The sequence below is a fragment of the Maribacter chungangensis genome (assembly GCF_042676845.1).
GTDB classification, from domain to species: domain Bacteria; phylum Bacteroidota; class Bacteroidia; order Flavobacteriales; family Flavobacteriaceae; genus Maribacter; species Maribacter chungangensis.
This window is the reverse complement of the sequence record NZ_JBHTHY010000024.1, coordinates 1-57,671: the sequence shown is the minus strand read 5'-3', so window position 1 is coordinate 57,671 and position 57,671 is coordinate 1. Positions and strand designations below refer to the sequence as shown.

The following is a 57,671-nucleotide window of genomic DNA, read 5'->3' as shown; positions in this document are numbered from 1 at the left end:
AATACCCGTTAATGCCGCATATTGTAAAAGCATTACGCTTTTGGCATCTTTAATTTGGCCATCGGAAATCATGTCCAGCGCCGCCGTAAACTCAAATTCCAAGATTTCGATGTTCTCCGTTTCATCTAAAGCACCGCCACCTTCTTCGGTCTTCATGGTGTTATCATATTCCGCCAAAAAAAGATAGAGTTTCTGGGTAACGGATCCCGGACACATATAGGTGACCATAACCTGCTGCACATCATCTAATTTATAACCCGTTTCTTCCAAAGCTTCCTTTTTAATACACTCCTCTGGTGAAAGTCCGTCTAAAAGTCCGGCACAGACCTCCACCATCATCCCGTCTTCATTACCATTAACATAGGTGGGCATACGGAATTGCTTGGTAAGGACTACGGTTTTCATTTCACGATTATAAAGTAAAATTGCGGCACCATCTCCACAATCATAGGATTCCCGTTGTTGGGTTTCCCAAGTACCGTCTTCCCGTTTGTATTCAAAACTATAGTTGTTTAAGGTGTACCAGTTCTTGGAAAGCACCTTCTTTTTAATATTTCTTATGCCTTTATTTTTCACATTTCAAAGTTAAATACGAATAAGCTGATTTTTGCATTTAATCACTATCTTTCCAAAACAAGACAAAATGCAAGCTTTCATGAGATTTCTAGTCGGTATACTATTTCTACTAATATGTTTTCCAACACCCATACGTTCCCAACGTTTGGGCGAACACTATCTTAAGGAATGGAAAACATTTTATCCCTCAAAAGCCCTAGAAGCCGGAATTAGAACTTTGGTTTTTAACTATGAGCAGCGTTCCGACTCCGCCGTTGCCGCATGGATAGATGTTAACGAAAAAATACTTGGAAAATTATCCAAGATAACTGCAGATATAGACCCTATTGACGCACGACTGTTACGGGTACAGGCCCAATCCGAGCTAGATAAATGGAAAACAAATAAGCAACATACACATTCCCTGCACCTCTACGCCCAATTGATCGATAAGGCTATTGCCCCTATGCTTAATGCCGATTACCTTCTAGGCCAAGAGAAATCAGCATTGCTCTGTAACCGGCTCCAAGCCATAAGCAGCCTTGCGAAGGCAGCACAGACGAACCTAGAACAGGTATCGGAAAACGAATTGGACAAGAGCTTGGAAGCATTGAACGACACATATCGATATCTTCAAACGGATCTAGAAACCCAGCTGCAATCGAACGGGATTTTAATCAACTGTACTGGTTTTAACATGGCGCTTTCCAAAGCCTTGCAAAATATCAAAAATCTTATCGAGTTCAGTCGAACTACACTACAACAGAATCCTTCTGAATCTGTTACAAGGTTAGGCACCGAAGAATATAACCGGAGGTTGGCATTGTATACCGATAGCGACCTTACATCGACTAAACTAGCGGAAATGGCACTTGCAGAAATAAGCACCGTAAAGTCACTAATGACCGATGTTTCCAGAAAATACCTCAGAAAAACCTATCCGGACAGGACGCTCCCCAAAAGTAATTTATCCATTATCAATTTGGCCTTGGCCGATATGGAAAAAGATGCCCCTATAAATGCCACGGACTATCTTGAGTTTTGGCAAGAGCTTGCGGACTCCGCGGTTACTTTCATTAAAGAAAAGGACATCGCCACCTTACCCAAAAACAACACCTTACGCATACAAACGGCGCCGGAAAGTGCAGGAGCCGCGGCACGTATTGGCTGGGTGGCCAGCGCTCCGCCGTTTGACCCTAACCCAATGACCACCCTTAATCTGCCCTCTATCCCGGAAAGCCTACCAAAACAGGAACAAATCGACTTTTGGGCCTCCTTCAATAAACCCTTCAACCGCATGATAGTGATACATGAGCTGTATCCCGGGCATTACATGCAACTGAAAATAAGTAGGGAGAGCCCACACCCCGTTCGGCTGTTGTTTCCTTACGGAATTTACATCGAAGGCTGGGCAACCTTTACCGAAAAAGTACTCTTGGATGCCGGTTGGGAATCCGGAAATCATTTGACGCTGTTGGCGCACCTTCGCAAACACTTGGAAAATGCAAATAGGGCCTATACATCGGTTCAAGTGCATTGCAAAGGTTGGAACGAGCAGCAAGTGCTTCAATTTTCAAAAGAAACCTCTTTGGTGGCTCCACAATTTGCTAAAAGCCTATGGGGCCGCATTACGAATTCCCCCATGCAACTCACCTCCTACTTTTTGGGAGGAGCACAGTTTACCGAGCTGCTGGAGCATGAAAAATTACGATTAGGAAATCAATTTAGCTTAAAACTGTTCATGGATACGGTAATGAAAGCAGGCCCTATTCCTATTGATGAATTTTATACTATTTTTAAAAATACCGACCCTAACTAAATTATGGAAAGAATCGAATTACAACCTGGCTACTCGGTTTCTAGAGTAATCAAAGGAGGATGGCATTTGGCAGGTGGCCATGGAGCAATAGCCGCAGAAAAGGCGTTGGAGGATATGCGGCATTTTGTAGAGGTGGGGATTACCACCTTTGACTGTGCCGATATTTATACCGGCGTTGAAGAGCTGATCGGTAAATTCAGAAAAAAATATAAGGACGAATTTCGCTCCGGGGAATTGGCACCGATCCAAATCCATACGAAATATGTTCCGGACTATAACGTTTTGGCGACCTTAACCAGGCAACAAACTACGGCCATCATAGACCGATCGCTAAAACGCTTGGGCGTGGAGCAATTGGATCTGGTTCAATTTGCGTGGTGGGATTATCAATTTCCTAAATATTTGGAAACTGCGGTACATTTATCCGAACTGCAGAAAAGCGGTAAAATCAGATTTATAGGGGTGACCAATTTTGACACAAAACGTATTCAAGAAATGCTGGATGCCGGTGTTTCCATAGCTGCCAACCAAGTCCAATATTCGGTGCTGGACCAGCGGGTAGAAACGAATATGACCGCCTTGGCAGAAAAGCACCGTATACCCTACCTATGTTATGGCACGGTTGCGGGAGGTTTCTTAAGTGACCGCTATTTGAACGCCCCGGACCCCGTACCGCCTTATGAAAATCGCTCCCTTACCAAATACCGATTGATTATTGATGAATTTGGTGGCTATGACTTATTTCAAAAAGCGTTACAAACGTTACGAGAAATCGCCGATAGATACCAAGTAGGCGTTACGGAGGTTGCTTGCAAGTATATTTTACAAAAACCTATGGTCGGCGCCGTAATTGTTGGTGCCCGTAACCGTAATCATTTGAACAGCCTACAAACACTTGATACCTTTCAGTTAAACTTAGAAGACCTAAATAAAATAGATGCCATAGTTGCTGAAAGTAAAGGACCCAAAGGACCATTTTACGATTTGGAGCGCGATAAAACAGGAAAACACGGTGCTATTATGAGATATAACCTCAACGAAGACTAAGTTTGAAATTAGACGATACATCGGTTCAACTTCCTAAACTCCATTTCTACGGCGGAGTCTTTGGTGCACTACTGCCATTTGTCATTTTTGTCACAGGGGTCATAACCATTGCACTATCAGGGGCGCCAGATGAACGTGGATTTTGGCCCATCTTAATACTTGCTCTGGGTTTAGGACTTATCTTGTGCAAAGACCGTACGGCATTTTCCGAAGCTGTAATTGCCGGAATGTCGCAAAAGATCGTGATGATTATGATCACTGCCTGGATTTTAGCCTCTATCATTGGTATTCTTATGACACTTACCGGCTTTGTAGAGGCGCTTATTTGGTTGGCGCACCAAGTAAACCTCTCGGGCACGGGATTTGTCATCGCCACCTTTATCATCTGTTGCACCGTATCGCTTTCTACAGGTTCTAGTTTTGCCACCATTCTTATTTGCAGTCCCTTGTTATACCCCTCTGGTGGACTAATGGGTGCACATTTGCCGGCCTTGGCGGGAGCGATCATAGGAGGGGCCACGTTCGGAGATTTTATAGCGCCCATTTCGGACACCACTATCGCCAGCGCTTTAAGTCAGGATGCGGAAATTGGTACCACGATAAAAAGTCGGTTAAAATATGTGATTCCGGCAGCGCTATTTGCATTGCTAGCTTACTTTATATTTGCTAAAACCAACAGTAATGTGTCGGCAGCTACCACTATAGAAAATTTGGGAAGTCCAAAAGGGTTGCCCATGCTCCTGGTTCCCGCATTCGTAATTTACCTTTTCTTAAAGGGAAAACACCTTTTGCACGGGCTTCTTTTTGGATTATTATTCGGAACGATTCTTGGTCTAATTTTAGAACTATTACCGCTGTCAGATGTTCTTTCCTTAGATCTGGACAATTTCGCCGCGCGTAGTTTTGTTATAGACGGTATCAACAGAGCCGTGGGGCTAAGTATTTTTACCATCCTGTTAATGGGCTTGGTGGCTACCTTAAAAGCCAGTGGACTCATGGACAGCTTGGTAGATTTTGCCGCTACACGAGCCATAACCGAAAAACATGCGGAGGGATGGATCGCTACGGTCATGAGCTTTGCCGTGTTGCTGACCACGCACAGTATCGTAGCTATACTGATGGTCACGGATTTTACAAAAAAAACAGGTGAGCGATTAGGTGTCTCTAAGATTAGACGCGCAAATTTATTAAGTTTAGTGGCTTGTATCTTTCCGTTCGTACTTCCCTATTTTATTCCCGTAATCTTAATGGCGAATATGACAAACACGGGAACCGAATTTGGAATAGCGGCAGTAAGCCCCATAGCAGTAGGAGTTCATAATTTTATGTCTTGGGGATTGTTGCTCATGGCATTGATCACCCTGGTTTTTGGCTGGGGAAAAACAAAAAACAACAGCAAATGAAGAAGACTAAAGCACTAAGAGACGACCAATTTCAGTTATACGACTTGACGGTAGTGGTTGAAAAAATTGAAGGAAATTGTACCTGTAATATGACTATTGGTGATAAGTTTCACTTAAAAGGTGGAAAAATATCCATGCCGGAGCAGTCGGATTTTTGTTTGTACGCACTACAATCCACCATTCCCCTCTTACCTACAAAACAAAGAAAGAACCATCCTGCAGACTGGATGGAAACCGATGCGAGGGTCGTATGCCCTGATCCTGCTTGCAGACTGGTGATGCGTATAGACCGTGATGGTCTCCGTACCCTTAATCATGACGATGTAAGTCCCGTAAAATGGGAGCCTTCAAAAGACTAATCACTTGTAGCTTATCCCAAACTCCACTTATTACCAACCTCGGAAACTGGCACACAGCCTTCAAAGTTTCCGGGCACGGGCAAATAGTTCAGTACCTTTTCGCCAATCTCCTCAGATGTGGTATAGGCCCAAATCGCAGTCGCTTTTAATGATCGATAAAAACCTATCGGTTCTTGCACACCAATGGTTTTGCCCCAAATACCTGGATTAAAGGTGCCGGATGTTTTTTCGGCCTCTTTTAGTACTGCAATTTTTTCTTTCTCATCCAAATCACTAAAGATAGCCCCATAATTCTCCTTACAATCCGCGTTAAAAGTCGCGATGTCTTTCCGCATGTTCCCCTGCCCCTCGGCATCGTAGGTCTTCGCAATTATCTTGTCTATAAAAACATCTACCTTAACATCCAATGCGCCAGGCGTATCCGTGCGTGGCAAGATCACATCTACCAAAGAGGCAATCGTTTGCGCTTCGACCTCGGTAAAGAATTCCGGTTGCCAAGTAAGTCTAGGCTCACTTTTACATCCCTGTAAAATAGAAAGTATGGAGGGCATAGCTACTGCGGCTCCTGCCAATAATCCTGTTTTTTTGAGTGCACTTCTTCTGTCCATCTTCTAAATATTTCGTTTTTTCAGTTCGGAAACGGCATGGTCTGCCGCCCTAGCGGTTATTGCCATATACGTTAGGCTAGGATTTACACAGGAGGAGGAGGTCATACAAGCCCCGTCCGTTACAAAAACGTTCTTGGCGGCATGCACTTGGTTAAATCCGTTCAACACGGAAGTTTTAGGGTCACGTCCCATTCTCGCAGTTCCCATTTCGTGTACGCCCCAACCTGGAGAGTGTTCGTTATCGAAACCGATGATATTCTTTAAACCTGATTTCTCTAACATTTCCACCGCATCTTCCTGTATCTGTTTGTTTATGGCCTTTTCGTTTTCTTTAAATTCGGCGTCTATCGATAATGTAGGCTGCCCCCATTTATCCAATACTTTAGTGTTTAGGCTTACTTTATTGTCATGATAGGGCAAACATTCCGCAAAGCCTGTTATAAAGAACTCCCAAGGACCGGGCTTTAACATCCTATCCTTAAAACTGGCGCCGAACTCCGGACTATTGGCAGCATTGCCTCCCCTACCGGCACCGCCTTGATAGCCAAAACCTCTTACAAATTTATCGGACTTTGTTTCTTCGCTAATGTTCCAATATCTGGGAATGTAGATTCCGTTGGGGCGTCTTCCCTTGTAGTATTTATCATCAAAACCGTCTACGGTACCAACAGCTCCTACCCTGTAGGTATGGTCCATAAGGTTATGCCCAAGTTCTCCACTGTCATTACCAAGGCCGTTTTCGAACCGGTCGGATTTTGAGTTCAATAAAATCTGTGTTGAACTTAAGGTAGATGCGTTACAAAAAATCACTTTTGCCGAGTACTCGATGTCTTCATTGGTCTCCGAATCAATAATACGAACGCCCGTTGCCTTTCCTTTGGCATCGTCATAAATCACTGATTGTACTATGGAATATGGCCGTATAGTTAAATTACCGGTAGCATGGGCCGCTGGCAAGGTTACGGCATTACTGCTAAAATAAGCTCCATACGGACAACCACGACTACATCTGTTCCGGTTTTGGCATTGTCCCCTGCCGTTATGCGGTACGGTTAAATGGGCACAGCGACCAATAATCATATTGCGCCCGGAAAACTCTTTTTCAATTCTGCTCTTTACATGTTTCTCTACACAGTTCATCTCCATGGGAGGCAAAAAGTGACTGTCCGGCAATTGGGGCAAGCCCAATGGTTCCCCACTGATACCTGCAAACTTTTCTACATAAGTATACCAAGGCTCAATATCCTTATACCTAATAGGCCAATCTACCCCGTGGCCATCTTTGGCATTTGCTTCAAAATCCAAGTCGCTCCAACGATAGGTCTGTTTTCCCCATAAGATGGAACGCCCGCCCATTTGGTGCGCACGCAACCAAAGGAAGGGTTTTTCCTCGGTATAGGGATTGGCTTGGTCATCTGCCCAAAAGTGTTCGGTGTCCGTACCCATCCAACCCGATCGCATTTTTTTATAATGCTTCTGCTGCTGTTCAGGTGTTAACCCTCCCCGTAACTCGGTATCCCAAGGGTCTAAATTCATAGTAGGGTAGTCTACCACATGTTCTACGATTCTGCCTCGTTCCAAAACCAGGGTCTTTAGACCTTTCTCGCAAAGTTCTTTGGCCGCCCATCCACCACTAATTCCCGATCCAATGACGATGGCATCATAAGTGGTTTCTTTCTTCGCATCGATATTATAATTTGCCATGTATTGCATTTTGATGCCCTAAGTTAAGGAATCATTCTAAAATGGAAACCATCATTTTTTTCTAATCCTAAAATTGACCCTATATTTAGCACCTAAATCCAGACAAGTTTATAGCAATACCAGTTACAGCTCTAATTTACTCACATGAAAAAGACCATTTTGCCCTTACTTATCCTTGCCGTTACCTTGACGGCCTGTAAGTCGAACACGGAAAAGACAGCAGAAACCAAACTCCCAAAAGTGGCCATTGCCGGAATAGGAATCGAATCCAGTACCTTCTCCCCCGCCCAAACGCACGAAGAGGCCTTCCATGCACGCATTGGAGATTCCATTTTTAGTCGCTACCCTTTCTTTACAGAAGGAACGGACATCCGTAAGCGCGCGGATTGGGTGCCTACATTCTTAGGAAAGTCGTTACCGGGTGGTATTGTAACGAGGGAGGCGTATGAATCTATGGTCGAAAAAACGCTGAAAATGTTAAAAGAAAACGGGCCTTATGACGGACTCTTTTTTGACATACACGGTGCCATGAGCGTTGTGGGCATGCAGGATGCCGAAGGTGACCTCATCAAACGTATTCGCGACGTCATAGGTGCGGAAGTTTTGATTTCCACCTCTATGGATTTACATGGTAATGTTACCGAAACGCTAGCCCAACATTCCGATTTGATTACGTGTTACAGAATGGCTCCACATGAAGATGCCTTGGAGTCGAAAGCAAGGGCAATTACCAACCTCTTGGACAGGTTGGAAAGCGGAAAAGGCAAACCCAAGTACAAAGCTTGGATTCCGGTTCCTATTTTATTGCCCGGTGAAAAAACCAGCACGCGTATAGAGCCAGGGAAAAGTTTGTACGCGAAAATTCCCGCCTTTGAACAACAAGACGGTGTTATCGATGCCGCTATTTGGATGGGCTACCCTTGGGCGGACGAATCCCGTAACCATGGCGTGGTCATGGCCGTAGGAGATGATAGGGAAGAAGTAACCAAAGCGGCCGAAGAACTAGCAAAGGCCTATTGGGATGTACGAAACGAATTTGAATTTGTGGCCCCGGTTGCCACCCTGGACGAAAGTCTTAAAATGGCTTTGGCTAGCGACAAAAAGCCCTACATGATCAGTGATATGGGAGACAATCCGACCGCCGGTGGTGCCGGTGATGTAACATGGACAGTTAGAGAGTTATTAAACAGGCCCGAATTAAAATCCGAAAACGGACCGTCATTGATATACGCCTCTATTCCCGGGCCGGAACTGGTTGCAGAAGCATTAAAAGTAGGTGTTGGCGGAAAAGTGTCTGCCTTGGCAGGTGCCCAAGTAGATGACCGCTTTGCCCCTCCATTAAAATTGGAAGGAACCATAACCGCGATACGGGAAGGGGATCGCGATGCCAAAGTAGAGGTTGTTGTCAAAATTGGCAGCATCAGTGTAATAGTAACGGAACAGCGAAAACCTTACCACCAGGAATCGGATTTTACGGATTTGGATTTAAACCCTAGAGAAGCCGATATCGTTGTGGTTAAAATAGGATACTTGGTGCCCGAGCTTTATGAAATGCGCGGTGATTGGGTCATGGCCCTTACTCCTGGTGGTGTAGATCAGGACTTGGAGCGATTGGGATACCAAAATATAAAACGCCCCATGTTTCCCTTGGACCCCGATATGAAAGACCCGGATTTAAGTGCACGACTCATTAAGGCATCGGATGATTTAAATAAATAATCAACCTTTTACATCAATAATAGCATTCAAACCATCATAAACCGTAAATTACCAAACGTTAATTTTTGAATAAACCCGAAAGTATATGATCATAGAACCAAGAACCCGTGGCTTTATCTGTACCACCGCCCATCCTGTAGGTTGTGCGGAAAACGTAAAAAACCAAATCGACTATATAAAATCAAAAAAAACTATTAACGGCCCTAAAAAAGTTTTGGTCATTGGCGCATCTACGGGTTTTGGTCTGGCCTCGAGAATTACAAGTGCTTTTGGCAGCCATGCCGCTACTATCGGTGTTTTTTTTGAAAAGCCGCCCGCGGAGGGCAAAACAGCCTCGGCAGGTTGGTATAATACCGCAGGCTTCGAAACAGCTGCCCATAAAGAGGGAATTTATGCCAAAAGTATTAATGGGGATGCCTTTTCAAACGACATAAAGAGGGAAACTATTGAACTGATCAAAAAAGACCTTGGGAAGATAGACCTGCTCATTTACAGCCTTGCGTCTCCCGTGCGAACGCATCCGGATAACGGTAAAAGATTTAGGTCTACCTTAAAGCCCATTGGAGCGTCCTATACCAACAAAACTGTTGATTTCCATACAGGAAATGTAAATGAAGTTAGTATTGAACCGGGAACGGATGAGGATATTGAAAATACGGTTACCGTTATGGGCGGTGATGATTGGCAGCGTTGGGTAAGCGCGCTACAGGAAGCAGATGTGCTAACAAAGGATTTTAAGACCGTGGCCTACTCTTACATTGGCCCTGAATTAACAGAGCCGGTGTATCGAAAAGGCACCATAGGTAGGGCAAAAGACGACCTCGAAAAAACCGCTTTCACCATTACCGACGCCCTAAAAGATATAGATGGAAAAGCCTACGTGTCGGTAAACAAAGCCCTTGTAACACAATCTAGCTCGGCCATTCCCGTAATTCCGCTTTATATCTCCCTGTTGTATAAAGTAATGAAGGCGGAAGGGCTACAAGAAGGTTGTATTGAACAAATCCACAGGCTTTTTAACGACCGACTTTATCTGGACGAAATACCAACGGACGAAGAAGGAAGGATACGTATTGACGATTGGGAAATGAAAGCGAACATTCAGGAACAGGTAGCCAAACTATGGGAAGAAGCTACTACGGAAACACTGCCCAAAATTGGTGATCTGGATGGCTATACCACCGAATTCTATAATCTTTTCGGCTTTAGGGTGCCCAATGTTGATTACACTAAGGAAGCTGATGAAATGACCGGCATACCGAGTATTACATCCTAAAATTCTACCGCATCATAGCATCCGGAGCCCGTATTCGGCTCTAGATTTAAACGGTAACCGCCTCATTTAAATACCGCCTAAAAGGGAGCATTTCTTGATAGACGCTGATTACTTTTTGCTCAAAGTCCATAGCAAAAATTTCTTCGGTGGGGAACTCCTTGGCAACCGCAAAGGTTTTGTTTCGAAGTAAATGGATGTACGGATGGTCGTTTGAAAAGCCTTTTGGCGCATTACTGAGCTTAACATCTTCCCAAAGTCCGCCAAAGGTCCTTTGAAATGATTTTTTGTTGAGAATCTTCTCCAATTCCTCGCCATTATAATCAATAGCCTCCCTAATGCTCCGCAATCGCCTTGGATCCGGCCGCCAAAGTCCGCCCGCATACATGCAGCGTTCAATACCGATCTCTATATAAAAATCGCCCGTATTTGGACGTTTGTCCAAGCCTGCCCCAAAATGGTCCTTATAGATAGGTTTGTTGGGATGGAACATCAAATTGTTATTGATACGATTGATACCCTTTTTACCGGGGGTATCATAATACCCATCATCTATTTCAGCAAGTTGCACGTTCATCCTGTCCAACCATGCGATAAAATCATCACGGATTTCCTTGTACCGTTTACGATTGGCATCCATCCATTCCTTGTTGTTGTTCTTTTGGAGCTCTCTTAAGAAATCGATTTGGTTTTTGAAGTTCATAGGGCGATGTTTGATGCTCGATGTTCGGTGTTATGAAGTTGGTAGTTCTTAGAGGGTAGTATTTTTGAATTTGAATTTGAATTTGAGACTTGCCTTACACTTGCATCAAGCATAGGGCATCGCGCAGCTAGCAGTATTCATCAAAACCTAGTATCACCTCCAATAATATCACCTAAACCGCCAAGTAGACTGCCTTCTCCCTTATCCTTGCCACCTCTTGGAATGGAAGCCAAAACTCGACCTGCCAATCTACTGAACGGCAAGGACTGGATGTACACGGTGCCAGGGCCACGAAGTGTTGCAAAAAACAAACCTTCACCGCCAAAAATAGTATTTTTTATACCACCTACGAACTCAATATCATAATCCACGGTTTGCGAAAAACCTACGATACAACCCGTATCCACCTTTAGGACTTCGCCGGCGGCGAGCTCCTTTTTTGCCATAGTTCCGCCCGCGTGCACAAAGGCCATCCCGTCACCTTCCAATTTCTGCATGATAAAACCTTCACCGCCAAACAGTCCACGTCCCAATTTCTTTGAAAACTCTATACCTACGGAAACCCCTTTTGCCGCGCATAAAAAAGCATCCTTTTGGCATATAAACTTTCCTCCCTTTTCGGAGAGGTCTATAGGTAAAATTTTTCCGGGATAGGGAGAAGCAAAACTGACTTGTTTTTTTCCTTGCCCAATATTTAAAAAAGCGGTCATGAAAAGACTTTCCCCGGTTAGCATGCGTTTCCCGGCAGAAAAAATCTTGCCCAGAACACTATTATCCTGATTGGAACCATCCCCAAAAATCGTGTTCATTTTAATATCGGAGTCCATCATCATAAAGCTGCCTGCTTCTGCCACAACGGCTTCCTGCGGATCTAGCTCAATTTCCACATATTGCATCTCTTCTCCAAAAATTTGATAGTCTATTTCATGTGCATTCATACGTATTGATTTTGTTGATTGATATCCATTAGTTGATAAAAGTTTTACTTTGTTACGATCGGAACATAATTTTATAAAACGATATTGCCAATCAATCACTTTAACAACAATCACTTTAATAAATACATGAACACTAAGGAAAAGGCACTCAAATATAGTCACGGTGATTTTCATTGAAAGCCATCTAAAAGGTAGACAGGAAGGCACCCAACATGCAATCCTAAATAACCAAGTGAGTAGACTACCTAGGGGCAAGCCCGCAAGGCATTAATAAGAAAATGATTTTTAATTTCGTGGCAAGCCTTGTAGTATCAAACCCTTTGGCGGTGCCAATCAATTTTTCCACAGCCCTTAATCGGGACATATTACGGCAACTGCCGACCTAAAACTTAGTGCCGGATAGCGTTAAGAATAAAGACTATATATTAATTTATGGATCTTAAGGCAACGTCAAATATCAAAACCGCACCACCGGGTATACTCCCACGACCAGCGTTACCATATCCTAACCTAGAAGGAACCAATAAAATACCGCTACCGCCTTCGCCAAAATAGGTTATCCCTTCTGTCCAGCCCGCTATTACTTGGTTCAGGTTAAAGGATATACCCTCTGCATTGCTTTCATCAAAAACGCGACCATCGGTAAAGTAACCTTTATAAGCCACCGTTACGTTGGAGCTTGGAAGCGGTTTAGTTGCAGCGCCCGGGTTGTTTATCACATAAAACAATCCACTGTCACTTCTAGTCGCGTTCAAACCTTCGGCAGCGATATAATCCAGAATTTCTTGTTCGTTGGATTCGGTAAAATCCCGTTGGCTATCATCATTACCGCATCCAACCAATAGGACTAGAACAATAGGAAGTAAAAATTTTCTCATAACAATATTATTTTCAACCAACATAAGGTGGTCCGTTAATCTATTTTATGCCGCAATTTAAGGACAACATAGCAACCCGTAAAATTTTCTTTAATAAACCGAGAATAAAACTAAAATTCGCTGGGTGCTACCTAAGAGGAAAGAAGTCGGAAAACAGTTCAGGTCTTTGTTTTAGGTTCAGGCCCAACAGGGTAAAACTTACTGCTTCAAACGAACCGTCCACTCAAAATTAAAGGTAGATACCACTACCCCATCCTCGTTTACACCTACGGATTTCATCCAAATGGTTTGGCCTTCTCCAGTCTCAATGGTTTTATCCAAAGCTTGTTTGATCAAATGACCATCGGTACAGGTAAACGTAATTCTACCGGTTGCCTTTTTTGAGAAATTCGCCGTATTGTTTTGCACCAGCATGGAAATTCTATGTCCGGACGCCTCTATCTGATCTATCATCATTGCACCGGTAGCCAGTTCCGCTGCCATACCCTGAACGGCCCAAAACATAGATTTAAAAGGGTTTTGGTTTCTCCAACCGTACTTTACGCTAACGACCGCGGTAGTTTTATCAATAGATTTTAACCGAACTCCGCACCACCAGGCCGATGGTAGTTTAAAAAAACTAAATAGGTTTAATTTACTTGGAGTTACTGCCATTACACGTTGTTTTTCGGTCAAAAGTATTTAAAATAATCGAATACTCATTTGTTAATTATTTGTTAATATTTAGTACTTTGTTTTGCATAGTACCTTCTTTTAGCCATATATTTGCATAAGAAGTTATTAGGCAATCAACATAAATAGTCTTAACCTAATAACTGCATCAATCATTAAAAGAAAACGAGCCATGACAGAAACTCTTACCAAACACGAGCGAAATCTATCCGCGATTATCCATGCAAGTACGTTCTCTAAATTTATATTTCCTTTTGGAAATTTCATTATCCCATTAGTATTATGGACGGCCAATAAAAAAGAACATGAATTTGTAGACTATAACGGCAAACAGGCACTTAATTTTCAGATTAGTCTGCTACTTTACTCAATTATCGCAGGAATTATTAGCATCCCCTTCTTTATTGGTTTTTTTCCGAATATTTTCGATTTTAACTTTTTTGGGCTAAACAGCCTTAACAATTACAACAACTTAAATATTCATTTTGACAGCGACAACTTTAAGTTTGGGTCTTGGTTGCTTCCGCTGGGCATATCGGGTTTATTACAAGGAGCTTTATTTGTTATTAATGTTGTGTATACCATTCTTGCCACCATTAAAACCAACGAAGGTGAAACATTTCAATATCCGTTGACGATAAAGTTTATTAAATAATTGGGAGTAGTGGGTTATGGGTAGTCGGTAGTAATAAGTAATAAGTGAAAAGTAATAAGTAATAAGTAATAAGTGAAAAGTTCAATAATATCCAACAAACAACTCAACCATAAAATAAAGTAGTAACTATCACAAGAAACCCAAGCCACCTAGAACTTTGAACCTTAAAAATTAAAAAGCGGGGTACTCATCACACCCTTGGGAGTTTATTCATCAATCAACTTGTGCCGAATTTATTTCGGTAACCGTTCCAGCGAGAAAAGATGCTGAAACAAATGCGGCACAGGCAAAACGAACAGTTAATCATGCAGACCGTTACCACTAACTTAAAAGAATCCACTGGAAATCGGAGCTTGCATAAAAAGCAAAAAGAAATTATGAATGTAGAAAATACAAAAGCGCAAATGCGAAAAGGTGTTTTGGAATACTGCATTTTGTCTATCCTTAACGGACAGGACAAATATGCCTCCGAAATACTTTCTACGCTAAAAGACGCAAAAATGTTGGTGGTAGAGGGCACCATCTATCCGTTATTAACGCGATTAAAAAATGCAGGCCTCTTGAATTACCGTTGGGAGGAATCTACCTCCGGACCACCACGCAAATACTACACCCTTACGGAAACGGGAAAACTGTTTTTAAAGGAATTGGACACCACGTGGGACGAGCTGCGAAAGGCCACTAATTTGGTAACACAGAACAAATAGAAAAGAAACAGCCATAAAAACTAAGCCCTGCCCTTCTGCATCAATGAAGGACAATAAAAAAAACGAACAACAAGACCCTGAAACAAGTTAAGGGTGAAAACATCAAAAAATGAACAAGACAGTTAACATAAATCTAGCAAATACGCTCTTTCATATAGACGAGAATGCGTATAACAAAATGCGCCGGTACTTGGAATCGGTAAAACGGTCCTTTGCCAATACACCTGGAAGCGATGAAATACTTGCCGATATTGAAGCTCGAATCGCAGAATTATTCAACGAAAAATTGGATAATGAACGCCAAGTCGTTACAGAAAAGGAAGTAGACGCCGTAATCGCCATCATGGGGCAGCCCGAGGATTATATGGTAGATGAGGACATTTTCGAAGACGAACCAAAAGCCACTAGAACGGCCACCACTTCTAAAAAATCAAAAAAACTATATCGCGATACCGAACGTAAATATGTTGCCGGGGTTTCCTCGGGTTTGGCCCATTATATTGGTATAGACCCTGTATGGGTAAGAATTCTATGGGTTCTTTTGACCGTAGGATCCACTGGCGGGTTCATACTCATTTACGGACTTTTGTGGATTCTTATCCCAGAAGCCAGTACCACGGCCCAGAAATTGGATATGCGCGGCGAAGCCGTAAACATCAGTAACATAGAGCGCAAGGTAAAAGAGGGTTTTGAGGACGTTGCGGATCGTGTAAAAAGTGTCGATTACGAAAAAGTGGGAGACACCGTCAAAAAAGGAGGGAAAACATTTTTTGATACCCTTGGGGATATCATCCTGTTCTGTTTCAAAATTTTTGGAAAATTCATCGGCATCCTGCTTATACTCATAGGAGGCTCTACCTTAATAGGCTTGTTTTTTGGTCTTTTATCCGTGGGAATACTGGATATGGTGCACGTTCCGGGAATCGATTTTTACAACTTGGTAAATTCAAGCAATCTTCCCATCTGGGCAGTTTCGTTATTAGCCTTTTTTGCCGTGGGTATCCCGTTTTTCTTCCTATTGTACTTGGGACTCAAAATATTGGTGGGCAATTTAAAATCCATCGGCAGCATTGCCAAGTTTAGTTTGTTAGGGCTTTGGTTATTGTCCATTATCCTACTTATTGTCTTTGGTGTACGGGAGGCGGCGTCCAGGGCATATTCCGGAAGCACAACGCTAGAAAACGAACTGTATATAGAAAGTCCGCAGGATACCTTACAGATCAACTTGGTTACCGCAGACTACGACAGGGACAATGTAATGCACATGGGCAATATGATCATTACGCATGATGACAATGGGGATAAACTACTGGTGTCAAAAGATGTACGATTTAGAATATCAAAATCCAAGGATTCCATTTTCCGTATGGAGGTACGCAAAGAAGCGAACGGCCCTTCGTTTAAAGAAGCAAAGGAAACAGCGGAAAAAATCACATATAATTATACCCTTGACGGAAACACCATGAACCTTAAAAACTACCTAACCGTTAGTGGTGATAGTAAGTTCAACGATCAAGAAGTGCGTATCAACATCCTTGTCCCTGTAGGAACCATTTTGCAATATGACCATGGGGATGCAAGAAGTTGGGTCATGCGCGCAAAAACGGACCGATCCTCGGACGACTTGGATAAGCACATCTGGAAAATGACAGCGGACGGGTCATTGCTTTGCCTGGATTGCAGCGATGACGAGGAGGAGGATGCAAGCACCGAAAACAACCGCATCCAGATCAATGAAAACGGTATCGACATTAATATCAACGATAATGGAGAAAAAGGTAAAATTATTATCAATGAGGATGGTATAGATATAGATGTTAAGGACAATGGGGAATCGTTCAAAATGAAACTCGACGAGAACGGCATAAAAATAAAGTCGGACGATTCTCAGGAAAACAACAGTTCAAGACCCTAATCCAACAGTTGGGTCGCTTTAACTGGCAACAAGGCTCAAAAAGAGTGAGATTTACTACGTTGATACACCAACACAAGAGAAAAAGAAACAATCATTAATCAGACCCTAAACCGCTCGAAATTTTGGGGCAGGGCAAATAAAAACAACAATCATGACCACATTAGTAAGAATTATGATCGCTTTGGTATTGGCACTATTTTTATCCTCCTGCGGATTTGACCTCAATTTTGGGGATTTTGGAACGGGTAAAAAAGGAAATGGAACCGTAGTAGAGGAAAGCAGGGAAATTACGGCAAATTTTACGGAGGTACACGCATCGGAAGGTATCGATGTTTATGTTACCCAAGCTTCCGATTTCAGCATATCTGTAGAAGCGGACGAGAATATCGTAGACCTTATCGGAACGGAAATAAAAAATGGAAAATTGAAAATTCACGCTATTGAGAATATTGGTCGTGCCACCAAAAAGGTTTTTGTTTCTTTACCCGAGGTAACTGGCTTACTGAGTTCTAGCGGAGCACATTTAACCGCACAAAACAAGATTACCGCAAGCAACCTGATACTCGATGCCAGCAGTGGTGCGCACCTTAACGCCGAAACCACAACGGACAAATTGGAAATAGATGCCAGTAGTGGCGCCAACATAGCGGTTTCCGGGAGTGCTACGGAGGTATATGTAGACGGTAGTAGCGGAGCGAACGTAAGAGGCAAAAATTTGATGGCTACCGAATGTAAGGCCGAGGCTAGCAGCGGTGCCAACATTAACATCAATGTATCCAAGTCGTTAACGGCAGACGCAAGCAGCGGTGGTAATATCTCCTATTCGGGCGATGCCAAAGTAACCAAGAACAAATCGGTTTCCGGCAATGTAAGTAAATACTAGCAGCGTTTATTCATCGACCAAAACCTAAATAAATAAACCCAACGAAGTTTTCGTTGGGTTTTGCGGTTAAAATAACGTGCTAATATTTATATTTAGGGTATGAAAATATGTTTAAAAAAACACGTACTACCCTTAAAGCATACCTTTAGTATTAGCAGGGAATCCCATGATTTCCAAGATACCCTAATCGTTGGGCTTACTTTGGACGGGCAGACCGGTTATGGGGAGGCGACCTCAAATCCTTACTACAATAGTACCGTAGAAAGCATGATGGCCGAAATTGAGGCCATACGATCCAGTATTGAAAAGTACCAGCTTACCACTCCTGAGGTATTTCATGCCTTTTTACTTTCCAAAGGACTTAGTAATTTTGCCGTTTGCGCCTTGGATCTGGCAGCACACGATCTCTATGGCAAACTGCAAAATCAGCCTTTACATAAAATCTGGGGAACCACTGCGGACCAGTACCCCACTACCAACTATACCATTGGCATCGCTCCCATTAAAGAGATGGTGGCCAAAATGAAAGAAACCCCATGGCCCATATATAAAATAAAACTGGGTACCGATGATGATGTAGCCATTGTGCGGGAATTACGAAAACATACCGATGCGGTTTTTCGTATCGATGCCAACTGCGCATGGACAGCTTTGGAAACCATTAACAATGCACCACTCTTGAGAGACTTAGGGGTGGAATTCTTGGAACAACCCTTAAAAGCAGAGGATTGGGAAGGAATGGAAAAAGTAATGCACCACAGTGTATTACCGGTAATTGCAGATGAGAGTTGTATTGTAGAGACCGATGTAGAAAAATGTGCCTTGCATTATAACGGCATCAATATTAAACTGACAAAATGCGGTGGACTTACCCCTGCCCTACGCATGATCCAAAAGGGCAAGGAAATGGGACTCAAGGTAATGGTGGGATGCATGACGGAATCTACCGTAGGTATATCCGCCATTGCCCAACTACTACCACAGTTGGATTATGTAGATATGGACGGTGCGCTGCTCCTAAAAGAAGATATTGCCAGCGGTGTTCGAATTTTAAACGATGGAACGGTCCTATTTCCCGAAATTCCTGGCAGTGGGGTAACACTACTTTAATGGCACATTTCATAGACGCATTCCCGGGCCGTTTTATATCCATTGACGGAAATACCTACACTTATTTTGGAGGAACCGCCTATTTAGGTTTACAAAACCACCCAGTTTTTCAAGGTATTTTCATCGAAAACGTGAAACGCTATGGCACCAATTACGGCGCTTCTAGAAAATCCAATGTCCGTTTTACGGTGTTTGAAGAAGCGGAACAGCATTTGGCACAGCTAGTGGGTAGTGAGGCTTGTCTTACCATGTCCTCTGGCTACTTGGCAGGTCAGTTTTTGGCCAACTTCCTAAAAAACAAGAAGCACAAATTATTTTACGCGCCCAACACCCACTCGGCCCTCTTCATAAATAAGGACAAAAACCACCACAGTTATATGGATTTGCTTGAAGCCATTAACAAGCATTTAAATTCGGACAACAATGCGGTACCTGTTTTGTTTTTGGATAGTATCGACTTTTCAGGATTAAACTATCCCAACTTTGAATCCCTTAAAAGGTTGCCCCTATCGGAACTGATCCTAGTAGTAGACGATTCTCACGGCATAGGCATTGTGGGGGAAAAAGGAAGCGGAGTATTTAAAACACTTCAAAAACTAGGAACAAGGCAATTGTTTCTATGCGCATCCCTAGGTAAGGGATTTGGCATACAGGCCGGGGCGGTTTTCGGAACAGCAAAGGATATTAAAGCCATGGAAAACACCGCCTTCTTCGGAGGGGCCAGTCCAGCTAGTCCGGCTGCCATGGCCACTTTTATAAATGCCGCAACTATTTATGAACAACAAAGGACTATTTTAAAAAAACACTTGGCCCAATTTTGGGAACTAAACCAACATAAATCATTGTTTTACTATATGGAAGGACACCCTAGCTTTTCATTTAACAACCCAAAATTGACAGATCTGTTATTTAAACATAAAATAGTCGTTACCGATTTCAACTATCCAAATGAAAATGCTCCTGTAATGAGCAGAATCGTCCTATCCGCCTCCCATACCAAAGAAGACATCATACAACTTTCCTCATTATTATATTCTTTATAAATACATACAACAAATATAATTTACCTAATTTTTTAAAATAAATAGTAAGGATATGTGAATTATTTTTTGTAATTTTTAACATATTATTAATCGTTAAAATACTACGCCATGAAAAAACTACTTGGATTGGCTTTCTTGATGTTATTAGTGGTTTCAATAACCAGTATGACCTCGGCTAAGCTACAGACGGCAACAAATACTTCGTTGGAAGGAACTTGGGAACTTATTAACCGGTACAACTACGATGAAAACGGTGTATCGGATACCTTACAGAATATCAACGGATACAGACAGATCAAAATTTACAGTAAGGGAAAAGTGATGTGGACACGTTACTCCCCGGACGATCCCGCAGAATGGTTCGGTTATGGCTCCTACTCAAATACCGAGAATATATTAAAGGAGCAGTTGGAGTTCGGTTCAGCGGCAATGATGCAAGTAATTGATACGGTGCAGGTATTTGAATTTGAACTCCTGCTGGATAAAGACACCTATAGTCAAATTACAAAGGACGCCGAAGGAAACCGTTCGTATTCAGAAAATTACCAAAGGATAGATTAGATGCTTGATGCTTGATGCTTGATGCTTGATGCTTGATGCTTGATGCTTGATGCTTGATGCTTGATGCTTGAAAAAATACGGGGGATGATGTTAAATTCAAAAAAATAGACCTTTTATTTTATATTAACTGACCGCCTACCATAAAAAATGCGGCCAAAAGGCCGCATTTTTTTAAAACGCTTTCCGTAAAATAGTTACAGATTATAATTATCCGCGACCGCTTCTTCAACAGAACCTATGGAAGCCAAATAGCGCTCGGCATCCAATGCGGCCATACAGCCGGTTCCGGCAGCGGTTACCGCTTGGCGGTACTCTTTATCCTGTGCATCACCAGAGGCAAAAACACCTGGTAAGTTCGTTTTGGTAGATTTTCCCTCGGTAATTAAGTACCCGGTTTCATCCATATCCAACTGACCTTTAAAGATATCGGTATTGGGTTTGTGCCCAATGGCAATAAATAGACCTGTAATTTCAATATCCTCTTTTTTACCGGTCTTGTTGTTCACCATTCGCAAACCTTCTACCACTTGGTCTCCAAGCACCTCGTCTACTTCCGTGTTATATCTAACCTCTATATTCTTTAGGCTGTTCACACGGTGCTGCATGGCTTTTGAAGCTCTCATGTGGTCTTTTCTTACCAACATGGTTACCTTATTACAGATATTGGCAAGATAGGATGCTTCCTCGGCAGCGGTGTCTCCAGCTCCGACAATGGCTACATCTTGACCTTTATAGAAAAAACCGTCACATACCGCACAAGCAGAAACACCACCTCCTCTAAGTCTTTGTTCACTAGGAATACCCAAATACTTGGCCGTGGCACCTGTAGAAATAATTACGGTTTCGGCCTCTATGGTCTTCCCACTGTCTACCGTAACCTTATGGATGCCGCCCACTTCGGTACTCAACTCACAAGCCGTAACCATACCTATACGTACCTCCGTACCAAAACGTTCTGCTTGCTGTTGTAGCTGCACCATCATGGTTGGACCATCGATTCCCTCTGGATATCCAGGAAAATTATCTACTTCCGTTGTAGTCGTCAGTTGCCCTCCCGGCTCCATCCCTGTATACATAACGGGTTTTAAGTCGGCCCGTGCCGCATAAATAGCCGCAGTATATCCTGCAGGTCCTGAACCTATGATCAATGTTTTTAGTCGTTCTATCGTTTCAGACATGTGCTTTGCTTTTCAATCGGTTTATATATACAAAAGTAGGTTTTTGGTCTAAAAACTTACAATGAAGTTGTTAAAAGTTTTGATGCAGGTTGTTAAATATACAAAGCGTGCTATCACTTGATCATAGCTACCGATGCAACCGTCCTAAAACCGGTATGCTCCAATGACGAATCGGTACTGGAACCCATTTTGGCAGATACACGGTAACTAGCGCAATACGATGCACTACATAAAAAGGAACCTCCTTTTATTATTTTCTCCTTGGCATAGGGGTTATTGGCCGTAAAAGGCCGTGCTGCTCCTTGAGGATTACGTAAGGTTGTTTTTGTTGGCGCGATTTCCTTATAGTAGTTGGTATTGTACCAGTCGCTGGTCCATTCCCACACATTTCCGGCCATGTCATATAATCCGTAGGCATTGGCCGGATAGGATTTTACAGGTGCACGCAGTTCGTACCCATCCACTTTTGTGTTTGCAACGGGAAATTCCCCTTCCCAGGTATTCGCGTTTTTACTTAGAGCGGACGCTTCGTCCCCCCAAAAGTAGGTACTGCCCTGGGAGCCCGCTCTAGCGGCCAGTTCCCATTCGGCCTCTGTTGGGAGCCTTCTTCCCGCCCACTCGCAATACGCCATGGCATCTTCGTAGGTTACTTGCACCACAGGGTAATTTTCCTTTCCTTTAATATCACTGTCAGGGCCGTTGGGATGTTTCCAACTGGCACCAATGGTCCATTTCCACCATTGCGAAAAATCATACAGATTAGGGACAGAACTTTTAGTTTTTTTAAAGGTCAAGGATCCCGGTTGTAAAATGGAATCATGGGGTTTTGGTGTACCTTCAGGTACCTGTTTTTTCATTTCCTCCCAGTCTATTTCCCGTTCGGCCGTAGTAATGTATCCCGTTTCTTTTACAAATTGGGCGAATTGGGCGTTGGTTACCTCGGTAACATCCATATAGAATCCGTCTACAGCTACTTTTATGGCCGGTTTTTCGTGCTCCATAGCCATTTTATCCTGTGGCACGGCACCTTGCAGAAAGACACCTCCCGGTACCCAGACCATGCCTTCCGGTGCAGTACTATTTTCTGGTGGACCAACCAAAAGTGGCTTATCTTCTTTTTCTAACACTACTGTGGGTTTTTCTATTTGCTTTTCCGCCTTTTTTACCTCGCTCTTACAGGAAGATATTAGGATTAAAAGACCAATACTATATATTATCTTCAAATTGTAATTCAACTTCATCGTTTTTGTACTTTCCATTCAAATTTACTCCCTTTCGCCCAATAATCCCTCTTCCAATAACGGAATCTGAAAGCGTTCCAACCCTGGTTTGCTGTGTTCCTGTTGAAAAATTATTGCTGCTTTTTCAAGTATCTCCGGGTGCTCTTTGGCAACATTTCTTGTTTCCGTGGGGTCATTGGCCATATCATAAAGTTCCAAAGTAGGTTGTTCCTTTGATTTTAAATGCTGACGCACCACTTTCCAATCGCCCATGCGAATGGCCACTTGTCCGCCGTACTCGGGAAATTCCCAGTATAAAAATTCGTGCTTTTGTTGATTTTCCAGTCCAAGTAAAGTCGGCAGCAAACTGATGCCATCGGTATCTTTAGGAACATCGTAACCGGTAATTTCCCCAAAGGTCGCCAACATATCGTAATGCACGGACAGATGATCGCTTTCCGACCCCGGTTTTACTCTTGCAGGCCAGGTAAAAAAAGTAGGGACACGAATTCCCCCTTCGTACACAAAGCCCTTACCCTTTCCAAAACCCTCTTGGAATTCTCCTGCACTGTTGAACCACTCCGGATCTGCACCTCCATTAAAAGACGGACCGTTATCCGAGGTGAAAACAATCAAGGTATTCTCATAAATACCTTGGTCTTTAAGCTGTTGCACCAATTTACCCACATTTTCATCCAAGTAAGAAATCATGGCCGCATAGCCTGCCCTTGGATACCTATGCGGAAAATAGCCTTTTTTGGTGGCCAAGTATGGTGCTTCATCCCCAAACTTATCCACATAATAGTCTACCCACCGTTGCGGTGCTTGTATCGCCACGTGGGGAATTGGAGTGGCCCAATACAGAAAGAAAGGCTTATGCTCTTGGGCGGATACGAAGCTTGCAATTTCTTTAAACATCAAATCCGGAGCATACTCGGGTTGGGTAAATTGCGCATAACTCCTGGGGTCCAAGGAATCCAATTCCATCGGAAAAGCGGTATGTGGGGCAATGGTATCATTTTGTAGGTGAACGCGGTTTTTATTCTTGTACAAATGCAAAGGATAATAGGTATGCGCCTGTCGCTGGCCGTTATACCCGTAGAAAAAATCGAAACCCATTTCGTTGGGAACCGAATAGGTATGCGGTGCGCCCAAGCCCCATTTACCTACCAAACCTGTTGTATATCCTACTTTTTGCAAACGGTGGGCCAAGGTTACGGTCTCCTTGGGCATGGGGTGTTGTCCTTCCAAGGTAGAGTCTTTTGCCATCTCCCTATAATCCCAGACATTGCCACGTTCGCGCCATTCGTGATTCCCGCGAATATAGGCGTTGCCGGAATGTTTTCCGGTTAAAAACATATATCTAGCGGGAGCGCACACCGGGGCACTGGTATAATGCTGGGTAAACAACATGCCCTGTTTGGCCAAAGCATCAATATGTGGTGTTTCTATCTTTTCCTGACCAAAAACCCCCAATTCCCCATAGCCAAGATCATCGGCCAAAATATAAATGATGTTGGGTTTGGTGGGTTCGGTATCGGATGGGGCAGCTTCTTTTTCCCCACAGGAAGCCATAGCAATTAAAGTCGGTAATAGCAATAAGTGTTTCAACGCATGCATCATAATCGGTTTAGGGTTAAAAGGTAGTAATTATCAGGAAAAACGGTTGTGCTATTTTCTAAAAGGTGTATTTTAGTTTTTTTATTTTTTCAGAATCACACGTACAAAACTAAAAAGTAGTATTGCTTGATACGAACAGAACACCATTGCTATGAATTTTTCATTAACTAGAAGCGTATTATTCCCATTTGTGTCAGTACTAAGCGCGTTAGTACTACTTGCCTCCTGTAAGGAAGCTAGTCAAAATAGTACTGAGGAACATCCATATACGAACGCATTGATCAATGAAACAAGTCCCTACTTGCTGCAACACGCCCACAATCCGGTAGATTGGCGCCCATGGAGTCAGGCTGCATTGGACGAAGCCAAGGAAAAGAAAAAGCTGGTCCTGGTGAGTATCGGATATTCCTCTTGCCATTGGTGCCATGTGATGGAAGAAGAAACCTTTGCCAACGATTCCATCGCTAAAATAATGAACGAAAATTTTATCAATATCAAGGTAGATCGAGAAGAACGCCCCGATGTGGACCAAATATACATGACCGCCGTGCAATTGATGCAAGGAAATGGTGGCTGGCCCTTGAACGTTATTACCCTGCCCAACGGAAAACCCTTATATGGCGGCACCTACCACACCAAGGAACAGTGGGGTCAGGTGCTTACGGAAATAAGCAAACTGTACAACGAAGACCCGGCAAAAGCGGAAGAATACTCGGATATGGTGGCGGAAGGCATCCAAGAAGTAAACCTGATCTCCCCTGCTACGGATTTTGAAAATTTGACCCAAGAAGCCCTGACCGAAAGTTTGACCAACTGGAAACCGAATTGGGATACGGTTTGGGGCGGGGAAAAAAGCATGGAAAAATTCATGCTGCCCGTTAATCTTGATTTCCTTTTGGATTATGCCCTGCTTACAGATGATTCCGAAGTACTGCAACAGGTAGAACTATCGTTGGACAAAATGGCCATGGGCGGAATCTATGACCATGTGGCCGGAGGTTTTTATAGGTACAGTACGGATACGGAATGGAAAGTACCCCATTTTGAAAAAATGTTATATGACAATGGCCAAATGCTGAGTTTGTACGCAAAGGCCTACAAAGTATTCCGAAAAGAGCGTTATAAGGACATCGTACAAGGCACGATTCGCTTTTTAGAACGGGAAATGAAAAGTCCGGATGGTGCCTACTATGCTGCACTGGATGCGCAAAGTGAGGGAAAAGAAGGAAAATTCTATGTGTGGAACGAAGCGGAACTAAAAGAAGTTCTAACCACTGATTTTGAAGTGTTTTCCGCCTATTACAATATTCAAAAAGCAAATGCTTGGGAGGACGACACCTACGTGCTGCATTCCACGGTGGCCGATTCCCAATTTATAACCGATCACGGCCTAAGCGCGGCCCAGCTGTCAGCATTAAAGGCGACATGGCACGAAAAACTTCTACAAGCACGGGATAAACGAATACGCCCCCGTACCGATGATAAAATACTGATTTCCTGGAACGCCCTGGTCATCAATGGCTATGTAGACGCCTACGAGGCCTTGGGGACCGAGGCTTACTTGGAAACCGCCAAGAATATTCTAAAAAGCCTGAAAACCAATGGTTACTACAATGGGGAACTGGGACATTCCTATAAAGAGGACAGTAAGCATATCCCGGCCTTTCTAGAAGATTATAGTCTCTTGGCCAATGCGGCCCTGAACCTGTACAGCGTTTCCTTAAATCCCGACTACCTAAAGTTAGCCGAAGACCTGACCAAAACAGCACAAGAAAAATTTAAAGATCCCGCTTCGGGCATGTATAGGTACAACCAAGGAAACGAACTCATTGCCCAAATCATAAAAACAGATGATGGCGTACTCCCCTCCCCCAATGCTATTATGGCGCAAAACCTATTGCTGTTAGGGCATATTTACTATGATAAGGAAGCCATGAAAAAAGCAAAGACCATGCTGTCTTCCATGGTGCCGGTTACCAAGGAAAACCCCTATTCGTATGCGAAATGGAACAGTCTGCTGCTGCAGAGCACTTATCCGTTTTACGAAGTGGCCATCGTTGGAAAAGATGCCAAATCCCTATTGGCGGCCATGAGCAACCAATATGTGCCCAATACCTTATTGGTAGGTAGTTCGGTAGAGAGTGAGCTCGCCTTATTTGAGGGCAGATATACCGATGAAGGCACGTTTATTTACGTGTGTAGGGACCATACCTGCAAGCTACCCGTGAAAACGGTGAACGAAGCGATAGCACTTTTTGGGGGGAACAAGAAGCGCACCCCAACTAACACCCCTAGGTTTTGATGGCTTGGATTGAGGTGACGGTCATTCAGTTAAACCATGTTGAATTTCCGATAGCTTTATAGCAGCCATCATTTAACTATATTTGACTAGCACATGTACTATCTATGACGCTTTCGCTTTTGGCAAACACCCTTCAAAACACAGAAATACTAACATTTTACGGTTGGTGGCAGTTTGCGGTATGTATGTTCGCCTTTCTATCCCTATTCGCCATTTGGTGGCATATTGGAAAAAAACAAAACGATTTTGGTCAGGTATGGCTTGCCTTGTCCGTGCTTTGTTGGAGTATTTCCGGCATACTCCAAGTGTACTTCTATCAACAGGAAGTACCGAACATGTTCTTGCTTGAGGGCTGGCGGAGTGTTCTCTCCCTGTTAAATAGTCTATTTATTTTGTTGGCTTTGCCCTGGTTTCGCTTTTTACCCAAATCCATTGCACCATTAATAAAATCCAAATACTGGCGTGTAATCGTTGGTTTGCCTTTTCTTTTTTCCCTGCTTCCTACCATAAGTAAGATGTTTTCGGGCAGGCCCATTGCTGTCATAAGCGAACTGGACGTCTATTATGCTTTGCTCACCTTGGTTTTTTTGGGTCTAGTACTATGGGAGTCCTTTGCAAAGCGTAGATTGCGTTTGCTCGCTTGGCTTTCGTTGGTATGCATCGCCATAACGCTCGTGGCACAATTTTACAAGCTGAGCGATGCACCCGTAAATCTCAATCTCTTCTCAGCCATCTTTAAAAGCTGTCTTATTATGCTGTTCTTCGCCTTGGCATTAAGTTGGGTAAAGGAACTTTCAGAGAACATTTTGCCAGGCGTAGGAAACTTCAAAATACAGTTCAATAAAAACCCCAAACTAAAAAGATGTGTTCATGTTTTGGGTATACCGGGGAAGTCGGAAAGAGAATTACACCTTACTCCAAATGTTTATAATTTATTTCTATCATTTGCAAGGCAAAAAAAGAAGGATGCTGATAGCTGGTTGGAAATCAGGCCCAAGAACTTTGATTCCGGCAACAAGCAATATGACATTAACGATTACAATGAAATCAAGCGACTGTTGACCGGTGTTTTAGACGGACTCTTCGGGAAGGGGAATTGGACCCAAGAGCAACACTACAAACCGTTAAAAAACCTACTTTTTGAAGTGTCGGAAAAAAGAGAGCGCAAAATTCGTTTGGCTATTCCACCGGAGAATATTTCCCTGTAAAGAAAGGGGAACTCCTGGCATTTGTCAGTAGCACAACTACTGACATTTCAATATTTTTTCTGACGTTTCCCCTCAATTTTCAAGAGGAATACCATTTTGCGGTCAAAACAAACAGATGACTGCCAATACCAAGTACCTATTACCAAACATTCTAGTAGTTCTATCCCCTAGCCTAGCCACAGCGCAGTCAAAAGGTTTGGACCAACAGGTAAACGATGCTTTTATGCCCATCGCCAGATGGTGGGAAAATCTAATCTTCACCGAAATACCCATTGCAGGAACAGGAATTCCTATTGTGCTCATTTTTCTGCTTTCAGGAGCGCTGTTCTTTACCATCTATTTTGGTTTCGTTAATCTCAGACATTTTTCCACGGCCGTACAAGTGGTGCGAGGTACCTACGATGAGCTGGAAAAAACAGGAGAAGTTAGCCATGACCAAAAATTAAAAGCAACAAAAGACATAAAAGGCACTATAAAAGATGAAGGTCACTTTGGGGAAGTCAACCATTTTCAGGCCCTTACCACGGCGGTTTCAGGAACCGTTGGCTTGGGTAATATTGCCATGGTAGCCGTGGCCATCTCGTTTGGTGGCCCAGGGGCTACCTTTTGGATGATCGTTGCCGGACTCTTGGGTATGTCCTCCAAATTCGTAGAATGTACATTGGGCGTAAAATATAGGGATATAGACGCACAAGGCAATGTATATGGCGGTCCCATGTATTATTTATCCCGTGGATTAGGCGAAATGGGCTACAAACATTTTGGAAAAGTACTGGCTACGGTATTCGCCATATTGTGTGTAGGTGCCTCGTTTGGTGGAGGAAACGCTTTTCAGACCAACCAAGCCGCGGCCCAGATCATAGAACGTTTTGCTTTGGAAGGTTCCGGCATGGGAAGTATCATAGGAATGATTTTTGCAGTTTTTGTAGGGATTGTCATTATTGGGGGTATCAAAAGAATTGCCAAGGTTACCGAAAAAGTAGTGCCCTTTATGGCTGTGCTTTACATTAGTGCGGCACTATTCATCATTATTTCCAACTACAGTTATATCGATGATGCTTTCGCCCTTATTTTTAAAGAGGCATTTACCCCCAGAGCAACCATAACGGGTGGTTTTATTGGTGTGATGATTCAAGGATTCAGAAGGGCAGCTTTTTCCAATGAGGCAGGTGTTGGTTCTGCAGCCATAGCACATTCCGCAGTAAACACCCGCTTTGCGGCATCCGAAGGCTTGGTAGGGTTATTGGAACCTTTTATAGATACCGTTATCATTTGTACCATGACGGCCTTGGTGATTATCATGTTCAATGAAAACGGCGCTTTTATCTATGGGGATGTGGTAAACGGACTCGCATTGATGGACGACGGGACTCGATTGGGTGGCGTAAACATAACGTCCAGAGCTTTTGATACCGCTATACCCGGTTCCTCGTATGCCTTGGTCATCGCAGTAATCCTATTCGCCTTCTCTACTATACTTTCATGGTCATTCTACGGACTACAAGCTTGGAAGTTTTTGTTTGGCAGAAGTAAAACAAGTGATCTAACCTTTAAGATTGTATTTCTATTATTTACGATCTTGGGTGCCGCAGTAACCTTAGATGCGGTCATCAAATTTTCCGAGGCCATGCTCTTGGCCTTGGTTTTCCCGAATATGATCGGACTCTTCTTTTTGTTCCCTAAAGTGAAACAGGAGTTGACCAAATATTTGAATTTGATTCGTTTAAAGTCTTGAAGTGATTAATGGTTAGCGTAAAAGAAGTAGGGCTGTAATTAAAACTCCTAAAATATTGTATTTTAGCCTTCCTAAAGAGGAATGCTGCACTATTAAGCTTAGAATTATCAATTTTTGATTTATAATATTTAATTACTGCTATTCAGAATCAAGATTTTCATCCAAAAGTGTTTTCATACTTTCTTCAAAAATTTTCATAGCTTTTAATTGATTTTCGTTTTTCAGTCCACAATACCATTCCGTCCGTTTTATAAAATCTTGTGCTTTACCAATGGCAATATTTAGTTCTGAATTGAAGTCTTCAAATTCGATTTCTCCAATATATTCTATTGCTACTGCAACAATTTCCTTTGCACATTCAAATATTAACTCAGCATTATTTGAACTATCAATAGTGTTTTCTGATTTCATTAAAATTACAGTTCTATTCTTTTATACTTGCTAAAGGCACCGCACGCTCAGTGCGAGACTGCGGGAAATTACTTTTCCCCGCGCAATAGCATTTTTTTTCTTTTGGTTTGATTTTGTCCCGCGCAAAAGCAAAATTCAAAAGATTTTGCGATATACGTTGGGAATCCCAGTCCATTGGTTTGGGTACTTACGCCCGCATTGAGTATAGCTATTATTGCCATACTTTTTATTCCACATTATTAAATTCCTTGTTGATAAATTCCTGAACTATGTGCTTTATTTCATCTGGACACTTTTCGCTGGGATAAATTATCTTTGGTCCTTTTAAGGAAAAGTCATGCCATTGTATTAATTCATCATAAGACAACTCTTTCAATTCAAATTTATTTTCCTCCAAATAATTTTTTATCACGTTTTTCACGGTATTAATCTTATCATCAAATTCTTGATTTTTAAAAGGATTTTTATTTGTCATTTGGGTAAGTTTTCATTAATTATTATTCATATTTCATTTGAAATATTAAAACTGTCAACATCCAAAATCATCGTTACATCACATATTTTATTGATTGTATCTAAATGTGCTTTTAAAGTACATTCATAGATATCGTTGACTGCCGAATTGGGGGAAGAAGAACGCATAAATTTTCCGTTATAATCAAATCGTAACTTACCGTCTTCATTGTTCTTTTTATTATCTGTTACATATACAAATGTTGCTTTTGAGTTTCATTCAGTTGGTTCGAATTGAATTCCTTTATCCGTAACTCTCAAGAATATATCATAACTAGATGTAAAACCTTGTGATTTGTATAAATCAGGATTTAAATTGAATACTTGAATATTCTCTGCTTTAATGACTTGTTCTTTAACAATAGCGTTCTTGTCCATATCTTCTTTACATGAAAGAGATATTAATAGGGTTAAAATAAAAAGTATTTTTAAAAAAATTCTGACTAACGGTTAAATTTAGTATAATTTTCCTACACAAAATTTGACTCGTTAGCTTAAGAAATTAATACAGTTGCTTTATGTATGGAATGTTGCACAACGATTCTGCTAAGTGTAGTTGTTTGGGTTTGCACTTAAATTTGCAAGTATACACCAAGTTGGAAATTCCTGCGGAATTTCCAAAATAGGCGAGAACAAACAATTACTTATAGAGTGCAGTTTTTATTGGGTTATTCTTTTCTTTAAATCCATTCTTTCGTGTAGTATTCTCGTGATTTCCACATAAGTTTCATCCAAGATTCTGTAGAATATAATGTGTAGGTTCGCTTTAACTCCGAGAAGTTGCTTTGATATTCCTTGATATTTTTTTCCTAAATCTGGGTTTTCCGCAATTTCCTCACAATTAAAAATCAGTTCATCGTAATATTTGTCAGCCTGTTTTTCAGACCAAACCTCAAATGTGTAATCCCAAATCTTCGATAAATCCTCGACAGCTTTATTGGTCAATTTATAATCAGCCATTCGAGTGCTTTTTGGCTTTCAAAGATTCTAAATGTTTTTTCGGGTCAAAATCGTGAGCAATTCCGCTATCGATACCATCTTGTATTGCGTTTTTTAAAGCAATCACTTTACTTTCTTCTTCTTCTAAAAGTCTTAGTCCAGCACGAATAACTTCACTAACGTTTTTAAATCTACCTTCGCTTATTCGGTTTTGAACGAACTGGTCAAAATAATCCCCTAGCGATATTGATGTGTTTTTGCTCATTTGATATACATTTGTTCAATAATACCAAAAATTGGTATAATATCAAAATTTTTCTCAAATTACACGCCATTTAGGTATAATAAATACACAACAAAACAACCCTTTTTACCGCTGAACAATAAGAAGATGAGATTCAAGATTAGCATTACCGTAAACGAAAAACACCTCTATGGTTTAAGTTAAAAAGGCAACTATTCCATCAGATTTCGCTGAAAAGCGTACTTTTAAGAACACTAGAGTAGTTTAATTCACTACAGGTGCTATTATGTTTACGTAAATCTCATCTTCATTCCTATGCTATTAGTTCTATTGCTCTTAAGCGTATTGATCATTGTACTGCTCACGGCCAAACTGCATATACATCCCTTTTTGGCACTGCTTGTGGCCTCGTTATTTTATGGTCTTACCACGGGTATGCCTTTAGATGTATTGATCACTTCCATAGAATCGGGATTTGGGGATACGCTCGGGAAAATAGGCCTCGTCATTTTACTTGGGGTGCTTATAGGAGCGTTCTTGGAACAGACCGGTGCCGCCTATAAAATGGCGGAATCTGTACTTCGTATTATCGGAAAAAAGAACGTGCATGCCGCTATGGGAATTTTGGGGTACATCGTTTCCATCCCTGTTTTTGCCGATAGTGGTTTTATCATCCTGAATCCCCTAAACAAATCATTGTCCAAAAAAGCTGGATTATCCATTGCGGGCACTAGTATTGCCTTAATTCTTGGCTTGATGCTCACGCACGTTATGGTGCCACCAACACCAGGACCCATTGCAGCGGCCGGTATTTTGGATGCCGATATTGGACTGGTGATGCTTCTAGGGATTGTGGTAAGTCTCCTTTCCCTGATCGTTGCGATTGTATTTGCCAAAAAAGTGGCCAGTAAGACCTATATAGACCCCAACCCGGATTTGACGGAAGAGGACATTATCGAAAAAACAAAAACAGCGCCCAGCACCTTTACATCTTTCCTACCAATAGTGGTGCCTATCCTACTCATTATCAGCAAGTCGATGATTTTATTCAACATTCCTGAAGATGCCAAAGATGGGTTTGTCATCCAACTCATTTCATTTATAGGCTCGCCCTTAATAGCCTTGATTATTGGTGTATTGCTAGCCTTTACCCTACCCAAAAAGTTTGATATCGCCATGCTTTCCGAGGCCGGGTGGACAGGAAAGGCTTTGAAAAGTGCATCCACCATCTTGCTGATTACGGGTGCAGGTGGAATTTTTGGGAAAATTCTTCAAAACTCTGGCATCGGTGATAGTATGGCGCTACTGTTCGATGGTGTTCTAATCGGCATCTGGCTTCCTTTTCTGTTAAGTGCGGCCATTAAAACGGCACAGGGTTCCTCTACCGTGGCGTTGATTACCACGGCCTCCATCATGGCGCCATTAATGTCCGGCTTGGGCTTTGATTCCGAAATGCTAAAAGCCTTGGTCGTTATTGCCATTGGCGCGGGTGGCTTGGTTGTTCCGCACGCGAACGACAGCTCGTTTTGGGTGGTAACGCAGCTTACGGGAATGAACGTAAAAACGGGCTATAAACTATATACCCGAGGCGCGCTGCTCGTTGGCGTCTTTGCTGCCTTGGTCGTTTTTTGTATTTCGCTTTTTGCCTAGGGTAGTAACTCCTGCTTCCAAATTGGAAGCTTTACAAGAGCATAGCCGTTACAAGGATATTTAAAATCGTACTAAACCCAAATGATTATAGCCTATTGGTCTCCCGGTATGCTTACCGGCCCATCATTTTTACCATCGTCGGTAATGAAAAATCCTTCAAAATCGCTGTCGGAAACCCAACCGGTGTTCGGTTTAACCCCCTTAAAAAAGGCATCATAAAATCCATTGCCATTGGTCATTGGAAATTGCTCGTACAAAAATCCATATCCGCTGACGCGCCAGTCGCCCTGCTCCTTTAATTTGGCTTCCATAAAGCTTTGTAAATAGGTCTTTGTGGCAAGCCAATCCATATCATTCGCCAAATTTTCTACACAAAACGGATCTTGGAGCAGGTTGTAAAGCTCTTCTGTGGGGCGCTTACCAAAATTCATTTTCCAAAAATCATAATTCTCCCCACTACGTCTCTGGTTTAAAAGCAGGGTTTTTGTGGGACTACCATCGGTATTCAAATATCCTGTTTCCGGATTTCCGGAGGGCCAGCGCTGCGGTTCGTAGTTTTTTAGGTACAGCATGGAATCTTTATAAACGCCTCGAATGGGATACCCAACATCGTTTGGTCTGCCCGTATCGTGTCTTTCCTTACCAACGAGCACAAAGTTTCGACCTTTGTTCAAGTTGTTCGCATCACTAGTAAAATATTCGAATAGACTTTTGCCGGTAAAGGGCTGCATTTCGCTCTTGGCCCATGGAATATTGGCCGCTTCCAATATAGTAGGCGCTATATCGATAAAACTTATAAAATCGTTGATTACACTACCCCTCGCAACAATTTTATTGCCCCAAGATATGGCCAGCGGAATGTGATTGGAGGTTTCGTACTGGTTCCCCTTGACCCTAGGAAAAGGCATTCCGTGATCGGAGGTGTAGACAATAAGCGTGTTCTCCATCATCTTTTTATCCTTCAACATATCCAAAATCAACTTCACCTGCCGGTCCATATACTCTATTTCGTACGCATAGTCCAATAGGTCTTTGCGCACAACTTCGGTATCTGGCCAATAATTTGGGAAATCGGTTATCATTTCGGGCTTCTTATTACCCAAACTGACCCCGGAATTAAATTCGTAGCCCCGATGCGGTTCTAAAGAGCCTACCCAAAAGCTCCACGGGCGGGTGCCATCTACCTCATCTAAAAACATATTGAAATTACCAGCGTAGTCGTTACTGGATATGGCCGCCGTAGGAGGTGTCAACGTAAGTTCATTATAGCCTTTACCGGTTAAATACCGCGGTCGGTTGTCCTCCGTCTCCGCGATACCCGGTCCCCAGCCTTTTCCGGTATATCCCACCGCATACCCATGTGCGGCCAAAACTTCGGGAAAGGTCTTGAATTTTGTGGGAAAATAGGCCAAATGGTTCACCGCGGCATCCAACTGCCAAGAATTGCGACCCGTTAAAATAGCCGCTCTGGATGGTGCGCATTTGGCATTTGGTGTATAGGCTTTGTTGAAGAGTAATCCCGCTTTCGCTATCTCATCAAAAGCTGGGGTGTTCACGTAAGAACTGCCATAGGCACCCATATCCGTTCCTGCATCGTCTAGAACGACAAATAGGATATTGGGGCGCTCTTGTTGTGCCCGGGCAGAAAAGCCCATAAAAATTACGAAAACATGAAGAAGAATGTATTTCATACTGACCATAAGCAATTGAACGTTGCTATTATTTGTGACAAAAGATAGTCAAAATATACTATTTTTTTAGAGGTCGGTAGATAGTTACCTATTTCAACCCGAATTCACAAAATAACGGTCAGGCCCAGCGCAGTCGAAGCCCAATTAAAGACATCAGTGATTCTCTTCCGAAATTTCGGGAGCGCTCTAACCGACATTCATACAAACTTTAATAGTTTGATTATAAATTAGATATACTGTTAAAATATAAATATGTAGTTACCGATCTTCTATTTTTTAGGGTCCAACCATGGTGGCGGTTAAAAACAAAAATACACCTCGATCGAGGTGCATTTTTTATATCTCAAGACAATTAAATACTTAATTCCCCTTCTTGTAATCTTCTAAAAACTTGGCCAAACCACTATCGGTCAGAGGGTGCTTTAACAATCCTTTGATAGCGGAAAGCGGTCCGGTCATTACATCGGCACCAATCTTTGCACAGTCGATAATATGCATAACGTGACGAACGGATGCGGCCAATATTTCCGTTTCAAAGCCGTAATTGTCGTATATCAAACGGATATCGGCGATAAGGCCTAGACCATCTGTAGAAATATCGTCCAATCGTCCAATAAACGGAGACACGTAGGTTGCTCCCGCCTTTGCGGCCAATAAAGCCTGACCCGCAGAGAATACCAAGGTTACATTCGTTTTAATCCCTTTATCGGAAAAATACTTGCAGGCTTTTACCCCGTCGGCGATCATGGGCAGTTTTACTACGATCTGTGGGTTCAATGCCGCCAGTTTTTCCCCTTCGGCGACCATACCTTCAAAATCCGTAGAAATAACCTCGGCGCTCACGTGTCCGGAAGCTACATCACATATCTTCTTGTAATGCGCCAAAATATTATCCGTTCCCGTTATGCCCTCTTTGGCCATTAAAGACGGATTGGTAGTTACCCCGTCCAAAACACCCATATCCTGAGCTTCTTGTATATCGGCTAAATTTGCTGTATCGATAAAAAATTTCATCTCTTCTGTTTTTAAATTAAATCGTTATTTTAAAAAGTCGACTACTTGGTCAAATACCTGCGCTCCGGTAAATCCGAATTTCTCGTCCAGTACCTTTGCCGGGGCCGAGTAGCCAAAATGCTCCAAACCGAATACTTTTCCATTGGGTCCCGCCAAGCTTTCCAAATTAATTGGCAGGCCAGCTGTAAGTCCAAAAATAGGCTTATTAGCGGGAATAATGGACTCTTGGTATTCTCTGGATTGCTGTCTAAAGATACCTTCGGAAGGAATGGAAGCAATGTTTACTTTAAGCCCTTTTTTGCTTTCCAAGAGTTCCGCTGCTTCTACCAGGGTAGACACCTCAGAGCCGTTGGCAATCAATACGACATCCGCATTAGCGACTTCCTTAACCAAGTAGCCACCCTTTTCGGCACCCAAGGCTTCGGTATATCTATTTCCGTTTTGCGCCGGTACGTCTTTGATGCCCTGTCTGGAAAGTATGAGTCCGGTTGGTGTCTTGGTATTCTCCATGGCCATTTTCCAGGCCACGTTGGTTTCCATGGAATCTGCAGGTCTCAAGGCCACAAAACTTTGTTCGTGACTGTGGTTCTTCAATTTTTCCAATAAACGAATTTGCGCTTCTTGTTCTATCGGTTGGTGCGTAGGTCCGTCCTCTCCTACCCTAAAGGCATCATGCGTCCACACATATTTAACAGGCAGTTCTTGTATACAACTCAAACGTATGGCAGGCTTCATATAGTCCGAAAAGACAAAGAAGGTAGCAACAACCGGAATGATACCTCCGTGGAGTGCAATTCCGTTCGCTATGGTCGCCATGGTCAGTTCGGCCACCCCGGACTGCAAGAATGCCCCTGAAAAATCGCCCTTTTTAAGTATCGTTGTTTTCTTTAAAAAACCGTCCGTTTTATCGCTATTGGACAGATCCGCGGAAGAAACGATCATGTTCTCTACGTTTTCGGCCAAATAGCCCAGGACGGCAGAAGAAGCAGCGCGTGTCGCGAGCCCTTCTTTTTGGGCGATGGAACCAAAATCCAAGTCGGGCAAATCCCCGGAAAGGTAGGTATCCAGTTTGGCGGCAAGTGCTGCATTCGCTTTCCTCCAGGCATTTATTTCTTCCTTCTTTTTTGCCGCTGACTTTGTTTTGTTTTCTATAATATCGGCATAAAACGCTTCCACCTTTTCATAGATATCAAAGGGTTTTGCAACATCGGCACCCAGATTTTGCATAGTCTTGTCATAATCCGCACCCGTATCACCAATGGGTTTTCCGTGAAGTTCCGTATAGCCTTCGTACATGGAACCATCTGCGGTAACACAGCCTTTGCCCATAATGGTCTCACCAATGATCAGGGTAGGCTTTTCCGTTTCGGCGTTCGCATCTTTAAGCGCCTTTCTTATTTGTTCGTGATCATGCCCGTCAATGGTCACCACTTTCCATCCCCAGGCTTCATATTTTTTCGCCGTATCCTCGGACGTTACTTCATCCGTTTTAGAGGACAGCTGCACATCGTTGGAATCGTAGAACATGATAAAATTGTTCAAACCTAAATGTCCGGCTATTCTACCAGCACCTTGCGAAATTTCTTCTTGTACCCCTCCATCGGAGATAAAGCCATATATTTTATGGTTCATCCAATCGCCAAAACGTGCTTGGAGAAACTTGGCCGCGATGGCAGCACCAACACCCATGGTATGTCCTTGCCCTAAAGGCCCAGAGGTATTTTCTATTCCCCTTGCCACGTCGACCTCCGGATGTCCTGGAGTAATGGAACCCCACTGCCTAAAATTGGCAATATCGTCCTTTTTATAATTTCCCAATAGGTAATACTGAGCGTACATGAGTGAGGACAAATGTCCGGCATCCATAAAGAAACGGTCGCGAAAAGGCCATTCCATATCCGAAGGGTCAAAGTTGAAAAACTCCGAATACAGAATATGCATATAATCAGCACCTCCCATGGGACCACCAGGGTGTCCGGAACTTGCTTTTTCTACCATTGAGATGGCTAATGCCCTAATATTATCGGCTGCTAATTGGTCTAATTCCTTGTTCATTTGTACTTATGGTTACGTGTTAGTAGGGTTATATCAATTACTAATGGCAAAATTACCGTCAAAGATACCGGAATTATCATGCTATTAAAAATATAATTGAATTTGAAATAAGACAACGGGAAATATAAATAAGGCCTATATCCTAAATCAGCAGTCATATTCCTTTGGATATTCTGGTTTTTATATTTTAAAGAAATCGATTTCAGCAATACATAAATAAGGACATTTATGGCCGAGTAGGAACCTTAAATCAAAAATCCTTGTTTTTAATTCGGTTCAGCCTTACCTATATGAATGAACAAACCTTAATTACTCATTGGCCAAATACGTCTCCTGACCAAACCTGAATATAGGGGATGGTGTTCTTGCCACTTGCATTAGTTCTTCCATTTCGGCAACGATCGTAGGATGCTCATCCGCAATATTATTTGCTTCTGAACTATCTTTTGAGAGGTCGTACAGTTCTATTTTTGAATTGCCCTCAAATACATTATACTTTACAGCCTTAAAATCACCTTTACGAATGGCCTGTCTGCCTCCTCTTTCATGAAATTCCCAATACAGGTACTCATGATTTTTCTGACCTTCCGGGTTGCCGGTGAGTGTTGGCAAAAAACTGATTCCGTCCAAACCTTCTGGAACCAACCCTTTACTAAGTTCCATGAAGGTTGGAAAAACATCCCAAAAAGCCGAAATATGATCGGTTTCCGATGCTTTTGGAATGGTTCCCGGCCAACTCGCTATCATAGGTACACGAATTCCACCTTCGTACAAATCCCTTTTAACCCCCTTAAGACCGGCGTTACTATTGAAATATTCCGGATCGGCCCCTCCTTCTTCGTGAGGGCCGTTATCCGAGGTGAATATAATAATGGTATTTTGGGCAATGCCCAACTCCGTTACCTTGGCCACGATCTCGCCTACCTGCTCGTCCAACAAATCTACCATGGCTGCAAATGCCGCATGGGTCTCTTTTTGTGACTCATAAGGCCCCAAGCGATAGTTTTCGCCTTCATCATACCCTATATACTCCTTTTCAGGGGGATACTTGCCCCTGTGTTTTTTCATGAACGCCTCTGGGGCGACCAATTCGGCATGGGGAATAATGGAGGGAACATAAAGAAAAAATGGGCCTTTTTTATGAGATTCAATGAACTCCAATGTTTTTTCATGAATGAGCTCCGGTGCGTATACTTCTTTACCAAAATCCTGATTTCCCGGTAAGACGATAGAATCTAAGTTGGACCATAAATGTCGTGGATAGTAGTTATGTCCCAATCGCTGACAATTATAGCCAAAAAAAGTGTCGAAACCTTGCTTGGTAGGGTCTCCTTCCGAACCCGGATAACCAAGTCCCCATTTTCCGAATGCCCCGGTGGTATATCCTTCTTTTTGTAAAGCTTCCGCTATGGTATATGTAGCGTCCGGTATGGGATGCTGACCTTCGGGCTGCACCTCCTTATTCCCCCGAACAACGGTATGGCCGGTGTGCATACCTGTCATTAATGCAGATCTGGAAGGGGCACATACCGTACTCCCTGAATAGTGTTGCCTAAATAACATTCCGTTTTGTGCCAGTTTATCGATATTAGGTGTGTTGAACTTTTGTTGTCCGTACACGCTCAAATCCCCATAGCCCAGATCATCCGCGAGGATATAAATAATATTGGGCTTGTTCGTAGTTTTTGATAGGGCCGAAACGGAATCCTGCGAGGGAACAGGTTTGGACTTTGAATCGCTTTTGCATGAAGAAAGGAAGGTAATACAAAGACAGAGTAGTGTTATTTTATAAAATGCGCTCATATACCGCTGGTTTACGTTAAAAGAGGGCGTAATATACTCCTTTAAGGTTATATTCAAAAAAAGATGAAAATAACGATTTTAACCCAAATCCTGTATTGAAACTTTACTACAAAGCTTCAAGATACAAGGAAGACCTCCTTTAACCCGATTTTGCCGGGGAACCGCCGTAATGAAAAAAAAGCGGCATAGCGATAGTGCTTGCCCTAGCTCGGAGCGGAAATAGTTTTTCTAATGCATGCTTTGGGTTTGACCGAAACCTAGGACGAATACATCGGACATCTGCTTTATGCTGTACTTTCCGTTTAATACCGATAAGGGCTATCCGGTCAAAGGATTGAACAGGTCCCGAGCCATCCTGTGATGAATTGGTACAAATACCACGCCCCAATTGAAAATCGACCAACAAATAGTTGTTCATACTAATTCAAAAGAGCACTGGTATTGCCCCTCTTTTCAAAATCTTGCTTCTAGCTTGTACAAGGCTATGCTGTTGCAAGTAAAAGCAAAACTTAAAACAAATTGACAATGATAACAACAGTGCTAAAAAGTATGCTTAACACCAGTAAATTAAAGGTCATCTTTGATTTTAGTTGCGCCAAGACCGCTGCATTGTAGGCCATGCAAAAAATAGTGACAAAAAATACCAAGGACATTTTTATGGCCATGGACATCTCGTCCATGAGCAGCAGCATTACCGCCGCGGACCCTAGGCAACTCTGTCCTATAATCGCGATGGCAGAATACCCGGTCTGTTCTTTTTTAAACTCTTCCAATAAACTCTTGTATAAATTCATGATTCCATTAGTATTATATCCAGAATTCATCATTGGTATTATCCCTGAATTTTTCTTCTGAATGTATTCTTAAAATAGTTGCAAGTTGTTCTTTGGTGGCTATTTCCTGAATTTTATTGAAAAGTACGCGCTCCTCAAAACGAATGTGTTGTTGTAGTTCCTCCTCGATAAGGGATAATACTTTAGAAAGATCCTGTGCTTCAGCAAAAAGCTGGTGAAGTCTCTGATGTTGTTCAAGCGCTTTGGACACCAGCTCATGATGGTTTCCCAAAATGGGAAAAATATGTTCTTCTTCCAATTTAAAATGGGGCACCAGGTGCGTATCGTAGAACCAATCCACATATTTTTTTATGCGTTCCTCGGCGATGCCCATTGAGAACCCCATTCTAATTTTCCAACAAAGGAGTAGGCCGTGATGATGCTCACGGCTTATCCCTTGCAACGCTTTGTTCCTTTTTATAGGCTTATGTTCCATACCTAGCTTAAGACCCTAACTTTTGTTCTAAAATGGTTGCTTCTGGAAACAGGATATTATTTTCAAGATGAATATGTCTGTGCAGGTCTTCTTCGAATTCCTTTAGTAAAGAGAACGCCACACGATACGTATTACAGGCATCGGCAGGAGGGTTGTAATCATCGGTAAGCTCGACAATCAATCTAAAACGTTCGCCCTCGTTATCATGTTCCTGCATCATCATGGCAATCGGATTTTTAACCGTACCAAAGTGTGGTTGCCCAAGAGGTTCGTTTTTTTGCCGTGCATTAACCATTTTTCGTACCCATGGAAAGAGCAATAATTCCTCCTTCTTCATGTGCATCGCCAATTCCCCGGCAGAAGCGTTAAAATGTTCGTTGATCTCGTACAGTTCTGGGTGGCGTTCCCCATGCACCTTGCAGAGTTTGGTCAAGTATTGCTTAAGCACGGGAATTCGCTCCTCTACGTACCTATGGTGTTTTTTCTCTATATAATCCGCAAGCAGGTCCAAGGGCCAAGATTTAAAATCCGTATTGTCATTGTTGGTCTGCCTTTGTACTTCATCGATTTCGCCCAGTAACACATCCATATTCAGTCCGTATTTCTCGGAAACTTCTTCTAAACTACGATTGCCCTTGCAACAGAAATCTATTTTATGGTTTTTAAAAACTTGCGCAATTCTATAATCTTGCGCTACCATTTCTCCTATTGTTTTTTCTAATGTATTTTCCATATTCTATTTATATAAAATTTATTTCAGATGTGACGGCCATTATGGCCAAGGCTTTAAAATCTTTTTGAATTTTTAACGTATGCTCCTTTTTTGCAGGGATAATAAACGAATCCCCCTTACTAAGTAATTGATCACCATCGGGCATGGTTAACAAGGCAAGGCCCTCTTTTACTACAATTACTGTTTCCGCTGTACTGTGGTGAGGCGGCATCCGCATGCCTGCCCTACCCACAATTTCCAACACTTTCATCGCATTACCCGTTTCCAAATGGGTTAATTCCGGTTTCGTCAGTACTTCCATATTCGTCTCTATTTTAGTTTCATTTTTTATATCGGATAATTTTATCCTAATTATAGTTAAATTTTTTTATCGCTTCAGATAGGTAAGACCAAGTTCTAGGCCTTCCGTCATTTCCTGCAGTGTCGTATTCTCTAACATTTGTCTTAGATCGTTACGTATATCCACAAATTTGTCGTGCACGGGACATGGTTTACTGGTATTACATTCCTTTAAACCTAAGCCACAACCCGCATAGATTTTATCTCCATCTATGGCATTCACGATCTGACTCAGTTTAATAGTATCTATATCCATTCTTGTAATTTCAAACCCTCCATAAGCACCCTTTACAGAATCCACAATATTGTTTTTAGACAAAATCTGTAGAATCTTGGCCGTAAAAGCTACTGGAGAATCTATCTCCGCTGCGATCTCCTTAAGACTTACCCTCCTACCCTCTAGCGATTGCGAGGCAATATAAGTGGCAGATCGTATACCGTATTCACACGCTTTTGAAAACATCTGTTTCGGAATTGATTCGGGACAAATATAATATTATTTTTAAATAGGACAAAAACATCCTATTTAAAAATTAAAGAATGTACTGTTTTCTGTAAAACCAGTATAATCCATCAAGGTATCCCATTTCGATTTCACACTAAAAAATCGATTTTTGCAATCCAATTGTTCACATCTGAAATAGGTTTAAAATGGATAGAAATTCGATTTAATTTCTTTAAAGAGCCAAGAAAAAGAAATATCTTGCCCCTTATGGGACTATTCGATTTTAGGGACGTGAACAAACGGAAGAAGAAACGGGACGGCACGGTGGTGGCGTGTTCCGCCACGGGCATACACCTTAATGGCACCCCCATTGAATTTCCTGCCCAATACACCCTTTTAAGGGACATCTTGGGCGAGGCCTCCCGCATAGAGCCCATAAAGCAGACCAAGAACAAGGTGTACCTTTGGGACGAGCTGGGCATCTACTGCGCCAGCGCAGACCCCGAGAAGATGTTGATGCTGCTTTTGGTGCAAGACAACCGCTACGGCCTGGGCCACCAACCCAAGAAGAATTTTATGGGGGAGGTGACCATAGACGGGAAACCCCTGGCAAACAACATCCAGAACGTGGGCCAGGACAGGCCCTATATGATCCGCGCGATCATCAAGGAGAACCAACAGGTGGCCATTGCACTGGGGTGGAACCCCGGTGTTTAAATTGAAGGCCATGGTTTCCTTACCCACCAATGGCGATCATGCTCCTATTATTATGGGAATCCGGGTCCTTGAACTGTTCCAAGGTCTCCATGCCACTGCGGATTTTCTTTTTTGACCCTACCGCTTTTTGAATGACGGGCACAATGGACTTCCCTTCCCGCAAAGGCGTGAGCAAGTCGGTCTCCGAGGTGGAGAACAGGCAGTTTTTCAATTGCCCGTTGGCAGTCAATCGTATTCTGTTACAGCTGTCGCAGAAGGGATTGGTCACCGAACTGATCACCGCAAAGGAACCCGCATAACCCTTTATTTGATAGTTCTTGGCGGTATCGTTGGGGGCATCCTTCAACCTGATAAAACTTTGGGCGTCATAATGGGCATAGACCTCTTTGAGCACTTCTTCCAAGGAGACCAGTTTATCCAGGTTCCATTTGTTGCCATCAAAGGGCATAAACTCTATAAACCTGATCTGCAGGGGCCGGGTTTTGGTCAGTTCTATAAAATCCACGATCTCATTGTCGTTAAAGCCTTTGATGAGCACACAGTTCACTTTTACCTCAAAACCCTCTTTTACCAACAACTGAATGTTGTCATGAACCTTGGTAAAATAATCCCTACGGGTGATGGCCGTGTTCTTGTCGTTGTTCAGGGAATCCAGGCTCACGTTTATTTTCTTAAGCCCTATTTTTTTTAACAGGTCGATGAATCTGTGCACGATCACCCCATTGGTGGTAATGGCCAGCTCCACAGGAAGCGAGGCCAATTGCTCCAGAATACGCCCCACATCTTTGCGCACCAGTGGCTCCCCGCCCGTGAGCCTTATTTTGGTTACGCCGTGCTCCACGAATTCCTTGGCAATGGTGTAGATTTCCTCGTAGGTCATGATATGGGATTTTGGCGATAGCGCAATCCCGTCCGCGGGCATGCAGTAGGTGCAGCGCAGGTTGCAGCGCTCCGTGAGCGAAATACGCAGATAGGTATGTTCCCTACCGAATGTATCGGTCAATATGGTATTGGGTTTTGTCATATCAGTCGTGCCGCGCACCTTTTAAAATTCTAAACACATGCAGTACGGAGGGAAAAATGGCCTCCATGGACTCCCTTGCCCCGTTGGTGGAACCCGGCAAGGCCAAGACCAAGGTGTTTTTTAGGGTGCCCGCCACACTCCGGGACAGCATGGCGTAGGGCATTCTGTCCTGTCCGTATTTCCGTATGGCTTCCTCTATCCCGGGAATGTCCCGATCCAGCAAAGGTTTCAAGGCTTCGGGCGTTACATCGCGTTGGGACAGGCCAGTGCCCCCGGTATAAATGATCAGGTCCGCTCCCGCGGCCTGGTAGTGCTTTGCTTTTTCTTGAATCTCGTCCGTTTCGTCCGGAATAATGATGTAATCCTGTATGGCAACACCGCAAGCTTCCAACTTGGCCATGATCGCCTTACCGGCTTTGTCTTCTTTTTTTCCTTCGGATATGGAGTCGGAACAGACAATGACCACCGCCTTCAAATCGCGCCGAAACTTGTCTTGAAAACTGGACTTTCCCCCTTTTTTCTCCAATAGTTTGATCTGGTGTATTTCAATGCCCTTGTCAATGGGTTTCAGCATATCGTACATGTTCAGCGCCACAACGCTTGCGCCGTGCATGGCCTCTACCTCCACCCCTGTTTTGTAAATGGTCTTCACGGTGACCAGCACTTTTATCTCCAAGCCCTCCACTTCATAATCAATGCCGGTAAATTCTATGGGCAAGGGATGGCAATCCGGGAGCAGCTCGGGCGTTTTTTTAACGCCCAACAACCCGGCCGCCTTGCTCATGGCAAAGACATCGCCCTTGGGCACGGTGTTGTTGCGGATGGCGGTAATGGTGTCCTCCGTACCGACCTTTACAATGGCCTGGGCCGTGGCCGTTCTCAAGGTGTTGCTTTTATGTGTTATATCTACCATAATGTCATTGTGGGCTCCTTGCGGGGCATCTGTGTTTTTTGTTTTTCTTTTAAGGATGCGGTAAAAAAGCGATTTGTTCTTGGTTTTGGTGCTTAGGGCGGTGGTTTGCGTTTTACCCCTCCGTCTTCCTCCCGAAAAAGGTCGGAAGCCACCTCCCCTTGAAAAAAGGGGAGGAACTTTTTTACTTCTTCCCACTTTTACCTTCCTCTTTTTACTTTTCTACTTGCATCCTCTATTTTTTGTCTTACCTCTTACGCCCTAGGTACTTCTCAAAAATTCTTCCGTCCTACATCTTATGTCTTACCTCCTAAATCCTACCTCTTGATTCTTGCAAATTGCCAATCGCCCCACCCCGGTCACGTATTCACCTTCCATTGGTGCGAATCGTCCTCAAAAAGTTCCTTTCCAAAAACCGGTACATCGGCCTTAATGGCCTCCACCACGTGTTCCAAGGCTTTGAACACTTCTTTTCTTCGGGGCGATGATACAAAGACAAACAGACAGATCTCACCGGTTTTCACCGCTCCCAGACTGTGGTAAATGTGCATGCAGGTGAGGTTGAACTTGGCAAAGGTGGCCTCCCGGATCTCGTGGAATTTTTTGTTGGCCATGTCCTCGTAGGCCGTGTACTCAATGGCCGTGACCGCTTTCCCATCAATGTCATCTGCCCGCACCTGGCCCAAAAAGATATTGTGGGCCCCAATGTTGGTCTTGGATTGATGCTTGGCGATGGACTCCGCAATGAATTCCGACGAGATGGCGCCCTGTTTAAATACGTTTTTATAAGTCATTCTTATTTTTTTTTGGTTTGAAATCCCAGTGCTCTAAAACCTCAACTACCCTCCAGCAAAAGGCGGTAAAATGGCAATTTCCCGCCCGTTGAGCGGAGCGTTGTCCGCTACGAGCTCCTGGTCCTGGGCGATCCTGAAATTCTTTTGTTGCAGTTCAGGATAAGTGGCAAACAAATGTTCCTTTACTCTAGATATTGGCCCGGCCGAAAACTCCAGCACCTCGGACGGCTTGCCGGTGACCTCGGCGATCATTCCAAAATATTTGATTTCAATCTCCATAAGGTTCCTTGATTATACATGATTCATCCACCCAAAAAACACCATTCCTTACCCTTACCAAACCTTCAAGCAAAGGAACCCTGTTCCCTTCCTTGGGAGGTTGCCCCTTCAAATTCCCTCCAAGGCCTTGAACTCCTTGTCCAAATAGTTCCAACATTTTTTGTTGAGCTCGTCAAAAGCCCTTATAAGCCCCTTTCCATAGGGGGTAATGACGGTTCCGCCCCCTTTTTGTCCGCCCACCGAGGTGGTCACCACCGCCTCCTTGGCCGATCTGTTTACCGCATCTACCATGGTCCACGCTTTTTTATAGGACATGCCAATGGATTTTGCCGCCTTGGACAAGGATCCTTGGGCCTCTATTTCCTTTAACAATCGTACCCTGCCCTGGCCCACCAGCACATTGTCTCCTACCTCGATCCAAATCCTGCTTTTAATTTTATATTCGTTTATCATGGCTGTTTATTGGTGTGGCAATAGTATGGTCTTTACTAGTTCCCCTTTATTGATTTTGGTACTATCCTCAGGCAAAAAGACCAAGGCATTGGCGTACCCAAAAGCCCTGACCATCGCAGAACTTTGTCCGTCTAAAATCTCCACCCCTGCCCCATGCATTTTTGCTTTTAGGAATTGTGCCCTATCGCCGTTAACCGTATAATCGGACAGTAAAGGCACTTGGACACTGGGCAACTCTACCGCTTCCGCGCCTTGAAAATTTCTTAAAAGCGGATAGACATAAATATAAAAACAATTGAGCGCAGCTCCTGGGTTCCCGGGCAATCCGAATATGGAAGTCCCTTCTTTTCTCCCAAAAAACAAAGGTTTTCCAGGTTTTTGCTTCACTTTATGGAAAATCTGCTCCACGCCAATGGCGAGGAGTGCCTTCCCTACAAAATCGTAATCCCCAACGGATACACCGCCGGTAATCACTACGACATCAACAGTTGAAATCGTTTCTTGCAGCACCCGTTTCGTGTCCTCGTAATCATCGGCGATGCGGACAATGCTGGTATTTTTATACCCCAGTTCATTGAGGGTGGCCTGTAACATGGCTCCGTTGGACTCGTAAATCTTCCCATAAGGCAAAGGCGTTCCCGGCGAAACCAATTCGTTTCCGGTAACCACAATGGCAATGGACGGTTTCTGGCGTACCTTGACCTTGGTAATGCCCAAACCCGCCAAAAACCCTATGTGGGCTCCTTGTATCAAGGTTCCGTTAGACATTGCCACGGCGTCCTTCTTTATTTGTTCGCCCTGCGGCCTAATATTCATTTCTGGAGCCCACGGTATTTCCAAGCGTAATTGTTGTCCGTTTACGGCCACTTTTTCTTGCATGATTACGGCGGTTGCAGAATCGGGAACGGCCGCACCGGTAAAAATACGAACAGCCTCTCCCGTAGCCAGTTTTGGTTGATGGGCCGCTCCTGCCTGTACTTCCCCCACCAAGCGGTACCAATCTGCCCCATTGGCGTTCACGGCATACCCGTCCATGGCCGATTGCCGAAACGGAGGCATATCCATTGGCGAAATGACATCATCGTATAACACAAAACCCAAGGCATCGTTTAAAGTTACCTCCATGGTTTTGCCTTTGGACGTGCCATGCGATAATACCAATTGTAAGGCTGTGGCTGTATCTATCATTATGTTTATCCTTGGTATTCTTTAATAAGCAAAACACTGAAATACACCCGTGTTTTTCGTTCAATCCTCTAATTAACGTTAAAGCGCATTATTTAAATGACTTCATTGCCAGGTCAATTATCGAAAAAATAGAATGCTTTTACAATATTAAAGATACACTATCGCTATTTCCAAACAAATATAGCGCTTGTTTTTTTATTGATTTTATGACTTTTGTCATGTTTTTTAAGCTGCATTAGCTGCATTTTTGTTGAATTGTTAACCTATTGTTAACGTAAATAAAACGGTCTCGTCCTTTAAAACAACCAACACGGAATGCCAATAAAAAGCTATTTAGCCCACGCAATTTCAGGAAAAAAAGAAGATTTAATGAACGCCCTACTCAATTTGGGTCAGTGTGAGGTTGTGCCTGCAGAGAATCAAGATATTCTTGCCCTAGTTACGGAAACCGCCAACGAAAAAGAAGAAGAGCTACTAAAAGAAAAAATCGAAGCACTGGATAGTCTAAAATTATTAGCGCTGGTTTCCGGTTTCAACACACCTCAAAATTAAAATCGTTATATGTACACATCTACCACGAACAGAAGGAGTTTTATAAAAAAGATGGCGATGCTCTCTGCAATGACCGCAGCGGCATCTATGTTTCCGGGCATTGTATTTGCCAGTGAACAGGAAAAAGGAATTCCCGCCGACGCCAATTTAGATTGGAAAAAAGGCCCTTGTAGGTTTTGTGGCGTAGGTTGCGGCATACTGGTAGGCACGGAAAAAGGAAAGGCAGTTGCCGTAAAAGGTGATCCTAACTGCGAAGTCAATAAAGGTTTGCTCTGCGTTAAAGGCTATCATCAAATCATGTGTATTCAATCCAAGGACAGGCTTACCCATGCCTTGGTCAAGAAAAACGGAAAGTATGTTCAAACGCCCATAGCTGAAGCCTTGGATATTGTTGCCAATAAAATGAAAGAAACCATTGCCGCCCATGGAAAAGATGCAGTAGCCATGTATACCTCCGGTCAATCTACGATTCCGGAAGGCTACGTAGCCTCTAAATTGATGAAGGGAGCCATTGGCACCAACAACCTGGATTGTAACGCGCGTCTTTGTATGGCCAGCGCGGTTACAGGATTCCTAACCACCTTTGGTGCGGATGAACCCATGGGCTGTTATGAAGATATTGATTATGCGGATTATTTTGTGACTTGGGGCAACAATATGGCCGAAATGCATCCCGTGCTTTTCTCCAGAATGTTAGAGCAAAAGGCCAATCGTGGAGCGAAAATCATTGATTTTGCCACGCGGACTACGCGATCGAGTACGGCATCCGACCGCTCCATTTTATTTGAACCCCAGACCGATCTGGCAGTGGCAAATGCAATATGCCATGAAATCATAAAAAACGGATGGGTAAATAAATCCTTTGTAGAAAAACATTGTAATTTCAGCAAGGGACTTACCAACATAGGGTACGGACTCGAAGATAATTTTTCCTTTAACGATAAACCGGAAAAAATAGATTTTGAAGCCTACAAGGAATTTTTAGAGGATTACAGTCCCGAGGCAGTTTCCAAATACTCCAAAGTATCCGTAAAGGACATAAAATACCTGGCTTGGATCTATGGAAATCCGAACACTAAGGTCGTTTCATACTGGTGTATGGGCATGAACCAGCACACCCGCGGTACCTGGATCAATAATCTGGTTTACAATATTCACTTATTAACGGGCAAAATATCGCAACCCGGTAACGGACCGTTTTCGTTAACCGGTCAGCCTTCTGCCTGTGGTACCGCCCGTGAGGTAGGCACCTTTACCCACAAACTACCAAAAGGGGTAGTAATGAACAAGGAAAACAGGGAACTGGCCGCTAAAATATGGAAAGTACCTGTGGAGAACATTCCGTCTAAACCCACCTATCACGCCACTGAAATGTTCCGTGCGGTAGACCGTGGGGATATCAAATTTATATGGACACAGGCGACCAATCCCCTGGTTTCGTTACCAAAGACGAGCAGGTACCGTCCGGGGATGCAAAAGAAATCGTGCTTTGTAGTGGTTTCGGACGTTTTCCCTACACCAACTTCGGACGTGGCGGACGTGATCCTTCCTGCATCTTGGCATATTGAAAAAAGTGGGCTTTACGGAAATTCCGAACGTAGGACACAACATTGGGACAAAATGATAGACGGTCCCGGAGAAACAACCCCAGATGCCTGGATGTTCATTGAAGTGGCAAAACGTATGGGCTATGGCGACCTGTTCCCCTACAGTAAGGAAAACCACGTAGAAGAAATATACAACGAATACAAACAGTTTCACGAGGGTGCCAAACACGAGATGGCTCCATTGGATGTTCTTAAAAAAGAATCGGGCGTTATATGGCCCTACGTAAATGGTAAATCTACCCAATGGCGGTTCAACGCAAAATATGACCCTGCCTGTAATAACGGCGAAGACTTTCATTTTTACGGCAAGCCCGATGGCAGAGCGGTAATCTGGCAGCGCCCGTTTGAGGAAGCGCCCGAAAAGCCGGACCAAGAGTACCCCTTTTGGTTGAATACAGGCCGTGTTGTGGAGCACTGGCATACGGGGTCCATGACCCGGAGAATCCCTGTGCTACACCAAGCCATGCCAAATGCCTATATTGAATTTCATCCAGACGATGCTAAAGCAATGGGCATCAGAAACGGGGAAAACATCAAAGTAACATCGCGTAGAGGTTCATGTACCCTACCCGCGTCGATCAATGAAAGGGGCTTACCTACAAAAGGTCAGGTGTTCGTCCCCTTCTTTGATGAGAATATGCTTATCAATGATGTAACCCTTGATGCGTTTTGCCCTATATCCAAGGAACCGGATTATAAAAAATGTGCCGTAAAGGTCGAAAAAGTTTAAGCATGAAAAAACGACTGGGAATCATATCATTTTTTGTAATCATCTTCATGGCCTTTATAGTCGTTTGGAACTATAGCTACGAACAAGGACGGGAGGAAGCCTATATTCCACTAATAGAAACACCTACCGGTAATTTTATTCCGGGAGAAAGCGGCGCGTTTAACCGGTTCGATACCAGCGGGATGGACTATTTGAATATGCCGGTAGATGAAGCCCATCAGCGCACGCTAGAAACCTATTATGAAAATAGGGCCTACCCAGGAGCTCCGCCAAGTATTCCGCACCCGGTTGCCAAAGAAGAGAGTTTTGGCGGAAACACGTGCATCCAATGTCATCAAAACGGTGGTTTTGTGGAAAAATTTAACGCTTACGCTCCCGTAACACCGCATCCGGAGATGATAAACTGTCGCCAATGCCATGTGACCAAGAACACCAATTCTACCTTCACGGAGCTTGCTAGTGCGGCTTCGGCTATTTCCGGTTTTGCAAACATAGCGGCACCTAAAGTGGGAGAAGGTGTAAACAATGCCATGCCCGGGAGTCCGCCAATGATGCCACATCAACTACAAATGCGCGAAAATTGCATTTCTTGTCATGCCGGACCAAGCGCACCGAAGGAAATCAGGGTTTCGCATCCGGAACGAATCAATTGCAGACAATGTCATTTACCCATAAAAGCAGAACAGACAACCATGGACGCCAGTACGTTCCTAAGACAATTCGATGAACTTAATGAAAAATAGCACATCCATATATACGATGATGTTCTTTCTGGCGGTGACCCTGGTCTCTTGCAAAGGAGGAGAAGAAGAATATCATTCCGTAACAGATAAAATAGAAGCAAAACAAACCCCTTACCACGGCACACTTAGCTCCGAGGAATTGTTGTCCGGCACCGAACTTATTTCCATTACCGAAGGCGAACATACTTTTTTGATTCCCGAACGCAAAGGACAGATCAAGTCTTATGCATGTATCGAGTGCCATAGCAAACCTGTTTCGCAAATGAAGGGCAACGATATACAAAAAGCACATTGGGACATAAAATTAGAACATGCTAGTGGCGAAACCATGAACTGTGCTACCTGTCATAACGGCGATGATATGAACAATCTCAATACGCTAACGGGCAAGAATGTAGATTTTAATATGAGTCATAAATTATGTATTCAGTGCCATTCACCTCAATTCGAGGATTGGAAAGGCGGTGCGCACGGAAAAAAAGTTGCAGGATGGGCACCACCGAGAGCCTCCATGACCTGTGTAAACTGTCACAATCCGCATAGCCCCGGTTTTGAAAAACAATTACCGGTTCAATTCAATACAAAAACAGCCATAGAACGCCAAGAAGGCTTGGATCACTAAATAAATTAGGTATGAGCGAGAATAAAAAATGGTTTTCTTTAGATTTAGGAACGCACCGAAAAAAAGAGTCTTCAGGCTCTTGTGGCTGTGGCAAAACTTCCGGTGGATGTAACAATCATAAAAAAGAACTAAGTGCAGATGAGTTTTATGAGGCCGCTATCGATGCATCTATAGGAGAAGAGCGACACAAAGATGGTTTTGAACAGGTCTTTGATGTTAAAATGGACAGGAGACAGGCCTTTAAAAAACTGACTGCCAGCTTACTTGTAGGCGCGGGAGCGGTAACGACCTCCTGTAGCATAACGGCCGGAGAGAATAGCAAGGAAAAAGCGCAAATAAATTGGGAGGAGCAGTTTAAAGGAAACTATAAGCTCATGACCGATGAAGAGAAACAAGGCACTATAAATCGACTAATGCGTTCATACGAACTGCGTACGGGCAAGAATATCAATATGACAGCCGAAAATGCAGAAGAAAACGTACTCTTTGGCTATGCCTTTAACATCTCCCAGTGCCAAGGATATATGAATTGCGTAACCGCATGCACAGAGGAAAACAACCAGGACCGGAATTCGGAAATGCAATACATCCGTATCCATGAAATGAAGGATGGCGAAGGACTCAAATTCGATACCGCAGACGATAATTACTATCATGAAGTACCCGCGGAAGGCCATTTTTATATGGGCACCCAATGTTTTCATTGCGATAATCCTCCTTGTGTGGACGTTTGTCCCGTGCAGGCTACGTGGAAAGAAGAAGACGGCCTGGTCGTAGTGGATTACGATTGGTGCGTAGGCTGTCGCTATTGCATGGCGGCCTGCCCTTATGACGGTAGAAGGTTTAACTGGAGCAAACCAGAATTACCGGAAAACGAGATCAATAAGAACCAGCACTACTTGGGCAACAGAATGCGTAAAAAAGGAGTGGTGGAAAAATGTACCTTCTGCGTACAGCGCACGAGAAAAGGTAAAAATCCGGCCTGCGTGGAAGCATGTCCAACAGGTGCCCGCATCTTTGGCAACCTACTGGACCCGGACAGCACCATTAGATGGGTACTGGAAAACAAAAAAGTGTTTCGCCTTAAAGAAGATTTAGGAACGGAACCTAAATTCTGGTACTTTATGGATTAACCCATAAAACGCGGAGAAAGAAAAAAGAAAAATCATACTGCCATGATTCAAAAAATTAAATAATGGGGCAATTAAAAGTACTTAAAAGTTTAATAGTCGATAGTTTAGATACCATTACCAAGGGGTCTAAAAAGTATCATATCTGGATGGGCTCCTTAACCCTTATTATGCTGGTAGGCATGTATTGCTATAGTATCCAATTGGACGAAGGCTTAAGTGCAACAGGACTTACAGATCGCGTTAGTTGGGGACTTTATATTTCAAATTTTACATTTTTGGTAGGCGTTGCAGCGGCAGCCGTTATGTTGGTAATGCCGACATACGTGTTAAAGGATATCGATTTTAAACAGGCCGTTCTTATTGGAGAGGGGCTCGCAGTAGCGGCGTTGATCATGTGCCTGGCATTTGTTGTTGCAGACATGGGCGGCCCCTCTGTGCTTTGGCACATGATTCCTGGCATTGGTGTCTTCAATTTCCCTGCATCTATGCTTACATGGGACGTTATTGTATTGAACGGGTATCTATTTATAAATATAAGCATACCCTTTTATATCCTTTTTAGGCACTACCAGAACAAGGAGGCCAAAAAGAGCGTTTACCTACCGGGCGCTATCCTATCCGTTTTTTGGGCAGTTGCCATACACTTGGTCACTGCTTTCCTTTATCAAGGTCTACAAGCCCGTCCTTTTTGGAACAATGCCTTATTGGGGCCACGTTTTTTAGCCTCCGCCTTTGCGGCAGGTCCCGCACTTATCATATTGGTGTTGGCTATTATTCGCAATTTCACGGAATTTAAAATAAAGGACAAAACCATCAAAAAAATTGCGATGATCGTAACGGTTGCTGCTCAGATTAATTTGATTATGTTGGTGTCAGAGCTTTTTAAAGAATTTTATGCCCCCACACATCACAGCGAAAGTGCGTATTACCTGTTTTTTGGACTACATGGCAAAGACGCGTTATTACCTTGGATATGGACGGCTATTCCCTTAAACGTACTTGCCACGGTGATGCTTACATTTGGTAAGCTTAGAAACAATCTTAACGTACTTTACTTTTGCTGCTTTATTTTATTCGTTGCCATTTGGATAGAGAAAGGTTTTGGGCTCATTGTACCCGGTTTTATTCCCGGACCCTATGGTAAAATTGTAGAATACCTTCCCACGGGTATAGAAGTGGGAGTTACCATTGGTATATGGGCGCTTGGAGCCTTTGTATTTACAATTTTGGCCAAAACCGCCATTGGTATCGAAACTGGTCGACTACGGTATGGGCAGAAGAATATTTCGGAGGGACAATAGCTTACATTATACTTTCTACACGCTACAGCTATAATAATCAACGAAGAATAGGCTTACCCCTTTAGCGTAATAGAAACATATCCGTTTATCTCCGAAATTAATTAGTGGCGTTTTGTACGTTTTAGATAGCAAGATGACAATCGATACATATATACCGACATCCGATAAGAAATATGATAATCGACCCTTGATATGAAGATTATTAGTTTTGATGAGATACCATTGAGCTAACATTGATCAACTCTTCAATTTCAGATAATTATCCTATATAAAGTTTACGGTTACATTAACTAAGATCTGTAAAAAACATAAACCATTGTTAATCAGAAATTTCATGAATTACTATGTAGATGGATATTTAAGTTTGCCCTTATTGCAAAAAGGATCTGTAAATCCATACCGCAACACTATCGGATAAGCAACTATAGGAAAAAGTCCTACATTACAAGCTTTAAGGATTACCGTTGAACTTCATCAGATTTTTTCTATATTTAAGGATATTCTTATAGTCTAAGCTATATCGAGAATACCATGGAGCCCTTAAAAAAAATGCTAAAACAGGAAACACCTTATATGGATTCTTCCAGAAATAAGTTGCTTCTGGTGGGATTATTGGATGAGCCGGGCAAAGTGAACCACCTTCGCCGGATGAAAGTGAGCATAGTAAACTAAGTGTTCAAAGTCGATTCCATTGTGGTTAAATTTACTGTTTATTTTTTAGTTTTTTTCGCATTGATTCTCCTTTGACGTCCATTCTGTGGGCTGTGTGTACCAACCTGTCTAGAATTGCATCTGCAATGGTCTGTTCCCCTATGATTTCGTGCCATGCTTCAACAGGTAGTTGAGAAGCTATTATCGTCGACTTTTTTCCATGTCTGTCCTCGATGATTTCCATAAAGGAGTGCCTGTTTATACTATCGAGGCCTTTAAGCCCAAAGTCGTCAAGTATGAGCAGGTCTTGTTTTTCGAGTTTGTTTATTTGCTTTATGTAAGAGCCGTCCGCCTTCGAGGTCTTTAGCATTGTAAAGAGTTTAACGGTGTTGAAGTACATGACCTTATAGCCCAATGAACAGGCCTGATGGCCAATAGCAGAAGCCATATAGCTTTTTCCTGCACCGGTGCTTCCCGTGATCAATATGTTTTCTTTCTGCTTTATAAAGTCGCAAGTGGTAAAACGGTGGATCTGGTTTTTATCGATATTCCGCATAGGGTCATAATCGATGTTCTCCATAACGGCGCTATACCTGAACCGGGCGGCCTTGGTCAGCCGTTCTATTTTACGGTTCTGTCTATCGTCCCATTCCGACTGCATCAGATAGGCTATCAGCTCGTCATTGGTGTAGTCGATACTTTGGGAGGATAGACTGGTATTGAAGGCCCTGATCATACCATAAAGCCTTAATTGTTTCATCTGTTCCAATGTTTGTGTATTCATATACGTGGTTTTAAAGTTTCTGTTTATTTGTAATAATGACCGCCCCTTATGTTGTCATGGTTCGGCATATCGATTTCCTGTTCGATGTCTTCCTCGAGAGAGTCCCATCCGTTTTTAAGGATGCGCTCGATGATATTATAATTATATGCCCCATAGTCCAACGCTCTTTTACAGGCATTGTCCAAACGGGTATTGCCGACCTTTTTGGTCAAGTGCAGTACGCCCAAACATGATTTATAGGATTGTTCGGGATGTTGTTTCTTGTCGAGTATTTTGATAATGTATCCCTTACAGTTCTCTCCGATATGACCTGCCCATGCAATGAACTTCTCCGAACTCCATTCACTTACGAACCGATGGTGTGATGGCATATGTTCTTTGATGGTTGTATAGGCATATTTCTTACGCTCTCTTGGGTGCGCCGCCAGTCGTTCTAGCTTATGGAATATCTCGACCAGACTCTCTGAATAGATGATCTTGATTCGTTTTCCGATATGTTTATACGGTACACTATAGTAATGTTTATCCTTGTTGAAATAGATATGGCTGTTCTTGTGAACGGTTCCTTTGGCGTATGATTTGATCTCGTACCTTTTTAACGGTAAAGGCTTGAGTTCTTGCCTTTCCACTTCCTCGAACAGTGAACGACGAGAGTATTCCCTTCCCCTGAAAGACATCTTGTTGTGCGCATCCAAGAGTCCTAAAATAGCTTTGTTGATATCGGGGATACTATGGAAGGTTTGATGGCGCAAGGGCGCAAATACCCTTGTATATATGATACGAACTGCATTCTCGACGATGGCCTTGTCCCTAGGCTTGTACGTTCTAGTGGGCAGTACCGCTGTTTCGTAATACTCGGCAAAGTCGGCAAAGGTATCGTTGACCTTTGGTTCGTAACGACTACTCTTGGTAACTGCTGATTTAAGGTTGTCTGGGACCAGGGCATCGGGCACTCCGCCATAATACCAAAGGGCGTTCTCAACACTGCGGATAAAGTCTTCCTTTTTTTGACTTGCACTGGCTTCTACATAGGTGTATTGACTGCTGCCAAGTACGCAAACAAACACCTCCAGATTTTGTAGTTCGCCCGTACTGCGATCCACTATGGTGAGTTTCTTGCCCGTATAGTCGATAAACAGTTTATCTCCCGCTTTATGGGTAAGGTGCATTACCGGCGATACTTCCTTGGTCCACTCGTTGTACCAATATTTGAATTGCGACACCTTGAAGCCATCTGGGTGTTTTGCGTAGTATTCTTCCCA

The 57,671-nt window shown here is 43.1% G+C and carries 56 protein-coding genes (1 of these 56 running past the window's edge); 24 read left to right on the top strand and 32 right to left on the bottom strand.

What is annotated here, in order from left to right; translation table 11 throughout:
* A protein-coding gene (locus ACFQZJ_RS18250) for an NUDIX domain-containing protein (RefSeq protein WP_379936407.1) crosses the window boundary here: on the bottom strand, positions 1-576 show its 5' portion. 12 nt of this gene lie to the left of the window's left edge; the window shows 576 of its 588 coding nt (coding positions 1-576); the start codon lies at positions 574-576; its stop codon lies off the left edge, out of view.
* Between the two features lie 79 nt (positions 577-655).
* Between ACFQZJ_RS18250 and ACFQZJ_RS18245 the strand changes: the two genes are divergently transcribed.
* Genes ACFQZJ_RS18245 through ACFQZJ_RS18230 form a run of 4 tightly spaced genes read left to right on the top strand, consistent with a single transcriptional unit; the run spans position 656 to position 5,183 of the window.
* Entirely contained in the window at positions 656-2,374 is a 1,719-nt protein-coding gene (locus tag ACFQZJ_RS18245) for a DUF885 family protein (protein ID WP_379936406.1), read from the top strand.
* A gap of 3 nt (positions 2,375-2,377) precedes the next feature.
* Complete coding sequence (locus tag ACFQZJ_RS18240; RefSeq protein WP_379936404.1) at positions 2,378-3,421, top strand: aldo/keto reductase; 1,044 nt, start codon at positions 2,378-2,380, stop codon at positions 3,419-3,421.
* 2 nt (positions 3,422-3,423) lie between these two features.
* A complete protein-coding gene (locus tag ACFQZJ_RS18235) occupies positions 3,424-4,824 on the top strand; it encodes a Na+/H+ antiporter NhaC family protein (protein WP_379936403.1) in 1,401 nt (466 codons plus the stop codon).
* A complete protein-coding gene (locus ACFQZJ_RS18230) occupies positions 4,821-5,183 on the top strand; it encodes a TIGR04076 family protein (protein WP_379936402.1) in 363 nt (120 codons plus the stop codon). The genes ACFQZJ_RS18235 and ACFQZJ_RS18230 overlap by 4 nt, the downstream gene beginning before the upstream one ends.
* Positions 5,184-5,194: 11 nt before the next feature.
* On the opposite strand, the gene ACFQZJ_RS18225 is transcribed toward ACFQZJ_RS18230, so the two are convergent.
* Both ACFQZJ_RS18225 and ACFQZJ_RS18220 read right to left on the bottom strand, forming a co-directional pair.
* The gene (locus ACFQZJ_RS18225; RefSeq protein ID WP_379936401.1) at positions 5,195-5,791 is read right to left on the bottom strand and encodes a gluconate 2-dehydrogenase subunit 3 family protein; all 597 of its coding nucleotides are present in this window, start codon (positions 5,789-5,791) and stop codon (positions 5,195-5,197) included.
* 3 nt (positions 5,792-5,794) lie between these two features.
* Positions 5,795-7,495, bottom strand: a complete 1,701-nt coding sequence (locus tag ACFQZJ_RS18220) for a GMC oxidoreductase (protein ID WP_379936400.1) — start codon at positions 7,493-7,495, stop codon at positions 5,795-5,797.
* Positions 7,496-7,639: 144 nt separating this feature from the next.
* On the opposite strand from ACFQZJ_RS18220, the gene ACFQZJ_RS18215 reads away from it, so the two are divergent.
* Entirely contained in the window at positions 7,640-9,214 is a 1,575-nt protein-coding gene (locus ACFQZJ_RS18215; protein WP_379936399.1) for a M81 family metallopeptidase, read from the top strand.
* An 85-nt stretch (positions 9,215-9,299) separates the two neighbouring features.
* On the top strand, positions 9,300-10,490 hold the full coding sequence (fabV, locus tag ACFQZJ_RS18210; RefSeq protein ID WP_379936397.1) for an enoyl-ACP reductase FabV: 1,191 nt from the start codon (positions 9,300-9,302) through the stop codon (positions 10,488-10,490).
* A 46-nt stretch (positions 10,491-10,536) separates the two neighbouring features.
* On the opposite strand, the gene ACFQZJ_RS18205 is transcribed toward fabV, so the two are convergent.
* The 4 genes from ACFQZJ_RS18205 to ACFQZJ_RS18190 all read right to left on the bottom strand — a co-directional run bounded on the left by ACFQZJ_RS18205 (position 10,537) and on the right by ACFQZJ_RS18190 (position 13,660).
* Complete coding sequence (locus ACFQZJ_RS18205) at positions 10,537-11,190, bottom strand: DUF2461 domain-containing protein (protein WP_379936395.1); 654 nt, start codon at positions 11,188-11,190, stop codon at positions 10,537-10,539.
* Positions 11,191-11,330: 140 nt separating this feature from the next.
* Positions 11,331-12,128 (bottom strand): TIGR00266 family protein, encoded by a 798-nt coding sequence (locus ACFQZJ_RS18200; protein ID WP_379936393.1) that lies wholly within the window; start codon positions 12,126-12,128, stop codon positions 11,331-11,333.
* A gap of 425 nt (positions 12,129-12,553) precedes the next feature.
* A complete protein-coding gene (locus ACFQZJ_RS18195) occupies positions 12,554-13,006 on the bottom strand; it encodes an FKBP-type peptidyl-prolyl cis-trans isomerase (RefSeq protein WP_379936392.1) in 453 nt (150 codons plus the stop codon).
* Between the two features lie 198 nt (positions 13,007-13,204).
* Entirely contained in the window at positions 13,205-13,660 is a 456-nt protein-coding gene (locus tag ACFQZJ_RS18190; RefSeq protein WP_379936390.1) for a DUF4442 domain-containing protein, read from the bottom strand.
* Between the two features lie 190 nt (positions 13,661-13,850).
* Between ACFQZJ_RS18190 and ACFQZJ_RS18185 the strand changes: the two genes are divergently transcribed.
* The 7 genes from ACFQZJ_RS18185 (at position 13,851) to ACFQZJ_RS18155 (ending at position 20,552) form a co-directional block, all read left to right on the top strand.
* Positions 13,851-14,333, top strand: a complete 483-nt coding sequence (locus ACFQZJ_RS18185) for a DUF4870 domain-containing protein (protein WP_379936388.1) — start codon at positions 13,851-13,853, stop codon at positions 14,331-14,333.
* A gap of 377 nt (positions 14,334-14,710) precedes the next feature.
* A complete protein-coding gene (locus ACFQZJ_RS18180) occupies positions 14,711-15,040 on the top strand; it encodes a PadR family transcriptional regulator (protein WP_379936505.1) in 330 nt (109 codons plus the stop codon).
* Between the two features lie 109 nt (positions 15,041-15,149).
* Positions 15,150-16,955, top strand: a complete 1,806-nt coding sequence (locus ACFQZJ_RS18175) for a PspC domain-containing protein (RefSeq protein WP_379936387.1) — start codon at positions 15,150-15,152, stop codon at positions 16,953-16,955.
* Between the two features lie 151 nt (positions 16,956-17,106).
* Positions 17,107-17,838 carry a head GIN domain-containing protein gene (locus ACFQZJ_RS18170; RefSeq protein ID WP_379936386.1) on the top strand — a complete coding sequence of 244 codons (732 nt, stop codon included), beginning with the start codon at positions 17,107-17,109 and terminating at the stop codon, positions 17,836-17,838.
* 99 nt (positions 17,839-17,937) lie between these two features.
* Positions 17,938-18,948: a dipeptide epimerase gene (locus ACFQZJ_RS18165; RefSeq protein ID WP_379936384.1), complete on the top strand. Its 1,011-nt coding sequence runs from the start codon at positions 17,938-17,940 to the stop codon at positions 18,946-18,948.
* The gene (locus ACFQZJ_RS18160) at positions 18,948-19,991 is read left to right on the top strand and encodes a pyridoxal phosphate-dependent aminotransferase family protein (RefSeq protein ID WP_379936382.1); all 1,044 of its coding nucleotides are present in this window, start codon (positions 18,948-18,950) and stop codon (positions 19,989-19,991) included. The genes ACFQZJ_RS18165 and ACFQZJ_RS18160 overlap by 1 nt, the downstream gene beginning before the upstream one ends.
* Before the next feature lie 108 nt (positions 19,992-20,099).
* Entirely contained in the window at positions 20,100-20,552 is a 453-nt protein-coding gene (locus ACFQZJ_RS18155; protein ID WP_379936380.1) for a hypothetical protein, read from the top strand.
* Positions 20,553-20,746: 194 nt separating this feature from the next.
* Here ACFQZJ_RS18155 and trxB read toward each other — a convergent pair whose 3' ends face one another.
* The 3 genes from trxB to ACFQZJ_RS18140 form a co-directional block, all read right to left on the bottom strand.
* Positions 20,747-21,730, bottom strand: a complete 984-nt coding sequence (gene trxB, locus ACFQZJ_RS18150) for a thioredoxin-disulfide reductase (protein WP_379936378.1) — start codon at positions 21,728-21,730, stop codon at positions 20,747-20,749.
* Between the two features lie 113 nt (positions 21,731-21,843).
* Positions 21,844-22,971, bottom strand: a complete 1,128-nt coding sequence (locus ACFQZJ_RS18145; protein ID WP_379936377.1) for a formylglycine-generating enzyme family protein — start codon at positions 22,969-22,971, stop codon at positions 21,844-21,846.
* A gap of 24 nt (positions 22,972-22,995) precedes the next feature.
* Positions 22,996-24,573 carry an arylsulfatase gene (locus tag ACFQZJ_RS18140; RefSeq protein WP_379936376.1) on the bottom strand — a complete coding sequence of 526 codons (1,578 nt, stop codon included), beginning with the start codon at positions 24,571-24,573 and terminating at the stop codon, positions 22,996-22,998.
* 148 nt (positions 24,574-24,721) lie between these two features.
* Between ACFQZJ_RS18140 and ACFQZJ_RS18135 the strand changes: the two genes are divergently transcribed.
* The 3 genes from ACFQZJ_RS18135 to ACFQZJ_RS18125 all read left to right on the top strand — a co-directional run bounded on the left by ACFQZJ_RS18135 (position 24,722) and on the right by ACFQZJ_RS18125 (position 29,815).
* A complete protein-coding gene (locus ACFQZJ_RS18135; RefSeq protein ID WP_379936375.1) occupies positions 24,722-26,872 on the top strand; it encodes a thioredoxin domain-containing protein in 2,151 nt (716 codons plus the stop codon).
* A gap of 104 nt (positions 26,873-26,976) precedes the next feature.
* A complete protein-coding gene (locus tag ACFQZJ_RS18130) occupies positions 26,977-28,080 on the top strand; it encodes a hypothetical protein (protein WP_379936373.1) in 1,104 nt (367 codons plus the stop codon).
* 115 nt (positions 28,081-28,195) lie between these two features.
* Entirely contained in the window at positions 28,196-29,815 is a 1,620-nt protein-coding gene (locus ACFQZJ_RS18125; RefSeq protein WP_379936371.1) for an alanine/glycine:cation symporter family protein, read from the top strand.
* Between the two features lie 138 nt (positions 29,816-29,953).
* Here the strand turns inward: ACFQZJ_RS18125 and ACFQZJ_RS18120 are convergent, their stop codons facing one another.
* The 4 genes from ACFQZJ_RS18120 to ACFQZJ_RS18105 form a co-directional block, all read right to left on the bottom strand.
* Positions 29,954-30,226 carry a hypothetical protein gene (locus tag ACFQZJ_RS18120; protein ID WP_379936370.1) on the bottom strand — a complete coding sequence of 91 codons (273 nt, stop codon included), beginning with the start codon at positions 30,224-30,226 and terminating at the stop codon, positions 29,954-29,956.
* Between the two features lie 226 nt (positions 30,227-30,452).
* Positions 30,453-30,701 carry a hypothetical protein gene (locus ACFQZJ_RS18115; RefSeq protein WP_379936368.1) on the bottom strand — a complete coding sequence of 83 codons (249 nt, stop codon included), beginning with the start codon at positions 30,699-30,701 and terminating at the stop codon, positions 30,453-30,455.
* Between the two features lie 698 nt (positions 30,702-31,399).
* Positions 31,400-31,699, bottom strand: a complete 300-nt coding sequence (locus ACFQZJ_RS18110) for a type II toxin-antitoxin system RelE/ParE family toxin (RefSeq protein WP_379936366.1) — start codon at positions 31,697-31,699, stop codon at positions 31,400-31,402.
* A complete protein-coding gene (locus ACFQZJ_RS18105; protein WP_379936365.1) occupies positions 31,692-31,943 on the bottom strand; it encodes a type II toxin-antitoxin system ParD family antitoxin in 252 nt (83 codons plus the stop codon). Before ACFQZJ_RS18105 ends, ACFQZJ_RS18110 begins: the two co-directional genes overlap by 8 nt.
* A gap of 294 nt (positions 31,944-32,237) precedes the next feature.
* On the opposite strand from ACFQZJ_RS18105, the gene ACFQZJ_RS18100 reads away from it, so the two are divergent.
* Positions 32,238-33,572: a GntP family permease gene (locus tag ACFQZJ_RS18100; protein WP_379936364.1), complete on the top strand. Its 1,335-nt coding sequence runs from the start codon at positions 32,238-32,240 to the stop codon at positions 33,570-33,572.
* Positions 33,573-33,664: 92 nt separating this feature from the next.
* Here ACFQZJ_RS18100 and ACFQZJ_RS18095 read toward each other — a convergent pair whose 3' ends face one another.
* From ACFQZJ_RS18095 to ACFQZJ_RS18050, 10 genes are all read right to left on the bottom strand, one after another.
* Entirely contained in the window at positions 33,665-35,263 is a 1,599-nt protein-coding gene (locus ACFQZJ_RS18095) for a sulfatase family protein (protein ID WP_379936363.1), read from the bottom strand.
* Positions 35,264-35,623: 360 nt separating this feature from the next.
* Positions 35,624-36,277, bottom strand: coding sequence for a fructose-6-phosphate aldolase (gene fsa, locus ACFQZJ_RS18090; protein ID WP_379936362.1), 654 nt, complete (start codon positions 36,275-36,277; stop codon positions 35,624-35,626).
* Positions 36,278-36,301: 24 nt separating this feature from the next.
* Positions 36,302-38,332, bottom strand: a complete 2,031-nt coding sequence (locus tag ACFQZJ_RS18085; protein WP_379936361.1) for a transketolase family protein — start codon at positions 38,330-38,332, stop codon at positions 36,302-36,304.
* Positions 38,333-38,641: 309 nt separating this feature from the next.
* Complete coding sequence (locus ACFQZJ_RS18080) at positions 38,642-40,135, bottom strand: arylsulfatase (RefSeq protein ID WP_379936359.1); 1,494 nt, start codon at positions 40,133-40,135, stop codon at positions 38,642-38,644.
* A gap of 139 nt (positions 40,136-40,274) precedes the next feature.
* Positions 40,275-40,553, bottom strand: a complete 279-nt coding sequence (locus tag ACFQZJ_RS18075; protein ID WP_379936357.1) for a hypothetical protein — start codon at positions 40,551-40,553, stop codon at positions 40,275-40,277.
* A gap of 91 nt (positions 40,554-40,644) precedes the next feature.
* Positions 40,645-40,929, bottom strand: a complete 285-nt coding sequence (locus ACFQZJ_RS18070; RefSeq protein ID WP_379936356.1) for a hypothetical protein — start codon at positions 40,927-40,929, stop codon at positions 40,645-40,647.
* Between the two features lie 13 nt (positions 40,930-40,942).
* Positions 40,943-41,404 carry a hemerythrin domain-containing protein gene (locus ACFQZJ_RS18065; RefSeq protein ID WP_379936355.1) on the bottom strand — a complete coding sequence of 154 codons (462 nt, stop codon included), beginning with the start codon at positions 41,402-41,404 and terminating at the stop codon, positions 40,943-40,945.
* Positions 41,405-41,411: 7 nt separating this feature from the next.
* Positions 41,412-42,137, bottom strand: a complete 726-nt coding sequence (ric, locus tag ACFQZJ_RS18060; RefSeq protein WP_379936353.1) for an iron-sulfur cluster repair di-iron protein — start codon at positions 42,135-42,137, stop codon at positions 41,412-41,414.
* 7 nt (positions 42,138-42,144) lie between these two features.
* Positions 42,145-42,438, bottom strand: coding sequence for a cupin domain-containing protein (locus ACFQZJ_RS18055; RefSeq protein ID WP_379936352.1), 294 nt, complete (start codon positions 42,436-42,438; stop codon positions 42,145-42,147).
* A gap of 66 nt (positions 42,439-42,504) precedes the next feature.
* Positions 42,505-42,939, bottom strand: a complete 435-nt coding sequence (locus tag ACFQZJ_RS18050) for an RrF2 family transcriptional regulator (protein WP_379936350.1) — start codon at positions 42,937-42,939, stop codon at positions 42,505-42,507.
* Positions 42,940-43,188: 249 nt separating this feature from the next.
* Between ACFQZJ_RS18050 and ACFQZJ_RS18045 the strand changes: the two genes are divergently transcribed.
* Complete coding sequence (locus tag ACFQZJ_RS18045) at positions 43,189-43,638, top strand: DUF7738 domain-containing protein (protein WP_379936348.1); 450 nt, start codon at positions 43,189-43,191, stop codon at positions 43,636-43,638.
* A gap of 19 nt (positions 43,639-43,657) precedes the next feature.
* Here ACFQZJ_RS18045 and moaA read toward each other — a convergent pair whose 3' ends face one another.
* The 6 genes from moaA to ACFQZJ_RS18015 all read right to left on the bottom strand — a co-directional run bounded on the left by moaA (position 43,658) and on the right by ACFQZJ_RS18015 (position 48,286).
* Entirely contained in the window at positions 43,658-44,662 is a 1,005-nt protein-coding gene (gene moaA, locus ACFQZJ_RS18040; protein WP_379936504.1) for a GTP 3',8-cyclase MoaA, read from the bottom strand.
* 1 nt (position 44,663) lies between these two features.
* Positions 44,664-45,575, bottom strand: a complete 912-nt coding sequence (moaCB, locus tag ACFQZJ_RS18035) for a bifunctional molybdenum cofactor biosynthesis protein MoaC/MoaB (RefSeq protein ID WP_379936503.1) — start codon at positions 45,573-45,575, stop codon at positions 44,664-44,666.
* A 356-nt stretch (positions 45,576-45,931) separates the two neighbouring features.
* Positions 45,932-46,366, bottom strand: coding sequence for a molybdenum cofactor biosynthesis protein MoaE (locus tag ACFQZJ_RS18030; protein ID WP_379936347.1), 435 nt, complete (start codon positions 46,364-46,366; stop codon positions 45,932-45,934).
* 45 nt (positions 46,367-46,411) lie between these two features.
* Positions 46,412-46,645 (bottom strand): MoaD/ThiS family protein, encoded by a 234-nt coding sequence (locus ACFQZJ_RS18025; RefSeq protein WP_379936346.1) that lies wholly within the window; start codon positions 46,643-46,645, stop codon positions 46,412-46,414.
* Positions 46,646-46,753: 108 nt separating this feature from the next.
* Complete coding sequence (locus ACFQZJ_RS18020; protein ID WP_379936345.1) at positions 46,754-47,098, bottom strand: winged helix-turn-helix domain-containing protein; 345 nt, start codon at positions 47,096-47,098, stop codon at positions 46,754-46,756.
* 6 nt (positions 47,099-47,104) lie between these two features.
* Positions 47,105-48,286 (bottom strand): molybdopterin molybdotransferase MoeA, encoded by a 1,182-nt coding sequence (locus ACFQZJ_RS18015; protein WP_379936343.1) that lies wholly within the window; start codon positions 48,284-48,286, stop codon positions 47,105-47,107.
* 315 nt (positions 48,287-48,601) lie between these two features.
* On the opposite strand from ACFQZJ_RS18015, the gene ACFQZJ_RS18010 reads away from it, so the two are divergent.
* The 6 genes from ACFQZJ_RS18010 (at position 48,602) to dsrP (ending at position 54,974) form a co-directional block, all read left to right on the top strand.
* The gene (locus ACFQZJ_RS18010) at positions 48,602-48,838 is read left to right on the top strand and encodes a hypothetical protein (protein ID WP_379936341.1); all 237 of its coding nucleotides are present in this window, start codon (positions 48,602-48,604) and stop codon (positions 48,836-48,838) included.
* Between the two features lie 9 nt (positions 48,839-48,847).
* Positions 48,848-51,175, top strand: a complete 2,328-nt coding sequence (locus ACFQZJ_RS18005) for a molybdopterin-dependent oxidoreductase (RefSeq protein WP_379936340.1) — start codon at positions 48,848-48,850, stop codon at positions 51,173-51,175.
* Positions 51,176-51,177: 2 nt separating this feature from the next.
* Positions 51,178-51,918 (top strand): cytochrome C, encoded by a 741-nt coding sequence (locus tag ACFQZJ_RS18000; RefSeq protein WP_379936338.1) that lies wholly within the window; start codon positions 51,178-51,180, stop codon positions 51,916-51,918.
* Positions 51,908-52,540 carry a multiheme c-type cytochrome gene (locus ACFQZJ_RS17995; RefSeq protein ID WP_379936337.1) on the top strand — a complete coding sequence of 211 codons (633 nt, stop codon included), beginning with the start codon at positions 51,908-51,910 and terminating at the stop codon, positions 52,538-52,540. The genes ACFQZJ_RS18000 and ACFQZJ_RS17995 overlap by 11 nt, the downstream gene beginning before the upstream one ends.
* Positions 52,541-52,551: 11 nt before the next feature.
* Positions 52,552-53,673 carry a 4Fe-4S dicluster domain-containing protein gene (locus ACFQZJ_RS17990; RefSeq protein WP_379936336.1) on the top strand — a complete coding sequence of 374 codons (1,122 nt, stop codon included), beginning with the start codon at positions 52,552-52,554 and terminating at the stop codon, positions 53,671-53,673.
* 62 nt (positions 53,674-53,735) lie between these two features.
* On the top strand, positions 53,736-54,974 hold the full coding sequence (gene dsrP, locus ACFQZJ_RS17985; protein ID WP_379936335.1) for a sulfate reduction electron transfer complex DsrMKJOP subunit DsrP: 1,239 nt from the start codon (positions 53,736-53,738) through the stop codon (positions 54,972-54,974).
* Positions 54,975-55,677: 703 nt separating this feature from the next.
* Here dsrP and istB read toward each other — a convergent pair.
* Both istB and istA read right to left on the bottom strand, forming a co-directional pair.
* On the bottom strand, positions 55,678-56,409 hold the full coding sequence (gene istB / locus ACFQZJ_RS17980; protein ID WP_379936334.1) for an IS21-like element helper ATPase IstB: 732 nt from the start codon (positions 56,407-56,409) through the stop codon (positions 55,678-55,680).
* A gap of 23 nt (positions 56,410-56,432) precedes the next feature.
* Positions 56,433-57,671, bottom strand: a 1,239-nt coding sequence (istA, locus tag ACFQZJ_RS17975) for an IS21 family transposase (RefSeq protein ID WP_379936333.1), incomplete at its 5' end; no start/stop codon positions are given.

Bases quoted from the DNA above. Each gene is read 5' to 3' on its own strand.
- ACFQZJ_RS18245 (WP_379936406.1), top strand. From the start codon at position 656: ATGAGATTTCTAGTCGGTATACTATTTCTACTAATATGTTTTCCAACA.
- ACFQZJ_RS18240 (WP_379936404.1), top strand. From the start codon at position 2,378: ATGGAAAGAATCGAATTACAACCTGGCTACTCGGTTTCTAGAGTAATC.
- ACFQZJ_RS18230 (WP_379936402.1), top strand. From the start codon at position 4,821: ATGAAGAAGACTAAAGCACTAAGAGACGACCAATTTCAGTTATACGAC.
- ACFQZJ_RS18225 (WP_379936401.1), bottom strand. From the start codon at position 5,791: ATGGACAGAAGAAGTGCACTCAAAAAAACAGGATTATTGGCAGGAGCC.
- ACFQZJ_RS18220 (WP_379936400.1), bottom strand. From the start codon at position 7,495: ATGGCAAATTATAATATCGATGCGAAGAAAGAAACCACTTATGATGCC.
- ACFQZJ_RS18215 (WP_379936399.1), top strand. From the start codon at position 7,640: ATGAAAAAGACCATTTTGCCCTTACTTATCCTTGCCGTTACCTTGACG.
- fabV (WP_379936397.1), top strand. From the start codon at position 9,300: ATGATCATAGAACCAAGAACCCGTGGCTTTATCTGTACCACCGCCCAT.
- ACFQZJ_RS18205 (WP_379936395.1), bottom strand. From the start codon at position 11,190: ATGAACTTCAAAAACCAAATCGATTTCTTAAGAGAGCTCCAAAAGAAC.
- ACFQZJ_RS18200 (WP_379936393.1), bottom strand. From the start codon at position 12,128: ATGAATGCACATGAAATAGACTATCAAATTTTTGGAGAAGAGATGCAA.
- ACFQZJ_RS18195 (WP_379936392.1), bottom strand. From the start codon at position 13,006: ATGAGAAAATTTTTACTTCCTATTGTTCTAGTCCTATTGGTTGGATGC.
- ACFQZJ_RS18190 (WP_379936390.1), bottom strand. From the start codon at position 13,660: ATGGCAGTAACTCCAAGTAAATTAAACCTATTTAGTTTTTTTAAACTA.
- ACFQZJ_RS18185 (WP_379936388.1), top strand. From the start codon at position 13,851: ATGACAGAAACTCTTACCAAACACGAGCGAAATCTATCCGCGATTATC.
- ACFQZJ_RS18180 (WP_379936505.1), top strand. From the start codon at position 14,711: ATGAATGTAGAAAATACAAAAGCGCAAATGCGAAAAGGTGTTTTGGAA.
- ACFQZJ_RS18175 (WP_379936387.1), top strand. From the start codon at position 15,150: ATGAACAAGACAGTTAACATAAATCTAGCAAATACGCTCTTTCATATA.
- ACFQZJ_RS18170 (WP_379936386.1), top strand. From the start codon at position 17,107: ATGACCACATTAGTAAGAATTATGATCGCTTTGGTATTGGCACTATTT.
- ACFQZJ_RS18165 (WP_379936384.1), top strand. From the start codon at position 17,938: ATGAAAATATGTTTAAAAAAACACGTACTACCCTTAAAGCATACCTTT.
- ACFQZJ_RS18160 (WP_379936382.1), top strand. From the start codon at position 18,948: ATGGCACATTTCATAGACGCATTCCCGGGCCGTTTTATATCCATTGAC.
- ACFQZJ_RS18155 (WP_379936380.1), top strand. From the start codon at position 20,100: ATGAAAAAACTACTTGGATTGGCTTTCTTGATGTTATTAGTGGTTTCA.
- trxB (WP_379936378.1), bottom strand. From the start codon at position 21,730: ATGTCTGAAACGATAGAACGACTAAAAACATTGATCATAGGTTCAGGA.
- ACFQZJ_RS18145 (WP_379936377.1), bottom strand. From the start codon at position 22,971: ATGAAGTTGAATTACAATTTGAAGATAATATATAGTATTGGTCTTTTA.
- ACFQZJ_RS18140 (WP_379936376.1), bottom strand. From the start codon at position 24,573: ATGATGCATGCGTTGAAACACTTATTGCTATTACCGACTTTAATTGCT.
- ACFQZJ_RS18135 (WP_379936375.1), top strand. From the start codon at position 24,722: ATGAATTTTTCATTAACTAGAAGCGTATTATTCCCATTTGTGTCAGTA.
- ACFQZJ_RS18130 (WP_379936373.1), top strand. From the start codon at position 26,977: ATGACGCTTTCGCTTTTGGCAAACACCCTTCAAAACACAGAAATACTA.
- ACFQZJ_RS18125 (WP_379936371.1), top strand. From the start codon at position 28,196: ATGACTGCCAATACCAAGTACCTATTACCAAACATTCTAGTAGTTCTA.
- ACFQZJ_RS18120 (WP_379936370.1), bottom strand. From the start codon at position 30,226: ATGAAATCAGAAAACACTATTGATAGTTCAAATAATGCTGAGTTAATA.
- ACFQZJ_RS18115 (WP_379936368.1), bottom strand. From the start codon at position 30,701: ATGACAAATAAAAATCCTTTTAAAAATCAAGAATTTGATGATAAGATT.
- ACFQZJ_RS18110 (WP_379936366.1), bottom strand. From the start codon at position 31,699: ATGGCTGATTATAAATTGACCAATAAAGCTGTCGAGGATTTATCGAAG.
- ACFQZJ_RS18105 (WP_379936365.1), bottom strand. From the start codon at position 31,943: ATGAGCAAAAACACATCAATATCGCTAGGGGATTATTTTGACCAGTTC.
- ACFQZJ_RS18100 (WP_379936364.1), top strand. From the start codon at position 32,238: ATGCTATTAGTTCTATTGCTCTTAAGCGTATTGATCATTGTACTGCTC.
- ACFQZJ_RS18095 (WP_379936363.1), bottom strand. From the start codon at position 35,263: ATGAAATACATTCTTCTTCATGTTTTCGTAATTTTTATGGGCTTTTCT.
- fsa (WP_379936362.1), bottom strand. From the start codon at position 36,277: ATGAAATTTTTTATCGATACAGCAAATTTAGCCGATATACAAGAAGCT.
- ACFQZJ_RS18085 (WP_379936361.1), bottom strand. From the start codon at position 38,332: ATGAACAAGGAATTAGACCAATTAGCAGCCGATAATATTAGGGCATTA.
- ACFQZJ_RS18080 (WP_379936359.1), bottom strand. From the start codon at position 40,135: ATGAGCGCATTTTATAAAATAACACTACTCTGTCTTTGTATTACCTTC.
- ACFQZJ_RS18075 (WP_379936357.1), bottom strand. From the start codon at position 40,553: ATGAACAACTATTTGTTGGTCGATTTTCAATTGGGGCGTGGTATTTGT.
- ACFQZJ_RS18070 (WP_379936356.1), bottom strand. From the start codon at position 40,929: ATGAATTTATACAAGAGTTTATTGGAAGAGTTTAAAAAAGAACAGACC.
- ACFQZJ_RS18065 (WP_379936355.1), bottom strand. From the start codon at position 41,404: ATGGAACATAAGCCTATAAAAAGGAACAAAGCGTTGCAAGGGATAAGC.
- ric (WP_379936353.1), bottom strand. From the start codon at position 42,137: ATGGAAAATACATTAGAAAAAACAATAGGAGAAATGGTAGCGCAAGAT.
- ACFQZJ_RS18055 (WP_379936352.1), bottom strand. From the start codon at position 42,438: ATGGAAGTACTGACGAAACCGGAATTAACCCATTTGGAAACGGGTAAT.
- ACFQZJ_RS18050 (WP_379936350.1), bottom strand. From the start codon at position 42,939: ATGTTTTCAAAAGCGTGTGAATACGGTATACGATCTGCCACTTATATT.
- ACFQZJ_RS18045 (WP_379936348.1), top strand. From the start codon at position 43,189: ATGGGACTATTCGATTTTAGGGACGTGAACAAACGGAAGAAGAAACGG.
- moaA (WP_379936504.1), bottom strand. From the start codon at position 44,662: ATGACAAAACCCAATACCATATTGACCGATACATTCGGTAGGGAACAT.
- moaCB (WP_379936503.1), bottom strand. From the start codon at position 45,575: ATGGTAGATATAACACATAAAAGCAACACCTTGAGAACGGCCACGGCC.
- ACFQZJ_RS18030 (WP_379936347.1), bottom strand. From the start codon at position 46,366: ATGACTTATAAAAACGTATTTAAACAGGGCGCCATCTCGTCGGAATTC.
- ACFQZJ_RS18025 (WP_379936346.1), bottom strand. From the start codon at position 46,645: ATGGAGATTGAAATCAAATATTTTGGAATGATCGCCGAGGTCACCGGC.
- ACFQZJ_RS18020 (WP_379936345.1), bottom strand. From the start codon at position 47,098: ATGATAAACGAATATAAAATTAAAAGCAGGATTTGGATCGAGGTAGGA.
- ACFQZJ_RS18015 (WP_379936343.1), bottom strand. From the start codon at position 48,286: ATGATAGATACAGCCACAGCCTTACAATTGGTATTATCGCATGGCACG.
- ACFQZJ_RS18010 (WP_379936341.1), top strand. From the start codon at position 48,602: ATGCCAATAAAAAGCTATTTAGCCCACGCAATTTCAGGAAAAAAAGAA.
- ACFQZJ_RS18005 (WP_379936340.1), top strand. From the start codon at position 48,848: ATGTACACATCTACCACGAACAGAAGGAGTTTTATAAAAAAGATGGCG.
- ACFQZJ_RS18000 (WP_379936338.1), top strand. From the start codon at position 51,178: ATGAAAAAACGACTGGGAATCATATCATTTTTTGTAATCATCTTCATG.
- ACFQZJ_RS17995 (WP_379936337.1), top strand. From the start codon at position 51,908: ATGAAAAATAGCACATCCATATATACGATGATGTTCTTTCTGGCGGTG.
- ACFQZJ_RS17990 (WP_379936336.1), top strand. From the start codon at position 52,552: ATGAGCGAGAATAAAAAATGGTTTTCTTTAGATTTAGGAACGCACCGA.
- dsrP (WP_379936335.1), top strand. From the start codon at position 53,736: ATGGGGCAATTAAAAGTACTTAAAAGTTTAATAGTCGATAGTTTAGAT.
- istB (WP_379936334.1), bottom strand. From the start codon at position 56,409: ATGAATACACAAACATTGGAACAGATGAAACAATTAAGGCTTTATGGT.